Genomic DNA, 57,671 nt, shown 5'->3' with positions numbered 1-57,671 from the left:
TCGGCGTTTCACCAACATATCTTACACCTCCACCCACAGCAGGCAATGCTAATTTTCCATATTACTTCTATGCTGGGCGGCTTGAAGCATCAAAAGGAATCTTTGATTTATTAGCGGCCTTCCGACAACTGCTTACAACACATGGTAACCAAGAAAATGTAAGACTTTTAATTGCAGGCGGCTGTTCGGAAACAGTCGATATGAAAAACCTTCTACCAAAGGATCCAAAGCTACTGGCAGCATTAGAAGGAATAGAGGATCGTGTTTATTTCCTAGGCCCGAAAAAGGAAAAAGAATTGAAAGTATTGTATGCAAATGCGATTGCTACAATTATGCCTTCCCACTATGAATCATTTGGTATGGTAGCAGCTGAGGCGCAAGCTTGTGGATGCCCGGTTATTGCCAGCGAGGTTGGTGGTTTAAAAGACGTAGTGAAGCCCGGTGTAACAGGATTGCACTTCCCAAAATCTCATGCTAAAAAATTAAGTGAAGGAATGGCATACTTCCTATCAAAACGCGACCAGCTTGCCAATATGAGAAGACAGGCAAAGGAACATGCTAAAAATGAGTTCAACTGGGCAAAAATTGCTGCTAAAGTAAATAAGCTATATAAAGGAGCAGGCTCTTATGTATCAACCCCTTAAACCATATGTCCTGGCGACTGATCTGGACAATACGATTGTCAGTCCGGATGTCCCGCATCAGGACTTATGGGAATACTTTCAGGATAATTTACCCTCTTTAATCTATATTACGGGCCGTCATTTTTCTTCTGCTAAGCAGTTGATTGAAACAGAAGGGCTGCCAATTCCAGATGTGCTTGTTTGTGATGTCGGTGCGTCTATCTATGTCGGGCCTGAATTTGAGCTTGATGAAAAATGGGCAGACCAGCTGCGGCTAGCTGACTTCCCTGACGTACATGAGCTGGCAATAGAACTGGGCTTGATATCCCAGGACCTGCCCACAAAATGGCGGTTAGCTTATTTTGCCACACCCGCTCAGGCAGAAAAATTAGCAGCGGCTATTAAAACGAATCGGCTAAACGTGAATATGATTTACAGCGGTGGAAGGGATTTAGATATTCTTCCGATAGAGGTAGATAAAGGGAAAGCGTTACAGTATATACTGGATGCCTGTAAACACACTTCCACTGTTATTGTGTCAGGAGATTCAGAGAATGATTTAAGTTTATTCCATTTAGGCTATCCTGCAATCGGTGTAGGAAATGCATGTGAAAGCATACAGGCTATGCAGCACCTTTCTCATGTTTATCTTGCAGAAAACCACGCTGCCAGAGGAGTAAAGGAAGTTTGGGAAAAAATTATGAACGAAAAGGAACAGGATTCAAAAATTTCCCTCTAACAAGTAGTATAACAATTGGCTGGAGGGAAGTTTTTATCCGTATCATTTATTTAACAAAACAGCGGTCATTCACTAAAAACTAGAGTTGTTCAACCAATGTCCCAAAAGAGGGAAAACATCCTGCAGGACAATTCTATACAACAATCTATATTGTTGCACAATAAATGGTTCCCATCCAAGCCGATGCTAAAAATTTGTTTAGTATCGGTTTTTTGCCTTGTATAAAAAGAAAAGGGTTAACTCTGAGGTGCTTGATTATATAGCCTTTGCCTGTTTTATTTACCTTAGGAAAAAGCCATCCTTTAAATGAACAACATGAATGGCAATGGAAAATGAAGGCAAGAATAATAAATGAAGAGGTTTTGTATAATGAAGGAAAGTAAGCTTCTTGTCATTTATTATATAGTCCGGGCAGCTGACCGTAAGCTATCACCGGATAAGCCAGAAGCCAAACAATTTCCAGGATGGTAAAGGTGATGAAAGATAAAACTAATTGGCTTAAGCTGTATGATTGCACTGCTAAATATTTTGGATGGTGTGGCCACTTATTATGGGTTAACACATTCACTGATTAAAGAAGCAAACCCAATCATGGATTTGTTATGGAAGAGTAACTCATCTTTATTTCTACTAACAAAAATTGCTTTATCAGCATTTCTTCTCTATATTTCCTACCGGGTATTTACAAAAAGCGGAACAGCCTTCAGAAGGTTATATACTTATTTGCTTGCAGGCGTAGCCAGTCTATACGCGGGTATATTTATCCTGCATACTATATGGATTATGGCTATCTGAAGGACGGCCTGTCTATAATAAGAAGGGCGGCCGACATGGACCGCCATTCTCTTTTGCTAACGATCGGATTTATTTTGGTTATTATTCTGCTTGTAGGCCGAATTGTTATTATTTTGGTAATTCGGGTTGGAATTAAAATTTGTATCGGAAAACTCATCTTCCTCAGCGAACTCTGTTTGGTAGTTGGCCCCTCTATATGTCGAATTAGTGCTGGCATTAGAAGCTTCTGCCTCCGCTAACGGTTTAGCTAGCAGCGGGATACAGACAAGACCGGCAATCCCTACAATTCCATAAATAATGCGGGAAAGAGCGGAATCTGTTCCTCCAAATAACGTGGCAACTAAATCAAATTGGAAAAAACCGATAAGTCCCCAGTTCACTGCACCGATAATCGCAATAACTAAAGCTGTTCTATATAATGATCCCATATTGACACCTCCTTTGTTTTTCAGGCAAATAAGCCTTCCCTTTAAATTGCCCATTTTTCCGAAAATCATGGATGAATGAAGAGAATTTTTTTGTACATAAAACAAGGCGGTATGATTCACCATATCTTTTCAACAAAGATTTTGCATGGGCTGACTAAAAAAGGATGGAAGAAGGAGCATGTAGGAAATTACTATAAGGCAATTACCTGCAAAGGAAGGAAGGCAATTTTGAAGAAAATACCGTGGAAGTGGTGCTTCTTTAGGGGAAGTTTAATAAGAAACAGGACTGCCCGGAAGGTAATTACTTTCCAGGCCGCCACTGCTAAAAGCTAAGCTTTTTTGGCTATAGTAACATTCAGCCAGCCAAAAAGGATTGTCAGTATAGGACTCAATAGGCAGAAAAAGGCGAATGGTAAATAGTCCAGAACGGGTACCTTAAGCATGGAGGTGATAAATAGACCGCAGACACTCCACGGAACGAGCGGGTTAATGACAGTTCCCGCGTCCTCCATAACCCGGCTGAGGCTTTTTGGCTGCAGTCCCATTTCATCATATTTTGATTTGAATGCTTCTCCTGTAAGCAGAATGGATAAATACTGCTCACCGACGAGTAAATTAATACCAATAGCAGTGAAAGCTGTACCGGTAATTAAGGAACCGATTGATGATAACAGCTCTTCAACTTTAGCCAACAGTGCCTGAACAATTCCGAGGGCAAATAGCAGTCCTCCCATGCTTAAGCTTAATAGGACAAGCATAATTGTAAAGAACATACTGCTGATACCACCTCTTGTTAACAAAGAATCGATTACTTCTACTCCTGTTTTTGCAACATACCCGTCATAAAGGATAGAGAAGTATTCGGGAAGTGATAGCGACATATGAAGCGTTGATAGGGCGAGCGCCACAATAGAGCTAACAGTTAATGTCAAGAAGGCTGGAACCTTAAACAATGTACATACAATCAATACAATAAGTGGAATAATAGCGTACCAGTGAACCATCTGTAACTTTATCAGCATGTCTTTATAAGAAGTAATGACATCTGTATCCAATGTTTGGATGGAAGGTGACAGTACAGAATAAAGAATGGCGCTGATGAAAAAGGCAGGAATCGTTGTCCAGCTCATATTTTTTATATGATCAAATAAATCGATTCCTACAATACTTGCTGCTAAATTAGTAGTGTCCGAGAGAGGGGACATTTTATCCCCGAAGAAGGCACCTGATACAATAGCCCCTGCTGTCAGGGCAAGAGAAGCATCAATAGCTCCGGCAATACTAATAAAGGCAAGGCCTAATGTGGCAACAGTAGTCAGTGAACTGCCGATTGCCGTACCGATGATGGCAGTTGTGACAAATACAATCGTATAAAAGAAGCTTGCACCGACAATCGACAGTCCCATATATAACAAGGTTGGGATAGTACCACCTACAATCCAGCTGCTGATCAATATGCCAATCAGCAGGAAAATATAGATAGCGCCGATTCCTGCCTGCGCACCAGCGAGCATGCTCTCCTCAAGCTTTTTAAACGGAATACGCTTCAGCAAGCCGTAAAAAAGCAAAAGCATAATGGAGCAGACAATAGGGATATGCGGTGTAGCCCCGAATTTACCGATAGAAATTGAGATAGAGAATATGACGATTAATACAATAAAAAGAGCCTCTACAAAAGAGGGGCGTGTTTTTGCTTCAATAGAAAACATATGATGGCTCCTAGATGATAAAAATTTTGATTCAGCGCTTCAACTCGCGAAAGCATATTGTCATTGTAACATTCCTGGTGGATAAGTCAATAGTGTGAAAATTGAAGAAAACAACGGGGAATAAAATTTTTAATTAAAGGAACATTCTTGTAGAAGTATAGAGTGGTTCTCCTTTATTTCTTCGAATCTTTTTAAAGGGGCTGTTTCAGCGGAAAGGGAATAGCCAAAAATTGTGGGATTTCAGGCTATTTCCCTTTTGGTAACTAATTTCATCTGTAAAAGCGTATCAACAAGCTGTTCTTAAGAGAAAAGGGATGTCACAATGTACCCTGTCAGCCGAATCTCTTTATCCGACTAATATATTCTCCTTCATTTTCTCCTCTATTTCATGTAGTAATTCCTCAGCTGTTTCGGCTGTTACAACTTCACTGTTTACAATAGCGAAAAGACAGGAATCACATGTTTCACAGTTAGATGTACAGCCTGCTTCCTCAATGATGATATCTTCCCTGCCTATTAATTCGTCATAGGCATCGGCGCTTCCGAAGGAAAGGTTGGAAATACAGAATTCCACGTGGTGTTTAAGTGGTCTATCTTTACGTTTAAATAGTGATTTGAACATTACATGGGCTCCTTAATTTTTCTTATATTGTACTCATTTTTTTAGGACTAGTGCAATTGCCCCTTTGACTGATTGAGAAATAGTAAAGAAAAAAAGCGAGTGCTGAAATGATGGAAAACTCGGTGATGAGCGAGAAATGACTGCATAAGGTAATAGTAAGAGTACAAAAAGATGTAAATAGGAGGGGGCGTGGATTTTCTTTGGTGATAGAAAAAAGGACACGGCCCCCTAAAAAGGAGTGCCGCGCCCTGATTTTACATACGTCGCCGCATAACATCTATATCATCAAGATGGTTACGGGCCTCTTGATCTGCCTGTTGTTTTAATTCATATTCTGATTGCTGCCCCACTATGGTATCTAAAGGGGCTAAGTGCTCCGATGTATCCTTTCGCGCGTAGATGATGGAAGCACCTTGGGAAAGTTCGTGACTCAAGTAAGAAATCTCTTCCTCCGTCAAATCAATTTGGCGTAATGTTTCGGTTACTGCATCTTCCCCTGTAAAGAATGACTTGAACTTATCTATCCAGTTGCCAGCTTCATGTGTATGGATGTCGGAATCTGCTTTGAGGTTTTCAAACGTACTGACATCCTTGGAGAAAATGTGAATATCTCGTTCGGAAAAACCTTCTGCTTTAAGGGTTTCTAATTTATAGAAGAAATCTTCATGGCCATTCGCTACTTCAATGCGGTAATTTTTGTCCACTGTATTCACTCCTTCTAATACGTATTAATAATTTCTTTCCCGTTCTTCTTGTACTGGAAACGCAGTAAGGGATATGTAATGTAACTGTAAAGAGAAGTAGAAGATCGGGATAAGTAATGCAGCAGCAGAAATGAGGTGAAAGAATGCACGCATTTTTACTTGAAATGAAGCAGATTGATATAGCGATTCACCATTTTTTAACAGACTACGGTTATCTTGTTTATATCCTTTTATTCGTGTTAATTTATTGTAAGACAGCATTTATCGTGCTGACATTCCTGCCTGGAGATGCCACTGTCTTTGTAAGCGGCGCACTTGTAGCCTTAGGCGAATTAAATGGATGGTTCTTGCTGGTGGTGCTTTTTACAGCGACCATTTTGGGAGATACACAAAACTATTGGATTGGTCGTATCGGTCGCAGAATGACAAGCAAGTGGTGGCTTTTCTCTAAAAATACTATGCAATCGGCAAATGACTTTTTTAATCGGCATGGTGAAAAGGCTATCTTGTTTTCCCGCTTTATTCCATTAATGAGAACGATGATCCCCTGCGTTACAGGCTATACCCGCTATTCTTTCGAGGTCTTTTTAACCTATAATAGCCTAGGTGGTTTTTTATGGGTGACGCTATGGCTGGGGGCAGGCATACTTCTTGGACAAATCCCGGTAATTGAGCGGAATATGGCGATTTCCATTCCTGTTATCTCATGCATTCCATTTTTCCCGCCTATTGTTTGGTATATAATGAAATCTTATCAAAGGAAAAGGAGGGTTGATAAATTGTAGAATGATCAACCCTTCGAATGGTGGAACGATTATACTTGAATAAGAGATTCATTAATCATTATGCCAATCCCTAGAGCGATAAAAATCACCAGACAAGCAGCGATAATGTAAGTTGGCTTTACCATAAAATCGGCTCCTTTCCTATTACCAGCATTATAAATTGGAAAGGAAATTTTAGATGTGAAAAAAATCACAGGTCCGATGAAAACCACGCAATTATTTGCTAGTATGTGGGTACAATTTAAATGAAACTCTACAATTTAATAAATTATAAAGCATTTATGTGTTATATTTATTGAAAATTTCGTCTTTAAAAGGAGCTTATATAAGATGTTAACTTTCTCTGTTCCACCGCTTCACCATGAAAAAATGGATGAGGCGAAAGAGTATATTGATTCACTGACAAAACCACAAGGAAGCTTAGGCAGGCTAGAAGAGTTAGCCATTCACCTTGCCGGAATGACAGGGGATATTCAGCCTGAAATCTTGCCGGCCTCCCTTGTTTTCTGTGCCGACCATGGGATAGTAGAAGAAAATGTCTCCGCTTCCCCTCAGGAAGTAACTTATGAAATGGCCTTGAATATGGTGGGAGGAGGAGCAGGAATCAGCGTTTTCAGTCGGATGATTGGTGCTCCGTTAAAAGTATACGATTTAGGAATCGTACGTCCTGTACCCCATGATGATGTTATCAATAAAAAAGTGCGGGAAAAAGGGACAGCCAATTTTTTAAAAGAGCGGGCGATGACAGAAGAAGAGGCATGGGAAGCTATAGAAGTTGGCTATGAAGCAGCAAGGCAAGCTATTAAAGAAGGGGCAGGCTGCTTGATTGTCGGAGAGCTTGGAATTGGCAATACAACAGCCAGCAGTGCCATTTTAGCTTCTATCCTTGATATTGATCCGGAGATAGTTGCAGGCCGCGGTTCGGGTATTAATGACCAGCAGTTAATCCGGAAAATTGAGGTATGCCGCCAAGCATTGGCCCTGCATAAGCCTAACAAACATGATGCCATTGATCTATTATCGAAAGTAGGCGGACTTGATATTGCCGGAATGGCGGGTGCGATGGTCGGAGCAGCAGAAATGCGCACTCCTATTTTATTAGATGGTTTCATTTGTACAGTTTCGGCATGTCTGGCAGAGCTGCTTGCCCCAGGCAGCGTAGATTATATGATTTTATCTCATAGCTCTGTGGAGCCGGGACATAAAATTGCAGCGGACTACTTACACAAAAAACCACTTGTCGAGCTGGACCTGCGGCTTGGGGAAGGGACAGGCGCTGCTGTTTCTTATCCAATTATTAAGGCGGCGAATGTAATGGTGAAAGACATGGCTACGTTCAATAGTGCACGTGTTTCCCAAAAATAAATAGGACTGTTAAATAAACATAAGTGGAGGTCAATCTCCTAAAGATGCAGTGGCACCGGAAAAGGTGGCCGCTGCTTTTTTTATTGCTACTGCTTTTTTGAACATATGGCTGACACATTGGGGGCGTAAAGTACGGATTATCAGTGAGATACCCACCGATGTGTGACTTACGAAAAGAAGGAGGAATAGAAATGCCGATTCATACATCATTTAATCCTAACGGCAGAAAGGAAATGAAGTTTGGGATTACATATATGGACTATATGCTATTGCGAAATAAACTGTGCCATATAATGACACTTGATCCGTACTCAGGACCTGATGGGCGCTATTTAATCCGTTCATGCTACTTTGACAATTTCGATAATAAAGTGATGAATGAGAAGAAGGAAGGATTTCTAAACCGAGATAAATACCGAGTCCGCCTTTATGGAAAAAGTTCGGCGGTGATTCATCTAGAGAGAAAGTCAAAACGTAATAACCTAACGTTCAAGACGAAGTGTAAGCTGATGGTACGTGAATTTGAACGGATGCAAAAAGGGGATATCGATTGGATGGAAGATGATGAAAGAGGGCTCGTGCACGATTTGTTCCATGAGATGAAATATAAGGGATTAAAGCCGATGACGGTTGTTGACTATGAGCGGGAGGCTTACATCTATTTATATGGAAATGTCCGCATTACATTTGATAGTAAGGTGAAATCAAGCTTAAGGAATACAGATTTATTCAATACGTCTTTACCGATGGTAGATGTACTGGAACCAAACGAGGTTATTTTGGAAGTGAAATATGACGAATACTTGCCGGACACAATCAAAATGATGCTGCAGGGGATTAATGTGAGGCAAGAAGCGTATTCAAAATATCAATTAAGCCGTATGTACGGATAAATTAGGAGGAAATAGTCATGTTATCTTTATTAACTGCCACAACTTTTGATGATATTTTCAAATCAAGTTTTCTTGAGAAAACATCATCCTTTTCTTTAACGGATTCCCTAATTGGCATGGTTGCCGCATTTTTTCTTGGATTATTTATTTATTTTGTATATAAAAAAACGTTTAACGGAGTCATTTATTCCCATTCGTTTAACATTTCTCTTATGGTGATGACATTAGCAACAGCTCTTGTCATTATGGGAATCAGCCAGAATGTTCTATTGTCGCTTGGCATGGTTGGGGCACTCTCGATCGTTCGCTTCCGGACACCCATCAAAGACCCGATGGATTTGATTTTTTTATTCTGGTCAGTTGCAGCCGGAATCCTTTGCGGAGCAGGTTTCATTCCACTTGTTTTCACAGGGTCGCTCGTCATTGGGCTTGTCATTGTTCTCTTCCAGAACAAAATCGTTGTGGAGAACCCTTATTTGCTTATTGTGAAGTTTGATAACGGTGTGGCTAATACAGAAATCGAAAGAATACTCGCAGCTGGCAGCAAAAAGTATATGCTGAAATCTAAAACAATCTTTCAGGAGAAGGAAACAGAGGTTACTTACGAGGTTCGGATAAAAGGAAATGACGCCGAGCTTGTAACAGAAATTTCAGCCATTCCAGGGGTTTCCTCTTCAGTGATGCTGAGCTACGACGGTAACTTTACAGCATAAATAAAAAAGGGGGTCTGTTGGCAGATCCCCTTTCTTAATAGGAGGATATTTATGAAAAAAGTAAAATATGCAGCACCATTTATTATGAGTGCCATCGTATTAGCTGCTTGCCAAAACGCTACCATGGAAGAGAGTACCAAGATTGATGAACTAACAACACAATATGTCACTTACGGTGATGAGGATTTCTACACTGCTTGGCAGAACAGCAATTTTACAAAAGTAGAACTAAATGGAGAGTCTGCAGTTGCCGATGGACCGGGTGGTGTCGTGATAGAAAAAGGGAATATTGTAATAAGAACAAGCGGCACTTATGTGCTGGAAGGCTCGCTAAATAATGGACAAATCATCATCGATACTGAGGATAAGGGAACAGTTCGGCTCGTATTAAACGGAGTTTCCATCACTTCCAATTCTGGTCCTGTGATTCACGTGAAACAATCTGAGCAAACTGTTATTTCTTTAGAGCAAGGAACAGAAAATAAATTAGAGGATGCAAAAGAATATTTAATGGAAGAGGAACAAGATGAACCATCTGCAGCTATTTTCAGCAAAGATGATTTATCTATTAACGGAACAGGCAGACTTATTATTCACGCTAATTATAAGGATGGGATAGCCGGGCGTGATGACGTTATCATAACAGGTGGGGAAATAGAGATCCAAGCAGCTGATGATGGAATCATGGGCAGGGATTTATTGGCCATTCGTGATGCAAAGATAAAAATTGATGCTTTGGGTGATGGAATAAAATCAACGAATGATGAAGACGAGCAGAAAGGCCATATTGTACTGCAAAGTGGTTCATTTGATATTACGGCGGGCTCAGATGGTATACAGTCGGAGCGTGATGTGCTCGTTATAGATGGAAAATATACGATCACTGCAGGAGGAGGAAGCCCTGAAACGGTAAAATCAGATCAAGGGGCCGGAGCAATGATGCCTGATGAAGGGACTCCGAGAATAGGCAGAGGGTCGATGAGTGGCCTAAACCCCTCCCAAATTCAGCAATATATAGCAGGGACCATTACAAAAGAAGAGCTGCTTGAAAGTATAGATAAGAATGCATTATCTGATGGAACGACTATTGAGGAAGTAGAGGCAATGTTAGACAGACTGGCAGAAGGGGGAATGCCGCAGGGTGACAACGGCATGGAACCACCGACAGGAGAGTTTGATCCTGTACAAGCCCCCTCAGTAGATGAAGAACAGCAAACCCCACCTGCTGAGGAGCGGGGTACGAAGGAGGGAAATATGTCTGCCGATTCTTCTGTAGAGGAAGGAGCCGACGATTCAATAAGTACAAAGGGAATCAAAGCGGCGAATCTTGTGCAGATTGAAGGAGGGACTTTTACAATCGATGCGAATGATGATGCAGTGCACAGTAATGGCGATGTCGTTATTCGGGGCGGTGCTGTCACGATCAATACAGGAGATGACGGAATTCATGCAGATCATGATGTATTAATTAGTGATGGAGTGATAAAAATTGACAAAAGTTATGAAGGGATTGAAGGAACTAATATTACCGTAAAAGGTGGTGATATTGCTGTCATTGCTGCAGATGACGGGGTCAATATTAGCGGCGGCTCTTCAGATCTTGGCATGTATAACGACGGAAGACAGGATGCCAAAACAGAGGAGAAAGCTGCAACTGCATCAGAAGAAGGTGGTCTGCTTTTAATTGAGGATGGTTCTTTATATGTAAATGCAGAGGGAGATGGGCTGGACTCCAATACAAATATCCACATGACTGGAGGCACTGTCGTTGTTTACGGACCGACTAACGGAGGAAACGGAGCTCTTGATTATGATGGGACCTTCACTCTCGAAGGAGGTACGCTCATTGCAGCAGGGAGCAGTGGTATGGCAATGGGGGTTTCAGATACTTCCTCACAGGCTGCCGTAATGATGACATTTACAGATACACAGGCAGCAGGCACAATAGTAAATCTGGTATCAGAGGAAGAGGCAGTACTCGCTTCAGTGGCACCGGAAAAGGAATTCCAAACGCTTCTAATCAGTACAGCAGAATTGAAGCAGGAAACGGATTATACAATAGGCTTTGGAGGCACTGTAAAAGGGGAAAGGAAAGATGGACTTGCATTATATGCCAGTTCCATGATTGATGAAAAAGGTTCCGTTTCTTTTACGCTGCCCGCACAAATCATGACTTATGTAAATGAAAGCGGCGTTACGGAAAATAGCGGCAATACAGGAATAATGCCGGGTGGGCGGCCCGGTGGAGAAGATTTCCGCGGGGGAAGAAGGGGAACTGAAAATCAAGATAATCAAGAGCAGGACGGAAATTAAGATAAAAATAGCTCTATAGGCCAGGCGCTTATAGAGCATTTTTAATAGAGGCCACTTATAATTGGGATAGGAGTGATAATATGATTAGAAATATTTTACCACCTGTCGTAGATGAACATACCCGGGTGCTCATCGTCGGGTCAATGCCAGGCGTGCAGTCACTTGAAAAGCAGCAATACTATGGTCATCCGCGCAATCACTTTTGGCGGATAATCGGTAGTATTACGAATCATGCAGTACCCGAAAGCTATGAAGAGCGGCTGCAGCTTGTAAGACAGCATGGAATTGGCCTGTGGGATGTAATTCAATCATGTGAGCGTATCGGCAGTTTGGACAGTAAAATCAAAAATGAAATTCCGAATGATTTTATAGAGCTGTTTACTCGCTTTCCGCAAATTGAAGCCGTCTTTTTTAACGGCACGAAAGCATATGACGTTTTTCAAAAGAAGATTGGTTTTGAATTGCTCACAGGCAGAGAATATTATAAAATGCCATCAACAAGCCCTGTACCCGGCAGGAATATTAAAACATTTGAACAAAAGGTAGAAATCTGGCGGATGCTTGAAAAATATATATAAAGGAGTGTATAAAATGTATCGTAAAGCAGAGGATTTTTTAGCAGATTGGGACATGAATGCAAAAGGAACATTACATGTTATGCAGGCAATTACAGAAGAAAAGAAAAATGTATCGATTGTAGAAGGGCATAATTCTTTAGAATGGCTTGCCTGGCATTTAGTAAGTGTGGCGGGGGCTTTCGGGCACTTCGCAGGCTTGCAAATTCCTGCGCCAGGCCCGGACATGCCGATTCCACAGTCAATCAAAGAGATTGTAGAAATGTATGAAGCAGTAACACAAGCCTATAAGAAGGAAGCAGAAAAGCTTACAGACGAACAGATGATAGAAGAGGTAGAAAGCTTTGGCGGACAGATAGAGCGCGGAAACCTGCTCCGTAAGCTCATTGATCATCAGACACACCACCGTGGGCAAATGACAGTTCTGCTGCGCCAGGCAGGATTAAAAGTACCGCCTGTAATGGGACCAACAGTAGAAATGCAAAATTAATGAACATCCGGGAGGCTGAGTAGACGGCATCCCGGATGTTTTAGGAAAGAGGAACGGAATGATTTATTGGACGTTGTTTACACATCGGGATTGGGCGTTTGTTTTGGCTGCTACAGAAAAAGGACTATGTTTTACCGGCTCTGAAAATCAAGACGAAAAGGAATTAATTCAGTGGGTGGAAAAGCGCAGGAAAGGGATGAAAGTAGAACAAAATGATGATTATCTTTCTTCTTATGTACAGGCATTTAGAGGGTACTTGGATGGGAAGCGCGAGATAGTAATCCCTATCGATGTAGAAGGTACAGAATTCCAACAGCAGGTTTGGCAGGCCCTGCAAGAGATTCCTTACGGGGAGATTAGATGTTACGGAGATATTGCACAGGCCATTCAAAAGCCAAAAGCTGTCAGGGCTGTAGGGGCTGCAATCGGAGCTAACCCTGTCATGATTATTATCCCATGTCACCGCGTCATCGGTAAAAATGGTTCACTTACAGGTTTCCGTGGAGGATTATCGATGAAAGAGCGCCTTCTTCAGCTGGAAGAGCAGTCGAGATGACCTCCTTTTTGTGTGAAAAGATTTATAAAAGAAAATACTAATAGGTACTTTATCCCTTCTCCTGAAAAGAAATATGAAACTTCACGCCTTCAGGTGCATAGCCAGTGCTTACTGAATTTGCTAAAATAGGATAAATAACAGATAGACACTTGGTTGGGAGTGGACAAAATGATGCTTTGGATTGTGCTTATTTTAGCAGCACTGATGATAGCAGTATGTGTTCTTGTATATAGACATGATAATACGGCCTTTAGCCGGTTAACTGGGTATTCGTTTTTCGAGGTTCTAATGAATACGAGAAAGAAGTATTTACATAGAATAATGAAGCAATTGGATCAGGTAGCTGGTGAGCATCGTATCTTGATTGATCTTCAAGTACCTGTAAATAATAAAGCGTATAGCGTGGATGCGGTTCTTGTTCATGAGTCGGGCATCTACATCATTAATGGCATCCAGAAAAAAGGGTGGATTACAGGAAGCGAAATACACCCGGAATGGGTAGAGACAAAGCACAATAAGGAACATGAAGCATTTCCAAACCCTGTCATGGTAAATAAGCGTTTGATTTATGCTTTGCGGGATTTATTGCCGGATATAGGGAAGGATGTGTATGGGTCTGTCACCCTGTTTTCCGATGCTTGTTCATTTCAAAAAATTGAGATCCAATCTCTGGATGTAGAAGTTTTAAAGGTAAATGAATTGAAAAGTTGGACAACACAAATCGGCGGTGAAGTACTCGTGAAGGAAGAAATAGATAAGGTTTATCAAGCCTTGGCTGGTTATATGAACTTTACTTCATAAGCAATCAGGCAGGGTCCAGCTTCTTTTCGCCATGTTATCTATGAATACGTGAACACAAAATCGTAAAACGACTTTGTGTTCACTCTGGAGAGAGGAAAGTTATCCTCTCTTTTTTTATTGGCTGGAAAATAGCCTTCATTATTTTGTTTTCAAATTATTCAGTGAATAATAGCGGGGTTTCTTGTAAAATAGCTTTACTAGGGGGAGGTTTATGAAAAGAGTTCATTATAGCTGGATTATATTAGTCGTAACATTTTTTGCGATTATTGTAGCGGGGATTGTCAGGTCGTCTTCAGGGGTATTTATCGACCCCTTTGAAAAGGAATTCGGATGGGGACGTCCGTCTATTTCCTTTGCATTTGCCATCAGTTTATTTTTATATGGATTTTCGGGCCCGTTTATAGCCGCATTTGTAGAAAAGTTTGGGTTGAAACGGATGATGCTTGGCTCCATGGCATTGCTTACGATAGGCCTTTCACTTACATTTATCATGAAAAGTGAATGGCAGCTTATTCTTATATGGGGTATTTTAATTGGACTTGGTTCGGGCCTTTTTTTAACTGTGCTGAGCACACAAGTAGCGAATCGCTGGTTTGTTAAAAGAAGGGGCTTGGCGGTCGGGATTTTGACAGCCGCCACTGCTACAGGACAGCTGGTGTTACTGCCAGTCTTAGCCGCTTTAATTAATAAATATTCCTGGAAAGCAGCTGTACTGCTAATTCTGGTCCTCAGTGTTTTGATGTTTTTTATGATTGCTATCCTGATGCGAAGCTTTCCAAGAGATATCGGCCTGCCGCCTTATGGAGAGGAAGCGCTCGTTCCGAAAGCAGAGTTGTCTACGGATAATCCGTTCAAGGCAGCTATTTCAGCTCTGTGGGAAGGACTGCAGGCAAGAGAATTTTGGTTACTTGCCGGCAGCTTTTTTATTTGCGGCCTGTCAACAAGCGGGCTCATTGGCACCCATTTTATTTCTTATTGTATTAGCTTTGGAGTCCCTGTTTTAACCGCCGCCTCTATGCTTTCTTTTATGGGGATTTTTGATTTAATTGGCACTACATTGTCCGGTTGGCTGTCAGACCGCTTTGATAACCGCTGGCTGTTATTTTGGTACTACAGTTTGCGGGGCTTGTCCCTTGTTTGTCTTCCGCTTGCCTTGACATCAGGGTCCTACGTATGGCTGATGGTGTTTGCTATATTTTATGGACTTGACTGGATTGCTACAGTGCCACCAACAATTGGCCTTACACGCCAGCGCTTCGGTATTCAAAAGAGTGCGATGATGTATGGGTGGATTATGGCCGCTCACCAGGTAGGAGCCGGTTTGGCCGCTTATACAGGCGGCGTCATTTATACGGCATTAGGTTCTTATACATGGGCGTTTATGCTAGCCGGCGGCTTCTGTGTATTGGCCAGTCTCTTTGTTATCCTCATCAAGAAAAATCCGGAGGTTTCTGTTAACTGAAGGAGGGAGAGCTTAGCGATAAGTCGAATAGTTACATTGGATGGGTAATACACTTTCAAGGGGGTTTTTGTATGAAACTTCACGATAAAGTAGCAGTCATTACAGGTGCTGCTTCGGGAATGGGGAAGGCGATAGCGGTTCTTTACGCTAAAGAAGGCGCTAAAGTAGTCGTGTCCGATGTAACATTGGAAGGTGCCGGTGCCACTGTAGCAGATATTACGGCGATTGGTGGTACAGCAACAGCCGTAGAAGCGGATATTACAAAGGAAGGCGATGTATACAGACTGATTAAAGCAGCCTTGAATACGTATGGAACATTAGATATCTTAGTGAATAATGCTGGGATAATGGATAACTTTTCTCCAGTAGGGGACGTAACAGACGAACTATGGGATAGAGTGTTTGCTGTGAATGTAACAGGAACCATGAGAACGATTCGGCAGGCAATGCCGATCTTCCTTGGAAAGAGAACAGGGATTATTATCAATATTGCTTCTGTTGGAGGACTGTATGGTTCACGCGCGGGAGCTGCCTATACAGCTTCTAAGCATGCAGTAATTGGACTGACTAAAAATACGGGCTTTCAATATGCAGACAAGGGAATACGCTGCAATGCCATTGCTCCTGGGGGTGTAAATACGAATATCGGCTCCTCCTTTAAAGAGCCGAATCAGGGCGGAATGGATAAGGCAATGGCAGGAGCAGCATTTAATCCACGGAATGGTGAGCCTGAAGATATTGCTCGTGTTGCTCTTTTCCTTGCCTCGGATGATTCGGCATTTGTGAATGGAACAGTAATCACGGCAGATGCAGGCTGGACTGCCTATTAATTTGTAGCAGTTGAAGTATATAAAAAAGCGATGGTTATTCAATTGGGAAAGCTCCAACGGATAGAACGGGACAGAAAGCAAGCTTATGCCCATTGAAGCGTCTAATTGTGCCTGTTCGACATTATTCCCCAGGAAATTTCCAGCGACAATTAGGAGAGTATGGAGGTGGTTATATGCTATATGATGCAAATCCAAGTATTGTGTTAGAGGGCGTACACAATTTTCGTGATATGGGAGGCTATAAAACACATAGCGGAAAAATAGTGAAACGGCATTTATTTTTCCGCTCGGCGAATTTGGCAAAGATGACTCCGCAGGATCAGGAAAAATTGAAGCGGCTAGGTATTAAAACAATTTTTGACTATCGCGATGATAATGAGGCAGAAGCTAATCCAACGCCTGTGATAGAAGGTGTTCAAAATATACGTGTTCCCGCAAAAGGTGCTGCTCCTTTTAAAATGCCCGGGACAATGAAGATGGAATCACACAATTTCAACTTTTATAACCAAATAGATGCTGATTTGTTTACAAAGTTTTATGCACAGATGCCTTTTAATAACCCTTCGTTTCAGCGGCTTATGCAATTACTAAAGGACGAAGCGAATTTAGGGCTACTTCATCATTGTGCAGTGGGAAAAGACCGGACAGGGGTGGGAGGGGCACTGATTTTACTTACGTTAGGAGTGCCACGTGAAACAATTATGCAAGACTATTTATTAACAAATGGTCTCTTAGCCCCTGTGGTCGCCCAAATGGAAAAAAGACTGACAGCCGTTTATCCAGACATGGATTTGACTGTGTTTCATGAAATAATGTCCGCCGATGAAAAGTATTTGCATGCTGTTTTTGAGGAAATTGACAGACGTTATGAAACAGAAACAGACTTTCTCCAGGATCAGTTTGGTATTTCAGCAGAAATCCGAAATGCTCTTCAGGCAAAATACCTCGAATAAAAAGGGGGCTCTGTACGTGAAAACATACGGAGCACCCCTTTCATGCTATGATACATATGAGTATTGGAGGAAATATTATGTTATCAAAAAGAGCAGTATGTATTCAAAATATGCAATATAATCAATCGATTTTCATCTGTCCTATTTGTGCCCGGCAAGTACAGGTGGAGGATAGCGGTGCAATCGTTTGCACAAATAACCATTCCTTTGATATTGCCAAGCAGGGATATATCAATTTTATGACGAGGCCGGTACAGTCGATGTATGCAAAGGAATTATTCGAAGCGCGGCATGAAATTATTTCTAGTGGATTATATGATGCACTGCAGACACGGTTGGCAGAACTGGCGGTAGGTGTTCATCTTTTAGATACCGGATGCGGGGAAGGATCTCATCTGGCAAGAATTACAGCAAAAAGACCTGGAGCAATCAGTGTGGGAATTGATATTGCGAAGGAAGGAATTTTAGCTGCTGCTAAATTTTACCCGGGGCTTATGTGGTGTGTAGGGGATTTGGCAAAAAGCCCTTACAAGAAAGAAAGCTTTGATACAATTTTTAATATTTTGTCCCCGGCCAATTATGAGGAATTTAAACGAGTGCTAAAGCCAGGAGGCAAGGTTATCAAAGTCGTGCCGCATGAGGGATATTTAAAAGAACTGCGCCAGCAGGCTTTTGCCCATTCGGAAAAGGAAAGCTATTCAAATGAAGAGACGGTAGTACGTTTCAAGGAAAGCTTTAAACAAGTAAAGGCAGAGCGTCTTACATATACACTACCGCTAACACAGGCGCTTGTTCCAAAGCTATTGGAAATGACACCAATGGGATGGCATATTGAAAGAAAAAACGAAATCATGCTGAATGAAATTACAGTCGATGTCCTACTGTTGAGCGGCATGATGGAATAGAGGACACAATTGCGGGATGAGTAAAATATTGGCTGCAAACAATTAAACAAGTAAGGGGAGTTAAAATGAAAAGAATTTTAGTACTTGGCGGAACGCGTTTTTTTGGACGTAAATTAGTAGAACAGCTTTTAGAAGAAGGTCATCAAGTGACAATTGTTACACGTGGGAAGATGGCAAATCCATTTGGGGAGCACGTACAGCATATTACAGTGGACAGGGGAGACAAGGTAGCATTTGCTAAAGCAATGGAAGGGCAAACATATGATATCGTCTATGATAATATTTGCTATTCACCGAATGATGCAAAGGCATTTTGCGATATTTTCAATGGAAAAATCGGTAAGCTAGTCTTCACCTCCACACTCTCTACTTATGAGGCTAATGGTAAAGCAAAAACAGAAAAGGATTTTGACCCGTACACATATGAAATAGTAATGGGCGAAACGAATGATTTTACCTATGGAGAAGGGAAGCGGCAGGCGGAGGCTGTATTTTTCAAATATGCTGAATTCCCCGTTGTAGCAGTACGTTTTCCAATCGTTCTAGGGATAGATGATTATACAGAACGATTACATTTTCACGTGGAACGAGTAGCAGCGGAAAAGCCGATTGGATTTGTTAATATGGATGCAGAAATGTCCTTTATAACAGCGGAAGAGGCAGGTCGCTTCCTGAAGTGGGCAGGACTTAGCGATGCACAAGGGCCTTATAATGCAACGGCAGCCGGAAAGATTTCCTTGAAAGAGCTCATGGATCTTATCGAGAAGGCGACGGGAAAGCGTGCGAAAATTGCACTTGTTGGAAACGATGAAATTCGTTCTCCTTATGCCATCCCGGCTTCCTGGTATATGACAACGGAAAAAGCAGAAGGTGAAGGGTTTGTTTTCAGCAGGCTTAATGATTGGCTCCCAAAATTGATTGAACAATTAGCGAAGCAATACAGCTGAGAAAAGCCCCAACTTGAAATCAACAGTAGAATATAGGAGAGCCTTTTAGTAAAATAAATGCATCACATATATAAGGTAGGAAATAAGCAGTGTATAAATTAGCAGCAAATGTTGTCAAAATGTTTTTGTCGGTAAATGGATCGAAGGCAAAGGTATATGGACTTGAAAATGTCCCGGCTGAGGGTGGCTTTGTCATTGCCTGCACACATAATGGCTATGTGGACATTCTAAATTTAGGGGTTTCTATTTACCCACGGGAAATTCACTTCATGGCAAAAAAGCAATTATTTGACATGAAGGGGCTAAGCTGGCTGATTCCACGGCTAAATGCGTTTCCCGTGGATCGGGATAACCCAGGACCGAGCGTCATTAAAATTCCCCGCCAGTTGATCAAGGAAGGTAAAATTGTCGGTGTTTTTCCAAGTGGTACACGCAGTGCAGAAAGCAACGATCTAAAGCAAGGAGCAGTAACGATTGCACAGCTTTCAAAGGCGCCGATTGTTCCGGCAGCCTATATCGGTCCTAAGGACATCGGTGGAGTATTAAAGCGCCAAAAGGGATATTTAATTTATGGAAAGCCATTTACGGTAGAAAACGGTAAGGAAGCGCGTGATGAAGCGACACAGTTTTTGGAGCATGAATTTACACGATTGCTTGCTGAACTGGAAAATAATAAGTAGCAAATAAGGAAGCGTTTGAAAAGTCAAAGAAGCCTCTTTACGATATCGCCGTATGTTATGGAACCGGTATAAAGTAAATATGGTAGCTGGTGTTTACGCAGGAAGTGAGAGAAGAATAGTAAACAACTGCTTCTTCACAAAAAACGGGGAGGGAAAGCAATGATTCGCGTTTTATTTGTCTGCTTAGGAAATATTTGCCGATCTCCTATGGCTGAAGCAGTAATGAGGGATATTGTGGAAAAGCAGGGGTTAACGGCGCAGATTAAAGTTGATTCGGCAGGAACAGGCTCTTGGCATATCGGTGAGATGCCACATAGCGGAACGCTAAAGAAGTTAAAGGAAATGAAGGTTTCTACTAGTGGTATGAAGGCAAGACAGCTAAAAAGCAGTGACCTGGATGATTTTGACTATATCGTTTGTATGGACGAAAGCAATGTTCGGAATACGCGTCAGATGCTACAGGCACCTGGTGAGGCAAAAATCTTCCGGTTTCTTGACTTGACGCCTCATAAAAAGGATGTACCGGATCCTTGGTATACTGGTGATTTTGAGGAGACGTACAGCTTATGCGTACAAGGCTGTGAAGTGTTATTAAATAAAATCCAGAAAGATCATGGACTAGTATAAACCTAAATAGAGGCCGTCTGAGAGTGAACTCAGACGGCCTGTTTTGATTCCTCTTCTTTTTTAGATAAACCCCGCCGCTTCAATTGTCCCCAATCCTCACGTTTGCGCAGGTAGTAAATAATTCCTTCGAGCCGGAAGAAAATAGTTAGCGGGCGGAACCAAAATGTTTCGCTCAGCGAGAATCCGATGAGCTTGAACACATCCCGGATGCGCGGATAAGTATTGATACTCCATGCTTCCAGCAAAATAGCAAACATAGATAAAAACGTACTGTACACTAAAAACAGTGTTGTTAGGATGATGGCGGAATCTATATATAATTCACCCGCCATAAAGGAGATGATGATATATAAATAGCCGAGCAGTTCAATAATCGGCCCGAAAAACTCCACTAACCAAAAATAAGGAAAGGAAATGAGGCCGATTTGCTTGTATTTAGGATTGAAGGTCATCTTTTTATGAATCATTAGACTGCCGAGTAACCCCTGATGCCAGCGTCGCCGCTGAGTGCGTAAGTCCTGCAGGTTATCGGGAGCCTCCGTCCAGCAAACCGGGTCAGGCACGAATTCAATTCTTTTTTTTAGTTTATGATCCAGCATGTAGCGGTGAAGTTTCACGACAAGCTCCATATCCTCACCGATTGTATTCACTGAATAGCCTCCTGCTTTGATTACCCACTTTTTCGAGAAGACACTGAATGCTCCAGAAATAATCAGAACGAGATTAAATTTGCTCAAGGCAATACGCCCCATATAAAAAGCACGTAAATACTCGATAATTTGCATAATGACAAACGGATTATTCGGTATGACTGAATCAACGACTGTTCCCATCTGGACATCCGCGCCATTTGCAATGCGTACACTGCCTCCTGCTGCAATCACGTCATCATTTGAAGAAATGATAGGTTGCATTACGCGAAGCAAAGAGGTGGTAGAGAGGATGGAATCCCCGTCAATTGAACAGAAATAAGGATAGAGTGAAATATTGATTCCCACATTTAAGGCATCGGCCTTTCCTCCATTTACTTTATCGACTAGAACAATGTTTGGATGGAGGTCCGACTCATAGATACCTCGTACTTCTTTTGTTGATAGATCACGCTTGATTGTTCGATGTACCTGTCTCATCTTAAAATGATCAATGACCGTTTGTAATGTCCCATCCTTTGAACCGTCGTTAACGACGATAATTTCAAACTGCGGATACTCAAGTGTCAGCAGTGAATGGATTGTATCGATAACACCTAGCTCCTCGTTGTAGGCAGGCACGATAATAGAAACAGGCTTTGAATAAATCATTTTCAGACTTTTATCATTATCGGCTATTTTATCAAGCCGGAGTCCTTTTTTCATATAGAAATAGGCAAAGATAAGCATTGAAGAATAAATCCCAATAATAAGGATCATATAAAAAATAATGAAATAACCGAAAAATGTATGCATCCAAATGAAAATGGTTGATAGTTCCATAAAATTACCCCACTTGTAAGATCTCTTTTGCCATTTCAGCTGCATAGCGATCTTCTTTTTGCTCTGCAATCCGTTGAAGCACTTCAATTCCGTAGCGTAAACTGCTCAATGTAATAGCAGCCTGTTTACGCACCCACCACGATTCATCCTGTACTAATTTTTCAAGCAGTGGCTTTGCGTCCTTTTCGTCTACATGGAAGAGCAGTTTAGCCAGCATAAGGCGTTCTTCCCAATAAGGGGAGTCGACAAACCGACGATAATAATGGATGGACGTAATCGTACCGAAATGGCCAATCGCTTTTAAGGCACGAATTCGTATTTCACTTTCCATATTTGTCAGAAGATTTTCATAGAATTTCAAATAAGAAAGATCCATCCTTGAATCAAAACTCAAATAATCGAGTAAAGAAATTTTCAAATAGGGTGGTAATGAGTCAAATGAATGGATGAACTCCTCTATATAGCTTTCATCTAAATAAGGGAGCAGTGACTTATACTGAAACTCCTTAAAAGGATAGCTAGGTTGATAGAAATGTGCTAAAAACAAGCTGCGGTTATACATAGATAAAATGCGCAGGATCACAAGATATTCTTCCTCAGATGTATATTTCTTTTTCTTTAACAGCTGCTCTATATCAGGGAGTAGAAATGAAAGCTTGAAGTCGAGCGTCCGGTAAAGTCCATTCATCCGCACCCCCCAGTTTCGATGATGGAGCATGGAACGATAATATTTTTGGAAGTTCAAGGAACAGAAGTGTCCAATTCGTTCTATTACGTCCGGGTTGCTAACGGAAGAGACATAGGCCGTTAAAAGGCGATCTACTGCTTCTTTTATATAAGGCGCCATTATTCGTGAAGAATGGAGTCTCTCAATATTTTCCCCCAAGACGAGATAGCGGTACCAAACATCCTGGTACTCTTTAAGATAGTCTTTAATCCGTTGTTCTCGCCGAAGCTGCCGCACCCTCATTACTATTAAGTAGAAAAATAGGACGCTGATGATCAGCAGCAAGAAGGCACTGGCTGCCAATGCATAAGAAAGTGTTTGATTTTCAATCATTGTCGCAGCCTTCTTACTATATTTTTAATTTGTGTTTCAATTAACCTCAGGTTGAAGGGCTTGCTGAAATAAGCATCGGCGCCATTATCAAAAGCATATACGATCGCATCCTCTGAAGCTCTTTTAGACAACAGCATAATAATATACTTTTCATCATTCGGCAGGCTGCGTAAGTAGTTCATCACTTCAATCCCATTTTTACGAGGTAAGATGTCGTTTACCAGCACGATATGGGTATGTCCTGACTGATACCAATTCGATTGTAGAAATTCATAGCCATCAGCAAATGTCCGGATCTGCAGCTCGAAGTTTAAAAGATTCATATTGTGCAATAGATTCTCTAAAATCGACACGGTAATGCCGTTTTCTTCAATAATGCTTACTTTGAGAAGTTCAGTATCGAATTTCGCAAATTCTTCGATGGCCAGAACGGCATTTGGAGGCTGTGTTTCCAGTTTATCCAAATATGCCGTACTCGTTTCAAGCACACTCTCCAATGTGCAATGAGCGTTTGCGATTTCACTTGTCGTTGCTAAGAAGGCTGCGGAAGCATCTCCTTTCACATCTTTTAACAGGTGATTGGCTGCATTAAAAAGGCGGTGCAGGAAATGTCGTGCCTCATTATTGCCACTAAAGCCAAGCATGATGATAACGTACTGACAGCGTTCATCATAAAATACTTTATCGGAATTTCTTATTTGTTTGGAAACAAAATCATATAAGAGCCTATAATGCTCCGTTGAAGACATGCCAGGAAACAGGCATGAAGGGTGCCAGCGAAGCAAGACAATGGAAAATGTAATCTTTGTCCGTTCTACATAAGATAGCTGCAGCTGGAATAGCATAGATAGCTTTTCATATTCTCTTTTGTCAGTACATTCATTTTCTTTCCAATGGAAGTTGTTCAAAGCTATCACCTTCTTTCTGTCATACGTCACTTCGTGTTATCGCTTTTAACTTCATCTAAAATACCTCGCATTAGTGGTACATAGGACTTCCAGAAAAATTTGGAGGAATCGTTAGAAAAGATCGTCATGAAGAAGTCACTCCGTTCCCATTTCATCAGATTATCCTTCGTAAAGTCCGCGTAATCTCCGGCAAAATAATAAGTCTTGTTCTCCGGCTGGTGAATGACAGCAGGGAAGGAAGCAGGGATGCCGGCTTGTTTTAGTACCTCTTTCCCTTCCTTTGATAAGTGAATGTCATAAGCTGCATAGACGAGTGCACTATCTTTTGGCGTTAAAATATCAAACCAGTAAGGATATTCCGATGATGAGGCCTTTGGGAATTTCTTTTGTCCCTTATCTGTCCAGGAAAATGAGACCTTCCCCTCTATATCTTCTTCCCCTATAATGACTACTTGGTCCGAATAATGGACAAGCGCAAGACCGCCCCCTGTAAAGGCCCATTTTTGATGGTATTGGTCTTCGTAGCTGGCAATAAGCCAGGCAGGGATTTCCTTACTCGTCAAATCATCGAAGTAACGGCCTGACCAGCCGCTCCATTCAACACCTAATATTTCCTCCATTAATGAGCGTGGTTCTTCTGCGGTAGGGGCAGCAAATGAGTTATATTCCGCAATCAGTGTCGTGTTTGCTCCTTTGCTGCGCAAAATAGCCTGCCATTCATTTTCCTCCATACCGCCGTAAATTTTGGCGGAGCGGGTACCCTTCTTATTTCCATCAATATCATCCGTATAGACGCCATATGTATCTGCTATATAGATGAGATCGACTTTTCTATTAATGTTATAGGAGTTCATTGGTTCTCCCAACTTTGGGTCATAACCAAAATAGTCTTCTTCAATGGCGTAATTCCCACCGCTTGGTTTTGTCGCCTTGTAATTTGTCAGCACCCAAAATAACCCAAGATGTTCCCGGTAATCAGCTGAAGGCACTGTTTTATCAATTACTGTTATGTCAATTGAAGTTTCAGGTTTTAAGTGCCAATAAATTGTAGGGGAAAAGAATAAGAGCAGCAGAATACTGGCAATTATATATTTTTTCATGAAAAACCAGCCACTTTCTAGATTAATAAGTATATCTTACCTATTATTGATTTTAGACTAAAACCGTTTAAAATTATCGCTTTTTCATCAATTTTATCTATTTTCTTTTCTTTTTAAATGAAAGATAGAGAAATAGATAAGGCTGATCTTATATAATTTGGTATTCTTGCTTGTATAACCGAATAAGTAAAAGAAAAACTGGAACATCCTTCTAGTAAACATCTTCCCTATATAGGAGGTTTCAATCGCAGCATAAGAGAAATCCTACTAAGATAGAAAGACGGAAAGTCTCCTTTTTGGCAAAAAGACTCATGCTTAAAAAGGGCTGTGATATATTAAACGAAAATAGCCCATTCTATCCTAAAGTAAATGATAAGGTTAAAAAACGGGTAATGGTGTATATAGGTGCAAGACGGATAGGAGGAGAAACGATGGATGTCAAAGGGAGAAGGAAAAGCAGCAATGTAGAGGACCGCAGGGGAATGAGCGCCGGAAAGATTGGAGGAGGCCTCGGGGGTATCGGTATTATTATAGCGCTTATTTTTACATTACTAAATGGCGGGGATGCGGGAGATGTATTGGATGATGTATCAAAAAGTATCACCGAAAACGGCTCTCAAACAGAAGAATATACCCCGACCGCCCAGGAAGAGGAGCTGGCGGAATTCGTATCAGTCGTATTGGCCGATACGGAGGATGTTTGGCAGCAGCTATTTGAAGAGGAAGGGCTTGATTATCAAAACCCCACTTTAGTGTTATTCACGGAAAGTGTGAGCTCTGGCTGCGGTTCTCAAAGTGCAGCAGTAGGTCCTTTTTATTGCCCGGCTGATCATAAGCTCTATGTTGACTTAAGCTTTTATGAGGAGCTGAGGGACCGCTTTCAAGCCCCAGGGGACTTTGCGATGGCTTATGTAATAGCACATGAAGTAGGGCATCATGTCCAAACACTGCTCGGGTACTCACAAAAAGTGCATGGGTTAAACGGGAAAGTGTCGCAAGCACAATATAATGAACAGACAAAACGTCTCGAGCTCCAGGCGGACTATCTTGCTGGCGTTTGGGCCCATCATGTGAAGAACGAAGGCTATTTAGAGGCCGGGGATTTTGAGGAGGCGCTGACGGCGGCAAATGCGATTGGAGATGATACACTTCAAATGGAAGCACGAGGGTATGTAGTCCCTGAAAGCTTTACACACGGGACAAGTGAACAGCGGATGAGATGGTTTAAAAAAGGCTATGAGAATGGTACGCTACAGGGCGGGGACACATTTAACGCGAGGAATTTATAAAAAACAACTGTTCTTCCTGTAGCCCGAAAAGAAATAACATGGCCATGCTTATGTTCAGCATGGCCGCTTACCAAGGAGGCAGTGATGAAAAAAATATTAGGGGTAATAATAGTTGTCGCGATACTGTTAGTGCCATGGCTGTGGCAGTTACTTCAACCAGCTGATGTAGTTAATGTAGCTATCATCGATACAGGGTCAAGTGATGGCCAAATGAAGGAACGAGCGGGAATTACAGAAATTCTGAACATTGCTCATGTGCAAAATAAAGAGGGTGAAAATTATGACCCATCTATTCAGTACTATGGCATATCAGTATCCGATCATAAGGAGGACATAGTCTATAAAGAGCTGCCGATGCGTTATGATACATACGATATGATTTATCTTTCCAATACGTACGGATTGAATGAATCAGAGCTGGCATGGGGGGACAAGCAATCGACAAGAACATTGTATGGAGGGCTTTCAAATAGCGCCTGGCGCAATATCGAAACTCGTCTTGACCAGACCTCCCCTGTCACATTAATAGTGGAGAATGATAACTTATCTGTTCATACAAGTGAAGAGGTGCGAAAGGAGTTGGCAGCAACCCTTGGTATTTCCTACAGCGGCTGGAAGGCGAAGTATTTCAAAGACTTGGCCAAATGGAAGCCTGCGCTAAAAGGAAGCGGAACCGTCTTCTATAATGAGGCAAGCAAACAGTCAGTCATCCTGGAAGATACTTCTGATGTGAGAATGAAGACTACATCTGCCGGGGAAGCACTATTCGGGTTTACTGAATCAAAACCTTACACAGGCTGGTTCGATATTTCCGAAGCAGAAAAATCTGAAGAGCTTGCCTATTTTGAAATGAATTTAAGCAAAGAGGATAAGGCAAAGCTTGCTGAACACCATATTCCATCTACCTTTGCTGCGGTCACATATAAGAAGGAAGGATCAAGCAAGCTGTATTATTTTGCCGGTAATTTCTCTAAAAAAGAGAAATCAGCTTCCATCCCTTATTTTAAAGGCTATGTGACGCTGCAAAGATGGGTATCGGACGAGAAATTTTATTGGCATACTTATTATGCTATGATGAAGGGCATTTTAGAGGAAACAAGCCATACGGAAGCAATTACTGAAACACCGGTCTCCGTAGCGCCTGTAAAGGTGGAAGGTTTGTCTTATAATGCACGTCTAAACAAAGATCGCTATGAAGTATTGGTAGATGGGAAATGGCAGTCTATTACGATTAAAGGTGTAAATATTGGTATGGCTCGTCCCGGTGTTTTCCCTGGTGAAGCAGGCATCTCGGAGGAAGAGTACGCCCGGTGGTTTGAGTATATTGGAGAGATGGGGGCCAATACAATCCGTGTATATACACTGCATCCGCCCGGTTTTTATAAAGCGTTAAAGAAATATAATGAAACACATGAGAACCCGCTCTATGTATTTCATGGTGTATGGATTGATGAGGAACCTCTAGAGGACGCCCTGGATGTCTATGGGGAGCCGACAGAACAATTCCAAATTGAAATTGCCCGTATTATCGATGTCATTCATGGGAATGCCACTATAGAACAAAAGCCGGGACATGCCTATGGAAATTATACCGCTGATATCTCTCCTTATGTTATTGGCTGGATGCTTGGTATTGAGTGGTATCCATATATGGTGGAAGGGACAAATGAAAAGCATGCTGGTAAGGCACAGCATGATGGTCAGTACTTTTCAACAAAAGACGCGGCACCATTTGAAATATGGCTGGCGGAGCAGCTGGAATATACAGCACACTATGAGGCGGATAATTACGGATGGATCCGTCCGTTCAGCTTTACGAACTGGGTGACAACGGATTTGCTTGACCACCCTTATGAACCAAGTGAACAGGAGGATTATGCATCAGTTAATCCAAATGTCATCTATGTTGAAAATGAGGCAGAATCGGTAGGACAGTTTGCTTCATATCATGTCTATCCGTATTATCCTGATTTTTTAAATTACACGCCGAAATATGTTAACTATAAAGATTTCCGGGGAGAGAAGAACAACTATGCCGGTTATTTAAATGATTTGCATGCGGCGCATCGTTTGCCTGTCCTCATTTCGGAATTCGGTATTCCGGCTTCCAGGGGTTTAACACATGTCAATCCGTTCGGATGGAATCAAGGTTTTATGGCAGAGGATGAACAGGGGAAAATCCTTGTACGGCTATATGAAGATATTCTGAATGAAGGTATGCTGGGGGGGCTGGTCTTTACTTGGCAGGATGAATGGTTTAAGCGTACTTGGAATACGATGGATCTAGATAATCCGGATCAGCGTCCTTATTGGTCAAATGCCCAAACAAACGAGCAGCAGTTCGGTATCTTAAGCTTCGACAGGCTGAAGAAGAAGGTAGATGGTGATACATCCGACTGGTTCGGGCAGGAGCCTTTATATAAGTCGGATAGTGAAATAGAAAAAATGTATGTCGATTCGGATGAGCGTTATTTATATCTCCGGTTGGATATGAATCAAACGCAATTTAATAAAGACTACTATCCAGTCATCTATTTGGATACTGTAGCTGGTCAAGGAAATACAACATATAACGGGCAAAAACTACCTGCAGAAGCAGACTTTATCATTGAGCTCAAAGGGGATGAAGAAAGCCGGGTACGTGTGGATGCCTATTATGATATGTATCAGTATATATATGGCCATCAATTGAACATGATCGACTTCAAGGGACAGCGTCAAAAGAACACAGGTCAATTCAATAACATTTATTTTGCCTTAAATAAGGAAATGACAATTCCTATCTTGAATAAACATTATGACTTTGTCTCATACGAAACAGGGAAAATGCGGCGGGGAAATGCAAATCCGGCAAGCGATCAGTATGATTCTTTGGCTGATTATCAAATCAATGAAACAGATGGTGTGATTGAAGTACGGATTCCTTGGCTGATGTTAAACATAACAGATCCATCAAGACGTGAGGCGTGGAGTGATCTATATGCCAATGAAGAGCTGTCATATGAAATAATAAAGGGAATAGGAATCGGGGCGATAATAATGAAAGATGGCAAGGAGGGGGCCCGTCTTCCTGCAAACGAAGTATCTCGATATAAATGGGATACGTGGACATTCCCTGAAAGCAAGGAACGTCTAAAAGAATCCTATTATATTCTGAAAGAAAAATTTCAGTCCGTTAAATAATAAAAAGCGAAGTATTTCTATGATTTACTTGTAAATAAACCGTTAAAAGGGTAACTATTGTGAGTTAGAGATGACAAACTAGTTTTATAATGAGTTAGTTGGGCTGGCGGCTCGTACAAATGATTATGAAGGGTTGTAATTCAATATACGGGCAGATATTTTGGTGAACAATCTTTTATAAACCGCCTCTTTTTAGGTATAATAGTTAAGTTACAAATAAGTTTGTATTTTATTTAAATTGAAAGAGAGTGAAAATATGGGTCGTAAATGGAATAATATTAAGGAAAAAAAGGCTTCTAAAGATGCAAGTACTAGTCGTGTTTATGCGAAATTCGGCCGTGAAATTTATGTAGCGGCTAAATCCGGCGAGCCAAATCCAGAATCGAACCGTGCTTTGAAAACTGTATTAGAGCGTGCGAAAACATATTCAGTACCAAAACATATTATTGAAAAAGCAATCGACAAAGCAAAAGGCGGCGGCGATGAGCAATTTGATGAACTGCGTTATGAAGGGTTCGGTGTCGGCGGCACAATGGTCATCGTGGATGCACTAACGAACAATGTAAACCGTACAGCCTCTGAAGTCCGTGCAGCTTTTGGGAAAAACGGAGGGAATATGGGTGTAAGTGGTTCGGCTGCTCATATGTTTACTTCTACTGCTGTATTCGGAATAGAAGGAAAAACAGAGGATGAAATTTTAGAAATCCTGATGGAAGCAGATTTAGATGCGCGCGATATTATGGATGAAGAAGGAACGATTATTGTCTACACGGAGCCTGATCAATTCCATGCAACGCAGGAAGCTTTCAAGGAGGCAGGTATTGAAGAGTTTTCTGTAGCGGAGCTTACAATGCTTCCAATGACAGAAGTAGCACTAACAGGTGATGATTTAGCTAAATTCGAAAAAATGATAGATGCACTGGAAGATTTAGAAGATGTTCAACGTGTTTATCATAATGCGGATTTAGGGGAATAGTAACAGAAAAAGAGGCTTTCTTACTAATTATATGTGAGAAAAGCCTTTTTTTCATTCATTAAAAGAAATAGTATTTTAGTTAGGGCTAAAAAATTGCATAATAAGATTTGCTATAACAATATATTAGCAGGAAATAATAAGTAAAGAGGGGTAAGAATGAAGAAAAAAAAGCTGGCAAATCGAATAATTGTAAGTGCTATTATAATTTTCATTATAATGCTTGGGATAAATAGCTTTTTAATGTTCTACAATTCCAAAGAGACGGTACAGGCAGCGGTCGGTGAACAGACAATGTCCGCTGCGAAAAACATGCTGAACTACATGGATATAGAAAAATATGAGGAATTAGTAAATAATCCTGAGGAAAATGATATATATTGGGAGCTTCGCGAAGAATTAAATGAGCTGCGCGGAAAAGCGGGAGTTCTCTATGCTTATACATATTTTGTACCGGAAGAAGGACAGAAGGTAAAGTTCCTTGTAGATGGTATGCCTGTTGATGATAAAGAAAATGCTGCTTCATTAGGTGAAGAATCTGGAGCGACAACATATGAACATTTAAAGCGGGCCATGGATAAAGGCGGCTATTATTCAGACGTATTATCGAGTGAATACGGTGAGTTTGTGTCTGGGTTTGTTCCAATACAGAATAAAGAGGGGAAAATCATTGGCTTTTTAGGAGTAGATATTGATGCCTCTTATGTGAAGGACATTACAAGTGATATCGCCAAGGACGTGCTGCCAAGTATGGTGGGTATTTTCTTAGTGATTATTTTAATCGCTCTTGTTTTAATGTTCTACTATATTAACTCATCACTTAAACCGCTTGATTATTTGACGAAATCATCGGAACAGCTGGCGGAAGGAGATTTGAAAGGTGCCAAGGCGGTTATTTCAGAAGTTCAATTGAAGTCAGATAATGAAATCACGGCATTTACAAAAGCATTCTCCAATACAATTGACAGCCTATCTGCTACTTTTGAAGTTGTTCATGAAAAGACGGATAATCTAGGACAAGTAGTAATGGACATGAATGATGCTTCCGGCCAAGTTGGTCATTCAAGTACAGCAATTGCGGAAAGCATGAATGGGATTGCAGCCAGCAGTAAGCAGCAAAAAGGCAGCAATGATGAGGTGATGCTTGCAATGAATGAAATGGCAGTCGGCATCCAGCGTCTCGCTGATACGACAAACGCCATGGCTGAATCGTCAAATGAAATGACTGCACTTGTTGAATCAGGAGTGAAAAATTCCGAGGAAGTAATTGACCAGATTCAAAATGTGGAAAGCTCTGTAGTCCGTACATCAGAACACGTACGGGAAATGGGGGAGAAATTCACGGCGATCAGTGAAATGGTTGGTGTTATTACAAGTATTGCCGACCAAACGAACCTTCTCGCGCTAAATGCAGCAATTGAAGCAGCCCGTGCGGGAGAGGCCGGGAAAGGATTTGCGGTAGTGGCAGATGAAGTGCGCAAGCTTGCTGAATTATCCAGAGGATCTGCGGATGAAATTCATAAACAGCTGCAGCTGTTTATGCATATTGCTGATCGTGCACTTAAAGAAATGGATATGAGTACAGCGGAAGTGAAAGCAGGCAGCTTGGCTGTTGCTACAATTGGCGAGAAGCTTTCTGGTATTCTTCTTTCGGTAGAGCAGGTAAATGAACAGGTACAGGATGATTCAGCAGTAATTGAACAAATGTCTGCAAGTGCACAACAAATTCTCGCTTCGACAGAGCAGATGAACCATTTAGTAACAAATACAATGGAAAGAACACAACATGTTGCCTCTTCGACAACAGTTCAAGTAGAGATAGTGGAACGTTTGAATGCGGTAGTCAAGCATCTAGAGGAAACTTCGCGGGAAGTAGAAAAGGAAATTGAAAAGTTTACACTCTAAAATGTGACCGGATATCTATCTTCAGAAAGTTCTAGCATGATTAATAGAAAGAAAAGGCCTGCCTATATACAGAAGATGTATATAGGCAGGCTTTTGTGGTGTAAGTCCAAATTTCTCTCTTTAAGTAGTAAATTTGTCGAAAAATCTGTTGTGTATTTTATCCTTTATGTAATAATAGGAGAAAAGAAGCATTGGAAAAATAAAGGAACAGGGGTGATAAAATGGGTAAGCTGAAAACTATTCGGGGGAAATTATTGGTGTTTTCATTTTTGCTGTTTTTACTACCTAGTTTGATCATAGGTTTCGTCAGTTACATGCAGGCAAAAAAAGGGCTGGATGAACTAGGTGAAACTATTATAAAAAACAGCGTGGAGACTTCGCTGCAGCTTATTGAAGAGACAAATAAGGAAGTTGAAAACGGCAGTATTACACTAGAGGAAGCACAGGAGCGTGTAAAAACAACATTGATTGGTGAAAAGGGTGGAGAGGGGAAACGACCTCTATCTTATCCGGGTAATCTGGGCGAAAATGGATACATCTATATACTGGACCAGGAAGGAACACTAATCGGCCATCCAACGAGGGAAGGCGATAACTTATGGAACGATAAGGACAGCTCGGGCCAATACTTTATTCGTAAGGTAAAGGAACAGGCTTTAGCGGGCGGTGGTTTTACACATTACGATTTCGAGCTGCCAGGCCAAACGGAAGTAGCACCGAAGTTGATTTACTCGAAGGTAGATAAAAACTGGAATTGGATTATTGCCTCGGGAACATATATGCAGGATTTTAATGCTCCGGCAGCAGTTTTAGTAAAAGCAATTATCGTGACACTGCTTATTTCATTGGTATTAGGGGGAATAGCAACTATCATGTTCTCCAGACACCTGACAGCGCCTTTGAGAAGCTTATCGAGCCGTGTTGGACAAGTGGCAAATGGGAATTTGACCGTAGAATTAGATGATAGTAAGCGGCAGGACGAGGTAGGTATACTTAATAGAGGGTTCAATGAAATGGTCGGCCAGCTGAAGGTACTCATTTCAGGCGTAGAGCATACTATTGCGCAAATTCAAAATACCTCTACGAACTTAACGGCGGTAGCCGAGGAAACAACAGCTTTTGGTGAGGATATTGTAAAGTCGGCGACAGAAGTGGCAAATGGGGCATCCCAACAAGCAGCAGACGCTGAGGAAACAAGTAAGATTACACATCATATTGCACAGGAGATTGACCAGCTGCAAGATAAAAATAAGTCGATGCTCCATTCCTCTGAGGAAATGCGTACATCCAATAAAGAAGGATTGAATCATCTAGTTATATTAAAGGAGCGTTCGACAGAGTCTTATGAGCTTATTTCTTCCATGCAAGAAGTGCTTGAAAGCTTGATTGGAAAGGTACGGGAGATTGAAGGAATTGTAGGTACTATCAATGAAATTTCGGATCAAACGAATCTGCTCGCTTTAAATGCTTCTATAGAGGCTGCTAGAGCAGGGGAACATGGTAAAGGATTTGCAGTTGTAGCTGAAGAAGTGCGAAAGCTGGCAGATCAGACAAGTCAGGCAACCGATTTAGTACGAAATACATTGCAAGGAATTGAGACAGAGACAAAGCTTGTTACGAATGAGATGGCAAAAACTTTTACGATTGTACAAGGGCAGCATGAAGCAGTGGAAACGACAGAAAAATCCTTCAATGAAATTGAAAATGCTGTTGGAAATATTATGGAGTCGATTGAAGATGTCTCAAGAAGTATCCTGCAGTTGAACGCTTCCAAAGATACAATGCTTTCATCCATTGAGCGAATTGCCCTCATCAGTGAAACAAATGCCGGCATGACAGAAGAGGTAACAGCTTCTGTCGACGAGCAGCAAAAGGCTATTCAGCTTGTGACAGATTCCTCGAATAACCTATCAGAAGAAATTCAAGGTCTTCAGGAATCCATTAAGAAATTTACAATTCGTTAAACAGCAAATGGGCAAGGGGAGAGACGTCCCTTTGCCCGTCTGCTCTTAGAAAACAAAAAGACATGGCGGAAATTCTGTACAGAAAGGGAAAGAGAAGAATAATACGGGTATGAAATGTTCTTTTTCTTGCAATCATTCAGAAAATGCTAAATAATGAAATTGCTATGTTCAAAGAGAAAAGCTGGGGGGAAAACTATGAAATTTACAGAATATGAATATAAACGTCCGGATCTTCCGGCTCTTAAGAAAGCGATACGTTCGTTGATCGAAGAATTTAAACAGGCACCGACTGTCGAGGAACAAAGTGAAGTAATTGAGAAAATCAATGCTTACCGCCGTGATTTCTCAACTCAATCCAACCTAGTGTATATTCGTGCTTCTATCGATACTACGGATGAATTTTATCAGAATGCCCGTGATGACATTGATGAAATGGCACCAGAACTAGATGAAGTCATCTCTGAGTATTATCAGGCACTTGTGGATTCTCCTTTCCGTGCAGCACTAGAAGAAAAGTGGGGTGCGCAGCTTTTTGCCCTAGCTGAAAATCAGATCAAGGGTTTTTCTCCTGCAGTCATTGATAAGATGCAAAAGGAAAATAAACTTGTTTCGGAATACAATAAGCTGGTAGCTTCTGCACAAATTGAATTTGACGGGAAGACACTAACACTTGCACAGCTTGCTCCGTATACTGAATCAACAGACCGGGCAGTACGAAAGGCGGCACGTGAAGCATCTGCAGATTTCTTTGCAGAGCATGTAGAGCAATTTGATGAGTTATTTGATCAGCTTATAAAAATCCGCCATGAAATTGCTACAACACTTGGCTACAAAAACTATGTAGAACTTGGCTACATTCATATGAACCGTATAGATTATAATGCAGAAATGGTAACAACATTCAGGGAACAAGTACGTCAATATATTGTTCCGCTTGTCTCCAAGCTTTATGAAAGACAAGCGAAGCGGATTGGTGTAGAAGACTTAAAGTTTTATGACGAAGGATTGGAGTTCCTTTCCGGCAATGCAAAACCAAAAGGGGATGCGGACTGGATTGTGGAAAATGGCAAGAAAATGTATGAGGAACTGTCTCCGGAGACGGCTGAGTTCTTTAACTATATGCTTGACCACGATCTGATGGATCTTGTTGCGAAAAAAGGGAAGGAATCGGGTGGCTACTGCACATTCATCGAAAACTATGATTCGCCATTCATCTTCTCGAATTTCAATGGAACATCAGGTGATATCGATGTCTTAACACATGAAGCAGGTCATGCTTACCAAGTATATGCATCTCGGAATATCGGCATCCCGGAATATTTATGGCCGACATATGAATCGGCTGAGATTCACTCGATGAGCATGGAATTCTTCACATGGCCATGGATGGAGCTGTTCTTTAAGGAGGATACAGAGAAGTATAAATTTGGCCATTTGAGCGGAGGGCTGATCTTCCTGTCTTATGGAGTAGCGGTTGATGAATTCCAGCACATTGTATATGAAAATCCGGAAATGACACCGGCAGAGCGAAAACAGGCTTGGAAGGAAATAGAAGCGAAATATTTACCACATCGTGACTATGATGGCCATCCATATTTGGAGTCAGGCGGTCTATGGCAGCGTCAAGGTCATATTTATGCAAGTCCATTCTATTATATTGATTATACATTGGCTCAAATTTGTGCATTCCAGTTCTGGAAACGTTCGCGTGAAGACTTTGAAGGCGCTTGGAAGGATTATATTCATTTATGCAGTCTTGGCGGTTCCCTGCCATTCACAGGCCTTGTTAAAGAAGCAGGTCTTATTTCTCCATTTGAGGAAGGCTGTGTAGAATCGGTAATCGGTGTAATAGAGGATTATTTAAACAGCATTGATGATACAAAACTATAAATAAAAAGAGTGCCGTCCTATTAGATCATCTTATAGGGCGGCTCTTTTGTGAGGAAGAAGTGATACTAATTTTCTTTTCTGCTGTGACACCTTTTTGTGTAAATAAGCGTATATAGATTTATAATAAAAGAGAGGTAAGAAAGGAAGTGAAGGAAATTGACAAAAAAGCTATGGTTTCAAACCGGTGTGGGAATTTTAATAGGACTTTTAATTGTAAAATATTTTATAGAAATTAAAGGGATTTTTAATCCACTGGTCATCATTTTAAAAACTATTTTTATCCCTTTATTATTAGGGGGAGTTCTCTATTATGTAACGGAGCCTATTCAGCGCGTACTGGAGAAACGGGGATTACCGAGATGGGGAAGCATTACAACCATTCTGATCCTGCTGACAGGAATAGTGACAAGTCTTTTACTGATGATTGGTAATCCAATTGCTACACAGGTAAATAATTTGGTGGAAAATGCCCCATCCATTGCGAAAAATATTCAGGATACAGCAGATTATGTGATGGACAATAAAGACAATTTACCTCCGCAGCTGGAAGACTTTGTGGAGTCTATTTCTAATTCCATCCAGTCAATCGCTGTAAAGGGAAGCACCTGGATAGTATCCTTCATCAGCGGAGCCGTATCAGCTACATTTACATTAATATTGGTACCATTCTTTTTTATCTTCATGCTAAAAGATCACGAAAAGTTTGCTCCTAATATTTATAAAATCTTTACAGGGAATCGCCGCACATGGGTTAAAGATACGCTGGAGGATATCGACGGTGTTCTTCGCAGCTATGTTCAAGGACAAGTAATTATCAGCTCACTGCTCGCATTGATGATGTTTATTGGCTATTTAATTATTAAGCTTGATTATGCGCTGTTGCTAGCGATTTTCTCTTTCTTTATGAATATGATTCCATTTATCGGTCCATGGGTATCGCTCGTGCCGGCTGTTGTAGTGGCACTTGTTCAGAAACCGGTGCTGGTTATTTGGGTAGGAGTCGTGACGCTGGTAGCCCAACAGATAGAAAGCAATCTTATTACACCGAATATTATGGGGAAAACGCTGGATATTCATCCGCTTACGGTCATATCGCTCGTATTAGCAGCAGGTAATATTGCAGGCTTTATCGGTATTTTGATCGCTATTCCTACATATGCCGTATTGAAGGCTATTGTCATCAATATTTATGAGGAACGAAAGAAAATTAAAGAAGCTGCCACAAAGACCGTATAATAGAAGGAAGCATGTAACAAGGCATGCTTCTTTTTTATTACATAGGGAAGGATTCATCCTTTGATTTATCACTTCCGATAATGTGCATCTTAATCATTTACTGTAGCGCTAAAGTTTTTTTCCTATGTTATACTATTTGCGAAAAGAATTATAAAGGAGCGTTTTATGCTAACATTTGAACAAAAACAGGCAATCATTGAGGAATTTCCACAGCTGACGAAGAAAGAAATCTCATTGAAACGTTTAAACTATCACTTTGAAGAAAGCTTGTACGAAAAAACGATTGTCGTGGAAAAATTGCACCCAAATGGCAATGGGTTCGTATTTATCGGCGATTTATTAAAATATGAAAAAGAAGCAACGGATAAGGGACTTGTAAATATTCGCGATTACTCTGCGGAGGCGCTGCGGGAAATTATCGGTGATTCTATTGATTATTTATCAGAAGAATTCGATGATGAGCCGGTTATTGAAGTATGGAGCGATCGGATGCAGACAAAGCTTGAACTCGTTTATGATAACCGTGTTTGGAATATATATCATAAGGAAAATTTAGAAGAGTCATTTGGTACACGTGAAGCGGCGGTTGACTACTTACGCGAAGAAGGTTTCCGACCTGCCAAATAAAGGGGGATTAGGGATGAAGAAGGGTATGAGTGGTAAGAAAATGGCGGGGATTATTATCGGTTCTATTATTGCAGCATCACTGGTAGCAGTAATCTTCATTACCGTTTTCTATAACACGTATGATCCGTCTAAGTACGGGCGAAATAATGGGGGTATAGATGAAAATAATAAGGGGGTGCCTAAGACAGAAGAAATCGATGAACAATCCGTTCCTTTGACGAATATACAAGATCGGTCTATAATTATCTCAAATTCGAGATAATAAGGAGCGTGGTTACGTGCAACATATATTTGAAAAAGGCAAAAAGGAAATAACATTGTTATTATTGCATGGAACAGGTGGAACAGAACACGATCTAATAGGCCTCGCTAAAGAGATTGACGCGGAAGCAAATATTTTAAGTATTCGGGGGCAAGTAATGGAGCAGGGAATGCCGCGTTTCTTCCGCCGTCTCGCTGAGGGAGTCTTCGATATGGAAGATCTTCGCTTTCGTACAGATGAACTGCTGGCATTTATTAAAGAAGCTGCAGTACAATACGGTTTTGATCTAGATAAAGTCGTAGCAATCGGCTATTCAAACGGTGCCAATATTGCGGGCAATTTATTGTTCCGTCATCAAGGAAGCTTGGCAGGTGCCATTCTCCATCACCCAATGGTGCCGGACCGGGAAGCGACTATCCCTGATTTGACGGGTACACAAGTATGGATTGGCGCAGGAACGAATGATTTCATGTGTTCACCACAGGAATCAGAGGAACTAGAGCAGCTTCTTACAAAGGCAGGGGCGAATGTTCAGGTTGGGTGGTTTGAATACGGTCATCAATTGACAATGGATGAAGTTCAAGCAGCTAAAGTTTGGTATGAAGCAACATTCCGTTAAAAAAGAGGGCTATCCAGCTGGATAGCCCCCTTATTGCTTAGTAAATAGCTGCTGAAAATCTTTGTTTCTACTGTAGGAACAGCCTAATAGGCATTAGGGGCGCTTCCGTTTTACAAATGGCAGCCACCAGTTCCAGTCTCCGAACAACTTCATAAGGCTTGGCACGAGCATTAAACGAATGATGGTAGCATCAATGGCAATGGCGATCGCGATACCGACACCAAGCTGTTTTACCGTTGTAACATCAGTGAACGCAAATGCTCCAGTAATGACAATCATAATGAGCGCAGCTGATGTGATGATTTTCGAGGTAGAAACAAGGCCGTCAATCGTTGCTTTCGTATTTTCTGCACCCTTATCATATTCCTCTTGAATCCGGGAAATTAGGAATACTTCGTAATCCATGCTTAGTCCAAACACAAGACAGAAAACAAGGACAGGAATGATGAGGGCAAGTGTCGACTCGGGCATCCCTAAATGTCCATACTGGAACATATATACAAGAATGCCGAATGTGGAACCGAGACCTAGAATATTCATCAGGATAGCCTTTAGTGGAATCAAAATGGACTTAAAGGCAATCATTAAAATAATAAATGTTGTGAAGATAATAATAGCTACAGCTATTCCGATTTTATCTGCAATTTCATCAAAGATTTCCTGGTTGAAAGCTGCCTGTCCCCCAACTAAAAAATCAACGCCTAAATCTTTATCTTTCCATTTCCGTATAAAATCCTGCGCTTCACTCGTATCACTTTTTGTATCAAGTTCAGCTATGATATACATTTTGTCATCCTGTATAAAATTTTCTGCTACAGCATCCAGTAAACCGGCAGTCTGCGGATTAGCCTTTGCTGCTTCCCACATCTCAACAGAGTCAATATCGGCTGCTGTAAATACGGAAGTTATAGAAGCAACAAGTGGTTCATCAGCTAGCTGTTCCTGAATATTCATGATTTTCTCCAGCCCAGCCGGCTCTCCCCACCCGTCTTTACGTTCTGCTAATAAAAAGACGGCCGTTTGTTTACCGAGATCAAATTCATCGACGAGTACATCGTATGTTTCACGGGAATCGTAAGAAGATGGAAGCACATCGACAGAAGGGATAGTCAGTTCGATATCCTTAATCGGAATCATGGCTGCCGCTAAAAGCAATACAGCAATAAAAATAATTTTGATAGGGTTTTTTATAACAAACGAAGCAAAACTTTGCCAACGGCCAGCAGCTGGTTTTACACGAATCAGCCTCCATTTGTTCAACCGGTCGCCAAGGACGACGAGTAATGCAGGCAGGAGTGTAAGTCCTGTTATGACAGCAAATAATACAGCAATGAAGCCGCCAAGTGCAATATTTTGGAATATCTCTACATTAATAATTATCATCGAGCCGAGCCCAATCATAACACAGAGAGCAGAGAAAATAATCGATTTCCCCGCTGTACGGATGGCAGTCTGTACAGCTTCAGCGATGGAAGTTTGCTCTCTTTCTTCACGGTATCTGTTAATAAATAAAAGAGAAAAATCAATGCTTAATGCTAAACCTAGCATTGGTACAATATTCATGACGAAAATCGATAAATCAATGCTTCCGCCAAATAATGCAAGTAGCCCAAAGGCGATGACAACGGTCACTGCACCGATAATGACCGGTAAAAGGGCAGAGACGACCGTACCGAATGCAAGCAAAAGAACGATGAGAGCGATTGGAAGTCCAATAGCTTCTGCCTTCATTAAATCCTTTTGACTCGCTGTGTTTGTATCTTTTGAAATAACAGGAGCCCCGGTAATGGATACGCCTTTTTCTCCTGCAAGAACCTCTCGCAGCTCATCGACAATGACAAAGTAATCTTGATCTGTCTGCTCAAGCTCTAACGTGGCGTATGCCAAGTCATCTTTATTGAAATTTTCCTCATCAACAGGGGAAATGACATGACGGATTCCCTCTACCTGTCCGAGCTTTTTGAGTGTCTGCTCAATATCGGATGCCGATTTCTGTTCAAATAAAACGAAAATAGTAGCTGCAGGAAGTCCAAATGTTTCAGATAGTTCCTCGTTCACCCGATTATAATCGCCATCAACGGAAAAACCATCTCCTTGTAGCTTAGATGGAAGTTGAAGAGCAAAAAAGGCCATTATAATAAGGGCTATTACCCAAAATGCAACAATGGATTTTGAAAATGTAGTTACAAATTTTGCTAGGGCTTGCACAATAGCACCGCCTTTCCCATATTTATGTTTCGATTCTATTATTAGAATAGCATAATAGAAAAAAACCGGACTACCTTAAAGTAATCCGGTTTAGATATTAGAAAATAAAGTGCAGTATTGTATAGAAGATAGCTCCCATCACTGCAGAAATAGGAATCGTGATGACCCATGTAACGACCATTTTACGAGCTGTGCCCCAGCGGACACCTTTGACACGCTGCGCTGATCCAACACCCATAATAGCTGAAGAAATAACATGTGTTGTCGATACAGGAAGATGAATAAGCGTTGCGCCGAAAATGACTGTAGCAGATGATAAATCTGCTGCTACCCCATTTATAGGGCGAATTTTCATAATCTTACCGCCGACTGTTTTGATGATTTTATAGCCGCCGATTGAAGTCCCTAATCCCATCGCTGTCGCACAGGCTATACGAACCCAGCCTTGCACGTCGTCCCCTGATTGAAGTCCGGCTGCAATGAGAGCCATAGTAATAATACCCATTGCCTTTTGGGCATCATTTGTACCATGTGTGAAAGATTGAATAGCGGCCGTGATAATTTGGAAAATACGGAAGCGCTTATTCGCTTTATAAAGATTACGGTTTTTAAAAATGATTTTAAAAATTGACATTACACAAAAGCCGACTGTCAGGGCGATGATAGGAGATAAAATAAGAGCCTCTAAGATTTTTAAAAAGCCCGCGTAGTTCAAAATTCCAAATCCGGACGCCCCGATGGCAGCACCAGCAAGCGAACCGATCAGCGTATGAGAGGAACTTGACGGGATACCGTAGTACCAAGTTAGAAGGTTCCAGGTAATCGCTGAACAAAGGGCACCTAAAATGACAATTGACCCCGTTACATCACCGTCAAAAGTATTTAACGAAAATGGGTCAACAATGTCGCTGGCGATGGCTTTTGCTACTCCAACAAATGTCAGCGCTCCGATAAAATTCATCGTTGCGGCCATCAGTACGGCAACACGAGGCTTTAAGGCACGTGTTGACACAGAGGTTGCAATGGCATTTGCTGTATCATGAAAGCCATTGATGAAATCAAATGCTAAAGCAAAAATAACGACTAAAATCGTAATTAAAAATATAGTGTCCATTTATGAAGTCTCCCGCTATTACGCGTTACGCATAATGATAGTTTCAATCGTATTTGCGACATTCTGGCAGTAGTCGGCAATTTCTTCTAACTGTTCGTAAATGTCCTTGAATTTGATCAAGCGGATTGGATCCTTCTCATTTAAAAATAACTGCTTGATGGATGAACGAAGCACCTCATCACATTGTCGCTCGTAATCCTTTACCAAAATGGCGTGCTGACGCATACCTACTAAATCTTTCTTATTAAGCAAGTCCATTGCCTTTACGATTTCATCTGTAGATTTTGTAATGTAACCTAGGAAATCGCGCATGGATTGATCAATTTCAGTAAGAGAAAACATCTCGAAGTGCGCAATACATCCTTCCGTGCCGTCTAAAATGTCATCCATACGGATCGCGAGGGATAGGATGTCCTCACGCTCGATAGGAGTCATAAATGATTTGTTTAGCATGACAATTAAATCATGGATTAATTTATCACCGGCAGTTTCGTATTCCTTCATTTTAATACTGATTTCTTTTAAATCTGCAACTGTTTCAATGCGGAAGTCATTGGCATAGTGTACCGCTTCTTGCATATTTTCAGCAATTTTATGAAGGGACGAGAAGAAAGGATCTTGTTTTCTAGAATTGAACATGGAATTGCCTCCGTCTATATAAATGTGATTGTAGTAAAAATTAAACCTCAATTATCATAACAAAAACTTTAAAAAATCTATAGAATTATTCACTTGTTATTTTCAAACTTTACAATTCTGTAACATTTCCTGATAACTTTCTGCTAGCTATAGTAAGTTGAAATGAAGAATAAATACATTTTCAAACAGAAAAAACGGCTGTTTTAGCGAAAAAAACGTTAATTTGCTTATAATTTTCTATATTACAGCGTCTTCCCTAAAGCCTAACCAAGGAAACTCAATCGTATGCTGCTCCGCAAAATGGCAAGATACGGGGCTCTCTGCTGGTTGAGCTCGGTTCCTTCTCTAACGGTCAAAAAGTTAATATAGCGCTATAGTGCTTATCGAAAAAAGACGCTGAAGCGAGCGTCTTTACTTTCTCAGAGATAATCGTGTAATTCCGTTTGCAGAAATGGCTTTGCCTGCAATAACGTAGTAAAAGCCTCATAGCGGGCACGCTGCTCTTTCGTTCCTTTTTTTCCAGTATAATAGGCACGAATGAGTACGTTTTTAGGTGTATGCTCCATATCAATAAATTCTAGAAGCTGTGTATCGTATCCTACAAGTGATAACAGCTCTGCCCGGATCGAATCAGTTGCCAAAGAGGCAAAGCGTTCCCGAATTAAGCCGTGCTGCAGCATGATATCAAGTGTTGGGGCTTGTAGCTGGCGATTTAACTCATGCTGACAGCACGGGACACTTAAAATGACCTTAGCTCCCCATTTTACCGCTCGTGCCAGCGCCATATCTGTTGCTACATCGCATGCATGTAATGTTACCACCATATCAACGGACGTTTCTTCATTATAATCGCTAATATCTCCTACTAAAAACTCCAGGTCCTCGTAGCCAAGGTCAGCGGCAATTTGATTGCATTCTTCAATGACTTCCTTTTTCAGGTCTAGTCCTGTAACACGAATATTTAATCCCTTTTCCATTTTTAAATAGTGGTAAAGGGCAAAGGTTAAATAAGATTTCCCGGAGCCGAAATCCAGGATGCGAATAGTACGGTCCTTTGGCAAATAATCCAGAGAATCATCTATAAATTCGACAAACCGGTTGATTTGTCTGAACTTATCATATTTTTGTTTTTTAACCTTACCATCCTCTGTTTGCACTCCAAGACGGATAAGGAAAGGATAAGGGGTCATATCATCCAATAAATAATGCTTTTTTCTATTATGGGTTAAATTCACTTCTTTTATTGTTGTTTGCTTGTCTCCTTTCCAAAGAACTTTATTTTTTTTTGAAAGCTGTATATGAACAGTATGTTCAGTAAACTGTGCATGTATTTGCCGGAACTGTTCAAGTAACCGGTCAAAATGGCTGGCGAACTGCTCCAAAGGGATATTTTCATGCTTCAAAATTCGTTCATATTGATACTCTATCTGGATCGTATAGACGCCTTTCAACTCAATCGGCTTCAATTTTACCCGCTTCAGCTCGTTAGATTTCAGGCGTGGCTGGCTTATTGTAGCGTGTACAAGTGTTCTTTCCTCAAGCAGTGAGAGGAACTGCTTTTTCATTTGTTCAAAATCCATCATTTTCAACCTCTTTATTTAAAGTAATTTCAGTTTATCATACTGAAAGGATCACGTGTCATTTGGCGATTGGGAATAAAGAAGGGTAATTTTCCAGTCTTTCTGTCAGTTTCTCAAGGCAGCAAATATGCATTATGTAGCTGGGGGCGTTTAATGGGACAGCCTATATATATGGTTAGAAGCAAGTGCGGTTTTTAGACTGCGCATTGTATGAAATTGTCTCTGAATTTATTGACTGCCTTACAGTAGTGATAGCCGCAAATGTAGCTATTTATAAGCAAACCGGGGAAATAGAAATCGAATTTCCAAAAGTGTATCCGATACTTGAAATAAGAAGAATAAACAGGGATGCCCCAAATCCTTTTGAGGCTCCCCTTTTCTGTGTTACGATGTGGATAATTAGCACGTAGGAGGGATTTTGTGAACAATTTAAAGGATATTGAAATACTGCAGGAAAAGGGCGTTCTAGTTGGTGTCAATTTGCAAAGTGACAAACATTTCGATTATTCCATGGAAGAGCTGGCAAACCTGGCTGTAGCTTTAGATGTGGAAATAGCAGGATATGTGACACAAAACTTGGAGCGCGTTAATCCTTCCCATTACGTAGGTACCGGTAAAATTGAAGAAATCAAGGCATTTGTTGAGGAGAAGAACGCTAACATTGTTATTTTTAACGATGAATTATCACCGTCTCAAATTCGTAATTTGGAGCGGGATTTAGAATGTAAAGTAATCGACCGGACGATGCTTATTTTAGATATTTTCAGTCGCCGTGCGAAGACGCGGGAAGCTCAAATGCAAGTAGAGCTTGCCCAGCTGCAATATATGCTGCCTCGCCTGGTAGGGCTGCATGCTTCTTTATCCCGACAAGGGGGCGGTACGGGCGGAGGGTTTAAAAACCGTGGTGCCGGTGAAACAAAGCTTGAGCTGGACCGCAGGAAAATTGAAGATCAGATAGCCAAGCTGCGGCGGGAACTTGAGCAGGTAAAGGAACAGCGTGAAACACAGCGCAAGCAGCGACGTAAAAATGCTATGCCGGTTGTGTCGTTAGTAGGCTATACAAATGCCGGTAAATCCACTATTATGAATCAGCTTCTCGCAAAAATAGGGCAGGAGGATTCAAAGCGTGTATTTGAAAAGGACATGTTATTTGCCACGTTGGAAACATCAGTGCGAAATATTGAACTTTCCGACAACAAAACATTTCTCCTGACGGATACAGTTGGGTTTGTCAGCAAATTGCCTCACCATCTTGTAAAAGCCTTCCGTTCAACACTGGAGGAGGCACGCGATGCTGATCTTTTGCTTCATGTCGTAGATGTATCGAATGAAGAACATAGTTTTATGATTAACGTGACAAATGAGACATTAAAGGCTGTCGGGGTCGAAGATATTCCTACTATCTATGTATATAACAAATCAGACCTTGCAGGCGTTAAGTATCCACTTGTCAGCGGTGATAATGTATGGACTGCGGCAAAAGAAGGAGAAGGGCTAGACGAACTAGTGCAGATGATCAAGCAGCATATTTTTTCCAACTATGTTACGTGCAAAATGCTCATCCCTTATGATAAAGGAGGAGTTGTCTCTTATTTAAATGAGGCGGCCACCATTTTCAGCACTTCTTATGAGGAGGAAGGAACTCTTGTAGAACTTGAATTGAAAGAGGCGGATTTCCAGAAGTATGAACAATACGTTGTAAGTTAAGGAACAGCCTAAAAGTCTGCAGTTTAATAACGTCTCTCCTGCGGCAGTTCTTCAAGATAAGATTATCCAGTGAGAGAAGGCGCCTTTAAATAACTTTTTAGGCGCTTTCTTTTTTATCTCAGGAAATAAACTTGCGCCGGCTAGCTGTATGCGTAGCGGGGGTATTTACATCATATGTATGTATTTGTGAATCTCTGCTTTCCGTTTTATTAGGTAATCATCGCTAGTCATCCGTACAGCCAGCTTTAGGGAAAGGTAAAATCTATTCCTGTACTGGTAATTCATTCTATTTGAATAAACAGCCTAGGCATGTAATTAATCGTTATTCTGAGATAATTAAAATAGTCTGTAAATAGAGGAACAATGGGCGTTTTTTGGGTGGATTCTATTAATGAAAAAATGGGTAAAGAGGTTTGACCTGTAGCAAAAAGTCGTAAAAGTGACAGAAAATACTGAAAAAATTGACATTTCTAACATTATTAAAATACTTGCAAAATTCTTCTGAATCTTTTAATGTAATGAAGTATTATATTTCTGACACGGACAACTGTCTGTAATTTGAATTGTCAGATAAATGAAATATTATTTTAATATACGGAAGAAGGTATTTTCATGCTTAGCAAAGAAGAGATCGTCAAATCCGTACCACAAAAAGGCTTCATTGGGCATCCAAAAGGATTGTTCTCCTTATTCTTTACTGAATTTTGGGAACGTTTCTCATACTACGGAATGCGAGCCATTCTGATCTTCTACATGTACTATGCAGTAAAAGATGGTGGTTTAGGATTAGATCGTGAACAGGCGAACATTATCATGTCGATTTATGGTTCGTTAATTTATATGTCAGGGATTATTGGTGGTTGGATTGCCGACCGTATTTTAGGTACACAGAGAGCAGTGTTCTACGGCGGTATTATGATCATGCTTGGTCATATTGCGCTGTCGCTTCCTGGAGGGGTAACCGCGTTATACGCCTCAATGGTATTAATCATCATCGGTACTGGATTATTGAAACCGAATGTATCATCTGTAGTGGGTGATTTATATTCAGCAAATGACCCCCGCCGTGACTCTGGATTCTCTATTTTCTACATGGGAATTAATATGGGGGCATTCTTATCACCGCTTTTAGTAGGCTGGACACAAAAAGAATGGGGCTTCCATGCAGGGTTCGCTGTAGCGGCTGTTGGTATGTTCGTTGGCTTAGTTGTTTTCTGGGTGACAAAGAGAAACCTTGGGCTGGCTGGATCTCAGCCTACAAATCCTCTGCTTCCCGGTGAACGTAAAAAGACGTTTACAACTTTCGGTGTAGCAGCTATCGTAATTGCGATTATTGGAATCGTTACGTACATGACAGGCCATTTTACTATTGGTAACTTCTCATTATTAATTACGACTTTAGGGGTATTAATTCCTACAATCTTCATAGCTTATATGTACCGTAGTCCAAAGACGAATGCAGACGAGAAATCCCGTCTATTAGCTTATATTCCGTTGTTCATCTGTGCGGTTATGTTCTGGGCAATTCAGGAGCAATCGTCAACGATTTTAGCAACTTTTGTCGATACACGTACAAATTTGATGCTTGGCGATTTTAAAATAGAGCCGGCTTGGTTCCAATCATTGAACCCGCTCTTTATCATTACATTGGCTCCTGTATTTGCTTTCATCTGGGCAAAGCTTGGGGAACGTGGACCATCAACACCGAAGAAATTTGCACTTTCTCTATTCTTCGCGGGGGCTTCATTCCTTATCATGGTAGCAGCGATTCTTCTGACAGGAACGGGTGCTTTAATCAATCCGTTATGGGTTGTGCTTTCATTCTTCCTAGTCGTACTTGGTGAGCTTTTACTTTCACCGGTAGGATTATCTGCTACAACAAAGTTAGCACCTCAGGCATTTGCGGGTCAAACGATGGCTCTGTGGTTCTTAGCCTCAGCGGCTGCACAGGCTATTAATGCACAATTAGTGCGTATTTATGAATTGGTATCTGAAACTTCTTATTTCGGTGTACTTGGAGGAATATCAGTCTTCCTGGGTATTGTGCTTCTATTTATGAGCCCGATGATTTCACGTGCAATGCGTGGTATTAAATAAAAATAACTTATGGCTTAAGGCCATGCTCTTCCAGAGAAACGGTTTCGTTTCTCTGGTTTTTTTATAGAAAAAATGCTGCATAAGAAATATAAGTATCTGACTATTCTTTTAAATGGGCATATAATTTGGATGGAAGAAAATGAAATATAAATGCTTGAGTGATATTATTAAAATAACGGGGAATGGAAAAGAAAACGTCAAGGTGCCTAGCCTTACTTGAGAGTGGTAAAACAAATGGAAAGCAATTAATTTGTTAAGACAGCTTTATAAAAAAGCGTGGGGAGGCGTTAAATGATGTTGGAATCGGTACTAGTGAAGCAGGTCACGACAAAAGAAGAACTAGAAAAGGTGTTTGATTTAGAACGGGAAATTTGGCAGGATACGTATGAGCCGATGCATCAAATGCTGAAGGAGGACCTAAACAGCACATTATTGGTAGGAGCTTATTTAGAGGGGGAGCTAATTGGCTTTAGCTATGGGGATGGGGATCGGTCAAGCGAAGGAGTTTTATATTCGCACCTCCTAGGTATTAAACGCCAATACCGCGAGATAGGGGTAGGGGAACTTTTAAAGCTGAAGCAAAAAGAACTTGCCGATGAACTGGGCTATACAAAGTGCCAATGGCTATTTGAACCGTTGGAGGCAAGGACGGCTTATCTGTATTTCACAAAGCTCCGGGCATATGGGACAGCTTATATTGAAAACCGGGAGCCGGAAATGGGCGAAGCATCGGCCATTCCAACAGACCGACTAATTGTAGAATGGAATATACAAGATGAAGACCATATACGTTGGGATGCAAAAATTGATGAGCTGAAAGATTCGGCTGCAGAAATTGTTCCTTCTTCTTTAACAATTGTTGGATTGCCGGTTTTAGATAGTGAACATCAGTTTGATAGTGATATTTCTTATTTAAAGGATGCTTATACACTTGCCATTCCATCCAGCTTTATGAAAATTAAGGTAGAAAGTCCTTCACTTGCGGAGGATTGGCGTTATAAAACACGTACAATATTCCAAACATTATTCCGTCAGGGATATATGATTGTTTGCTTAACACCTACAAATGAGCATGTCAGTCATTATTTATTTGTCAAACGTACGCTTTTTGCCATGTGAGGAGTTAAAGATGAAGTTAATAGAAGTAACGATTTATATAGTAAAAATGAGAATGAAAAACCCCTTTGTTACAAGTTTTGGTGCGGTTCAAGATAAACCGGTCCTTGTCATTCAGGCAAAGGATGAATCGGGTGTCATAGGATGGGGAGAGGGCGTAGCGTTTGAAGCTCCTTCATACACGGAGGAAACAGCTAAAACAAGTTTGCATATGCTGGAGGATTTTCTTATTCCTATGTTATTGCAGAGAGAATTGACCCATCCTGACGAGGTAAGTGAGTTATTTAAGCCAATTCGGCGTAATAACATGGCGAAGGCCGCTATTGAAGGGGCTGTATGGGATATATATGCCAAATTGATTAATAGACCGCTTTCTGAGGCAATCGGGGGGACACGAAAAAAGGTTGAAATCGGGATTAGTGTCGGGCTGCAGCCAACAGATGAAGAGTTGTTCCAGATTATCGAAGATTATATAGCGCAGGGCTATAAGCGGGTAAAGGTAAAAATTAAGCCGGGCCGGGATATCGAGCTGATTCAAACAATTCGTTCGCGTTTTGGTAATCTGCCTCTTATGGCAGATGCCAATTCTGCTTATACGTTGGCAGACTTACCGCTCCTAAAAGCATTGGATGAATTTAATTTACTAATGATTGAGCAGCCGCTCGCTCATGACGATTTAGTAGAGCATGCGCTGCTGCAAAAGGAGCTTTCAACGCCGATTTGCCTTGATGAAAGTATTACCTCGATAGAAGATATGAAGCGCGCTGTAATGTTAGGAAGCTGTCAGGTTGTGAATTTAAAGGTTGCCCGTGTCGGGGGAATTACAGAGACAAAGCGTATCCACGATTATGGTGTTAAGCATGGCATTTCTATCTGGTGTGGCGGGATGCTGGAGGCTGGAATCGGCAGAGCGCAGGCAGTTGCAGTCGCAAGCCTTAGCGGATTTACTTTGCCTGGGGATACAGCAGCCTCAAGCCGCTACTGGGATGAAGATATTATAGACCCAGAGGTAAAGGTGGAAAATGGGCTGATTTCCATTTCCGATAAACCAGGCTTAGGCTATACGGTAAAACAATCGTTTATTGAACAAATTGCTGAGCGGAAAATTGTATTGGCCTAAAGGTTGCCCGGCAGGGACAGTTTATATTTGGCAGGAGAAAATGATAAAGAAATTTATGCTAGGAGAGGTGTATCTGTTAGAGCATCCTCTCCTTTTCTATTCCCGATTAATAAAAAGAACAATTTAAATAGGAAGAGAGACATTCCTTTTAGGATGAATCAGATAAAAGGACTTACTAAGTATAGTAATTTTCAAATTTACATAAATGTTACTTGAGAATGAATTTTCATTATTTGGAATGACTATTAAATAGAATAGAAGCAATATAAAAACCCTAAAATTAGAGTGAATTTTTTACTGCTAAAAACTTGGAAAAAGCTTAAAATTACGAATTTCTTCATTTTTCATTTTATAGTTGATAATGATTATCGAGTAGATATTGATTTTACTATTTACGTTGTTTATAATGAAAGACGACTCAATAGTGATAATCGTTATCAATATATTTATTGAGAAAATATCTTTTATGGGGATTACAAATGAGATTATGGATGTTAGTAGTAGCAACTGTTATCCTATCCTTTATCTCGCTCTTTATAGGTGCCATTGATATTAAGCCGAGCGATCTGCTCGATTGGGAATCAGATAAGACACAAATCTTTTTAATGAGTCGATTGCCCCGTTTAATGGCAATTATTTTGGCAGGGGCAGGAATGGGGATTGCAGGCTTAATTATGCAAAGTTTAAGCCGAAACAAGTTTGTATCGCCGACAACGGCCGGTACACTTGATGCAGCAAAACTAGGTGTCATTGTTTCAATGATCTTTTTTACGGGCTTGTCTTATATGGGGCAAATCCTGTTTAGCTTTGTGTTCGCGTTAGTTGGAACATTTATTTTTATGCAGCTGCTTGAACGTATTAAGTTCAAGGATGTCATTTTTGTTCCATTAATCGGGATTATGTACGGTAATATCATCGGCGCTATCTCGACATTCCTCGGATATGAAGCAAATGTATTACAAAATGTTGATACATTTTTCTTAGGAAGTTTTACATTAGTCGTATCAGGCCGTTATGAGCTATTATACGTAGCGGTGCCGGCGATTATTATTGCTTATATTTATGCAAATAAATTTACAGTAGCAGGTATGGGGGAGGACTTTGCGAAGAACTTAGGTTTAAGTTATCGTACAGTGTTAAATATCGGCCTTGTCATTGTAGCAATTATTTCAACAACGGTTGTGTTAACAGTCGGTATTATTCCGTTCTTGGGCTTGATTGTACCAAACCTTGTTTCACTATATTTGGGGGATAATTTACGTAAAACGATTCCTCATACGATTTTCATGGGTGCAGCGTTTCTGCTGGTATGTGATATTATAAGCCGGTTAATTGTTCATCCATATGAAATTCCGGTAAATACAACAGTCGCAGTAATTGGCAGTGCGATCTTCTTAATTATGTTGTTTAGGGGGAAAGCATATGCGAAAAAATAGTACAAAGCTGATTATTTTGGCTGTTATTGCATTAATCTTTATGGCTCTGTTTGCTTTTTATAATATTCAAGGCGGTTTTAGCTACGCCTTTCCAAAGCGTCTTGAGCGCTTAGCTGCGATGGTGATTACTGGGACAGCCATTGCGTATGCCACAGTAATATTCCAGACAGTAACACATAACCGTCTATTAACGCCTTCTGTAATGGGCATTGACTCTATGTACGAAGTAGTACAAACAATCATCTACTTTACAGCAGGTTCGGCTTCTATTTTCGTTGTAAGCCGTTATTTAAATTTTGGTTTATCGATTATCGCAATGGTGATTTTCGCTATAATCTTATATCGATTTTTATTCCGGGCGGATAAATACCCCATTTTTCTTCTATTATTAGCTGGGATGATTATCGGGACATTGCTGGGAAGCCTTGTCACATTTATGCAGGTCCTGATTGATCCTGTAGAGTATGAAAGTCTGCAGGCACGTTTGTTTGCGAGCTTTATGAATGTAAAGACGGAGCTGCTGCTTATTGCTATCGTTATCCTTGGTCTGGCATTTATTTATGGATATCGGTTATTGCGTGATTTGGACGTTGTCTCTTTAGGCCGAGACAATGCGATTAACCTCGGGGTGAACTATGATAGGATCGTATTACAGGTGCTCATATTATCTTCTATTTTAATCGCAACTTCGACAGCGCTGGTTGGTCCCGTCACATTCTTAGGCTTAATTGTAGCAAATTTAGCATATCAATATTTAGCAACCTATAAACATTCGGTCTTAATTGCCGGGGCAAGCCTGATCAGTATTATTGCGCTTGTCGGCGGGCAATTTATCGTGCAGCATATATTCCATTTAAATACAACAATTAGTGTGGTCATTAACTTTGTCGGTGGGATTTACTTTATTTACTTATTACTGAAGGAAAGTAGGAAAGCAGGATGATTGAAATTAAAGGGCTTTCTAAAAGCTTTGGGAAAAAACCCGTCGTTGAAAATGTAACATTGAAAATCCAGCCTCGAGCAATCACTTCCTTTATCGGGCCGAATGGTGCGGGAAAATCGACGCTATTATCGATGGTGAGCCGTCTTCTAGACGCTGATACAGGGGAAGTGTTTTTAGATCAAACAGATGTAAAAAGAATGAAGTCAGACGCCTTCGCGAAACGCGTGGCCATCTTGAAACAGGCCAATCACTTGAATATCCGTTTAACAGTCCGTGAGCTTGTTTCTTTTGGGCGCTATCCATATTCAAAGGGGCGTTTAAATGCGGAAGATGAAAAGTTTGTAGACCAAGCATTGGAATATATGAACTTAATAGATATGCAGCATAAGTATTTAGATGAGCTATCAGGCGGTCAAAAGCAGCGGGCCTTTATTTCCATGGTTATTGCACAGGATACAGAGTATATCTTGTTGGACGAACCGTTAAATAATTTGGATATGAAGCATTCCGTACAAATCATGAAAATCCTGCGCAAACTGGTGGATGAGCTGGGAAAAACAGTTGTTATTGTATTACATGACATTAACTTTGCTTCTGTCTATTCCGACCGTATTGTGGCGTTAAAGGATGGCCGTCTTGTAAAAGATGGGCCAACAAATGAGATCATTAACTCTGAAGCCTTACGTGAAGTATACGATATGCATATTCCTGTACAAGAGCAGGATGGCTGCCGTATTTGCGTATACTTTAATTCACACTAACCTTTTTCGGTATTCTTGAATGCGTTTAGACAGAGCAAAAAAAATATAATAGATTTCTATTCGGCGTGCATGAGGATTCTCCTTATGCACGTATTTAAAGCCGATTAAACGAGAATGAGAATTCTTTTCAAAAATAAGTTGACAAATTTTGAGTTTTTCGTTTAGAATGAGAACTGTTGAATGGAAATGATAATCATTTTCAATTAAAGGGAGTATATTTTAGGAGGAGAACGAACGATGATGAAGAAGTGGAAATATTTATCTGCAGTCGCAGCTTTAACATTAATGTTAGCAGCGTGTAACTCAGACGAAGGAACAAAATCAGGAGAGTCTACTGATGATACAAAACAAACGGAACAAAGTGAAGCGGCTGAAAACTCTGCATTCCCAATGACGGTATCTTCTTTGACTAAAACAAGTCAAGATGAAGAAAAAGGTACGACAATTACATTTGAAGATGTAACATTAGAAAAAATGCCTGAACGCATCGTTACGCTTGACTATGGTTTCTTAGATACACTTGATGCATTAGGAGTAGAAGGTATCGTTGGAGTTGCTGCTGGCGCCGGTAAAGGAAATATGCCAGAGCATTTAAAAGAAAAGTATGTAAATAGCGATGTTGCTGATGTGGGTACATTAAAGCAAATCGACTTTGAGGCAGTAGCGGCTGCTAACCCGGATGTTATTTTCATTTCTGGTCGTCAATCACCATTCTATGAAGAGTTAAAAGAAATTACGCCGAATGTAATCTTTATTGGCTCTGATAACGAAAATTATATCGATGCTGTATATGAATCAGTGGATTTAGCAGCTAAAATATTTGATAAAGAAGAAAAAGCAGAAGAGTTAAAAGCGTCATTACAAGAAAAAGTAGATGCAGTAAAAGAAAAAGCAGCTGATTATGAAAATGCGCTTGTAGCAATGTATGACGACAAAAAACTTTCTGGCTTTGACAATGGTAAAGATTCTCGCTTTGCATATGTTTACAATGACTTTGGTTTTGTCCCATCGACAACTGAAATTGACTCATCAGCACACGGTTCTGACTTCTCTTATGAGTCAATCCTTTCAGTAGATCCGGAAGTATTATTCATTATTGACCGTACAGCTTCTGATGTAGAAACAATCAAAGCTGACATTGAAAATGATATCATCAAAAAAACTCGCGCTTATAAAGAAGGAAAAATCGTATACCTGGATGGTGTTAACTGGTACTTCTCTTCTAACGGTGTAACAACTGAAGCAGATAAACTAGATGAAATCTTAAACGAATTAAAATAATCTTTTATAATAAGGGGGCATGTCTCAATGATGGGACATGCCTTTTTAAAAAGAACAGCAAGTGATAGACGTGTTCGGTTTATATCCCGGCACGCCAAGGCACTTTCTTATAAAAAGGAGCGATTAATTATGTTTGTTCAAATTCGTAAATGGACAGTAACAGAAGGTAATTCAGATAAAATACTGGAGCGTTTTAAAAAGAAGCCGGATCAAGGTCCATCTCTTATCGAGCAGCGTGAAGGATTTATCAGCCGTGAACTGTTAGTGAAAAAGGTGACACGCGGAGAAGAGGAAGTTGTCATGATTATCCGCTGGGAGTCAGAAGAAGCTTGGAAGGCTTGGGAAAAGAGCCCCGAGCATATTGCCGGTCATAAGGCGAAGATTAAGGAGCACGGTGGCAAGCCGCCGAAGCCGGAATATGTAATCAATATGGAACATGGAAACTATCTAGTAGTTGAATAGCAGAAAAACGTCCTTATATAAAAAGGACGTTTTTTAATTCTTAAAATGATACATTATAATAGCAGAGAATGAAACAATAAGGTTAGGTGATACAGTGTTGAAGAAATGGGCTTATTTGGGGGCAATTCCGGCATTATTCGTGTTTCTAATTTTATGCTTTACATATGAGAAATTTCATGTTCTAGATAAAAAGATGGCGGGAATGCTATATGGCAACAGATTCATTGAAGGTTTTCATTTTTTTGGGGAAACGAAAGTAATGATTGTCGTCACGATCGTATTGTTAGCCTGGTATGTAGTACGCCGTAATTATCGAGGCATGCTATTCGTGATATTTTCAATCGGCGGTGGCACTGCAATTAATCAAATCGCCAAACGGATTGTAGAGCGTCCGAGACCGGATTTGCCGGGTCAGCTTACGACGTTTAGCTTTCCATCTGCTCATACAACCATTGCATTACTGCTATTATTTACAGCTGTTTATATCGCAACGGAATATAGGAGAAACCGGGGTTTGACAATAGCCTTATGGAGCCTCGCTATTGTTTTAACTGTTTTAGCAGGACTTTCAAGAATAGCAGAGGGACGACATTTTGCAACCGATGTATTAGCTGCATGGAGTCTTACATATGCATGGTTTGCCTTGTGTGCATATTTATACAGGAAATATAAAGGGAATCCGGAAAGTCGCTGAGGAGATGGCGGCTGTTCGGATTTTTTTGTAAATAATTCAGAAAAATGAAACTTTTAACCAGTTTAACCGTATAAAAGGTAAATACATAATCGGGAGGTGATTCAAGTGATGTTTGGTGTAGCGATTTCCACTATCTATTTAACGATTGTTATTGCGATTGGCCTCTGCACCGTTTTATATTTGTTCTTTGCAGATATAGCTGATGGAGCCGCTGAAGGAATCCCCTTTTTTGACCCGGCCGTTATATTGGCCTTTATTACAATAACAGCTGCAGCAGGATATATGTTAGAAATCTTTTCGAACTTATCTCATTTAGTTGTTTTTTTAATCAGTATCATCCTTTCAATTATCTGTACAGCTCTCATTTATTATTTTCTTCTTGTGCCGTTACGGTCAGCTGAAACTTCATTAGCTTATACAGAGGAATCTCTGGCAGGCCAGACAGGCAAAGTAATTACACCTATACCGGTAGATGGATTTGGAGAAGTCCTTATTGAAACAGGCAATGGTATTATCCATAAGCGGGCAGCCGGCTATAACCAGCAGGGTATCCCATATGGCCAAGAAATCCTAGTAATCGAAGTGGTTAACGGCACCTTATATGTACAGGAATATGAAAGTTTATTTTCTTAAAAATAAGGAGGAATTTATATGATCGGAGTCTTTATTGCCATTGGGGTTGTTGTTTTCTTATTATTAGCTATCGTAGCAGTATATATAGCGAAGTATAAGACAGCCGGTCCTGATGAGGCATTGATTGTTACAGGAAGCTATTTAGGAAATAAAAATGTTCATACCGATGACTCGGGCAATAAAATAAAAATTATTCGGGGAGGCGGCGCCTTTATATTCCCGGTCTTTCAACAGTCTGAACCATTATCTTTACTATCAAGCAAATTAGAGGTAACAACGCCGGAAGTTTATACAGAGCAAGGGGTGCCTGTCATGGCGGACGGTACGGCCATTATTAAAATCGGCAGCTCGATCGGCGAGATTGCAACAGCAGCCGAACAGTTTTTGGGAAAAGAAAAGAGTGAGCGTGAAGCGGAGGCACGGGAAGTTCTTGAAGGCCATCTGCGTTCTATTTTAGGCTCCATGACCGTAGAGGAAATTTATAAGAATCGAGATAAATTCTCACAAGAAGTACAGCGGGTAGCATCTCAGGATTTAGCGAAGATGGGATTAGTAATTGTCTCGTTTACAATCAAAGATGTCCGGGATAAAAATGGCTATTTGGAGTCGCTAGGTAAGCCTCGTATTGCCCAAGTAAAAAGAGATGCAGATATTGCGACGGCAGAGGCAGAAAAAGAAACACGTATTCGCAGGGCGCAGGCAGATCAAGAAGCCCAAAAAGCTGAACTGGAACGCGCAACAGAAATTGCCGAGTCTGAAAAAGAGAATCAGTTAAAAGTGGCAGAGTTCCGCCGAGAGCAGGATATTGCAAAAGCACGTGCAGACCAAGCCTATGATTTAGAGCAAGCGCGTGCGAAACAAGAAGTTAAAGAGCAGG

53 protein-coding genes (2 of these 53 cut by a window edge) are annotated in these 57,671 nt (G+C 40.9%); 41 read left to right on the top strand and 12 right to left on the bottom strand.

The annotated features are described in order from the left end of the window. The 3 genes from BOD01S_RS16425 to BOD01S_RS16415 form a co-directional block, all read left to right on the top strand. Positions 1-644, top strand: the 3' portion of a protein-coding gene (locus tag BOD01S_RS16425) for a glycosyltransferase (protein ID WP_036152823.1). 568 nt of this gene lie to the left of the window's left edge; only the last 644 of its 1,212 coding nucleotides appear in the window; its start codon lies beyond the left edge, outside the window; it ends in the stop codon at positions 642-644. Next, positions 628-1,362 carry an HAD-IIB family hydrolase gene (locus BOD01S_RS16420; protein WP_233153156.1) on the top strand — a complete coding sequence of 245 codons (735 nt, stop codon included), beginning with the start codon at positions 628-630 and terminating at the stop codon, positions 1,360-1,362. The genes BOD01S_RS16425 and BOD01S_RS16420 overlap by 17 nt, the downstream gene beginning before the upstream one ends. 507 nt (positions 1,363-1,869) lie before the next feature. Continuing rightward, the gene (locus BOD01S_RS16415; RefSeq protein ID WP_036152821.1) at positions 1,870-2,157 is read left to right on the top strand and encodes a DUF5658 family protein; all 288 of its coding nucleotides are present in this window, start codon (positions 1,870-1,872) and stop codon (positions 2,155-2,157) included. A 56-nt stretch (positions 2,158-2,213) separates the two neighbouring features. Here BOD01S_RS16415 and BOD01S_RS16410 read toward each other — a convergent pair whose 3' ends face one another. The 4 genes from BOD01S_RS16410 to BOD01S_RS16390 all read right to left on the bottom strand — a co-directional run bounded on the left by BOD01S_RS16410 (position 2,214) and on the right by BOD01S_RS16390 (position 5,629). Then, complete coding sequence (locus BOD01S_RS16410; RefSeq protein ID WP_036152819.1) at positions 2,214-2,585, bottom strand: DUF378 domain-containing protein; 372 nt, start codon at positions 2,583-2,585, stop codon at positions 2,214-2,216. Positions 2,586-2,914: 329 nt separating this feature from the next. Next, the gene (gene nhaC / locus BOD01S_RS16400; protein WP_036152813.1) at positions 2,915-4,294 is read right to left on the bottom strand and encodes a Na+/H+ antiporter NhaC; all 1,380 of its coding nucleotides are present in this window, start codon (positions 4,292-4,294) and stop codon (positions 2,915-2,917) included. A gap of 346 nt (positions 4,295-4,640) precedes the next feature. Then, on the bottom strand, positions 4,641-4,916 hold the full coding sequence (locus tag BOD01S_RS16395) for a DUF1450 domain-containing protein (protein ID WP_081977901.1): 276 nt from the start codon (positions 4,914-4,916) through the stop codon (positions 4,641-4,643). A gap of 254 nt (positions 4,917-5,170) precedes the next feature. Next, a complete protein-coding gene (locus tag BOD01S_RS16390; RefSeq protein WP_081977900.1) occupies positions 5,171-5,629 on the bottom strand; it encodes a general stress protein in 459 nt (152 codons plus the stop codon). 134 nt (positions 5,630-5,763) lie between these two features. On the opposite strand from BOD01S_RS16390, the gene BOD01S_RS16385 reads away from it, so the two are divergent. The 16 genes from BOD01S_RS16385 to BOD01S_RS16310 all read left to right on the top strand — a co-directional run bounded on the left by BOD01S_RS16385 (position 5,764) and on the right by BOD01S_RS16310 (position 20,515). After that, entirely contained in the window at positions 5,764-6,405 is a 642-nt protein-coding gene (locus BOD01S_RS16385) for a DedA family protein (protein ID WP_052124766.1), read from the top strand. A gap of 330 nt (positions 6,406-6,735) precedes the next feature. Continuing rightward, a complete protein-coding gene (gene cobT / locus BOD01S_RS16380) occupies positions 6,736-7,770 on the top strand; it encodes a nicotinate-nucleotide--dimethylbenzimidazole phosphoribosyltransferase (protein WP_036152808.1) in 1,035 nt (344 codons plus the stop codon). 191 nt (positions 7,771-7,961) lie between these two features. Beyond that, positions 7,962-8,663 carry a polyphosphate polymerase domain-containing protein gene (locus tag BOD01S_RS16375; RefSeq protein WP_036152806.1) on the top strand — a complete coding sequence of 234 codons (702 nt, stop codon included), beginning with the start codon at positions 7,962-7,964 and terminating at the stop codon, positions 8,661-8,663. 17 nt (positions 8,664-8,680) lie between these two features. Further along, complete coding sequence (locus BOD01S_RS16370; RefSeq protein WP_036152803.1) at positions 8,681-9,376, top strand: DUF4956 domain-containing protein; 696 nt, start codon at positions 8,681-8,683, stop codon at positions 9,374-9,376. Positions 9,377-9,427: 51 nt separating this feature from the next. Further along, the gene (locus tag BOD01S_RS16365) at positions 9,428-11,689 is read left to right on the top strand and encodes a carbohydrate-binding domain-containing protein (protein WP_052124764.1); all 2,262 of its coding nucleotides are present in this window, start codon (positions 9,428-9,430) and stop codon (positions 11,687-11,689) included. 80 nt (positions 11,690-11,769) lie between these two features. Then, on the top strand, positions 11,770-12,267 hold the full coding sequence (locus BOD01S_RS16360; RefSeq protein WP_036152801.1) for a DNA-deoxyinosine glycosylase: 498 nt from the start codon (positions 11,770-11,772) through the stop codon (positions 12,265-12,267). A 13-nt stretch (positions 12,268-12,280) separates the two neighbouring features. Beyond that, complete coding sequence (locus tag BOD01S_RS16355; RefSeq protein WP_036152799.1) at positions 12,281-12,754, top strand: DinB family protein; 474 nt, start codon at positions 12,281-12,283, stop codon at positions 12,752-12,754. A gap of 58 nt (positions 12,755-12,812) precedes the next feature. Next, on the top strand, positions 12,813-13,310 hold the full coding sequence (locus tag BOD01S_RS16350; protein ID WP_036152797.1) for a methylated-DNA--[protein]-cysteine S-methyltransferase: 498 nt from the start codon (positions 12,813-12,815) through the stop codon (positions 13,308-13,310). A 168-nt stretch (positions 13,311-13,478) separates the two neighbouring features. Beyond that, complete coding sequence (locus BOD01S_RS16345) at positions 13,479-14,111, top strand: nuclease-related domain-containing protein (RefSeq protein ID WP_052124762.1); 633 nt, start codon at positions 13,479-13,481, stop codon at positions 14,109-14,111. A gap of 211 nt (positions 14,112-14,322) precedes the next feature. Then, positions 14,323-15,573 (top strand): MFS transporter, encoded by a 1,251-nt coding sequence (locus BOD01S_RS16340; RefSeq protein ID WP_036152795.1) that lies wholly within the window; start codon positions 14,323-14,325, stop codon positions 15,571-15,573. Positions 15,574-15,644: 71 nt separating this feature from the next. Continuing rightward, positions 15,645-16,403 (top strand): SDR family oxidoreductase, encoded by a 759-nt coding sequence (locus tag BOD01S_RS16335; protein ID WP_036152792.1) that lies wholly within the window; start codon positions 15,645-15,647, stop codon positions 16,401-16,403. Between the two features lie 173 nt (positions 16,404-16,576). After that, positions 16,577-17,356 carry a tyrosine-protein phosphatase gene (locus BOD01S_RS16330; protein ID WP_036152790.1) on the top strand — a complete coding sequence of 260 codons (780 nt, stop codon included), beginning with the start codon at positions 16,577-16,579 and terminating at the stop codon, positions 17,354-17,356. Between the two features lie 77 nt (positions 17,357-17,433). Next, positions 17,434-18,261 (top strand): putative RNA methyltransferase, encoded by an 828-nt coding sequence (locus BOD01S_RS16325; RefSeq protein ID WP_036152787.1) that lies wholly within the window; start codon positions 17,434-17,436, stop codon positions 18,259-18,261. Positions 18,262-18,326: 65 nt separating this feature from the next. Beyond that, the gene (locus BOD01S_RS16320) at positions 18,327-19,208 is read left to right on the top strand and encodes an NAD-dependent epimerase/dehydratase family protein (protein ID WP_036152785.1); all 882 of its coding nucleotides are present in this window, start codon (positions 18,327-18,329) and stop codon (positions 19,206-19,208) included. Between the two features lie 89 nt (positions 19,209-19,297). Beyond that, on the top strand, positions 19,298-19,888 hold the full coding sequence (locus BOD01S_RS16315) for a lysophospholipid acyltransferase family protein (RefSeq protein WP_036152783.1): 591 nt from the start codon (positions 19,298-19,300) through the stop codon (positions 19,886-19,888). A 159-nt stretch (positions 19,889-20,047) separates the two neighbouring features. Continuing rightward, positions 20,048-20,515 carry a low molecular weight protein-tyrosine-phosphatase gene (locus BOD01S_RS16310; protein WP_036152780.1) on the top strand — a complete coding sequence of 156 codons (468 nt, stop codon included), beginning with the start codon at positions 20,048-20,050 and terminating at the stop codon, positions 20,513-20,515. Between the two features lie 29 nt (positions 20,516-20,544). Here the strand turns inward: BOD01S_RS16310 and BOD01S_RS16305 are convergent, their stop codons facing one another. From BOD01S_RS16305 to BOD01S_RS16290, 4 genes are read right to left on the bottom strand one after another with little or no spacing between them, the layout of a single operon-like run. Then, entirely contained in the window at positions 20,545-21,987 is a 1,443-nt protein-coding gene (locus BOD01S_RS16305) for a glycosyltransferase family 2 protein (protein ID WP_052124760.1), read from the bottom strand. Between the two features lie 4 nt (positions 21,988-21,991). Next, positions 21,992-23,047, bottom strand: a complete 1,056-nt coding sequence (locus tag BOD01S_RS16300) for a HEAT repeat domain-containing protein (protein WP_036152778.1) — start codon at positions 23,045-23,047, stop codon at positions 21,992-21,994. After that, entirely contained in the window at positions 23,044-23,955 is a 912-nt protein-coding gene (locus tag BOD01S_RS16295) for a response regulator transcription factor (RefSeq protein WP_036152776.1), read from the bottom strand. The genes BOD01S_RS16300 and BOD01S_RS16295 overlap by 4 nt, the downstream gene beginning before the upstream one ends. Positions 23,956-23,981: 26 nt before the next feature. Then, complete coding sequence (locus BOD01S_RS16290; protein WP_036152773.1) at positions 23,982-25,055, bottom strand: hypothetical protein; 1,074 nt, start codon at positions 25,053-25,055, stop codon at positions 23,982-23,984. Between the two features lie 431 nt (positions 25,056-25,486). On the opposite strand from BOD01S_RS16290, the gene ypfJ reads away from it, so the two are divergent. The 10 genes from ypfJ (at position 25,487) to BOD01S_RS16235 (ending at position 39,003) form a co-directional block, all read left to right on the top strand. Further along, positions 25,487-26,344, top strand: coding sequence for a KPN_02809 family neutral zinc metallopeptidase (gene ypfJ / locus BOD01S_RS16285; protein WP_036152770.1), 858 nt, complete (start codon positions 25,487-25,489; stop codon positions 26,342-26,344). A gap of 84 nt (positions 26,345-26,428) precedes the next feature. Further along, on the top strand, positions 26,429-29,527 hold the full coding sequence (locus BOD01S_RS16280) for a hypothetical protein (RefSeq protein ID WP_036152768.1): 3,099 nt from the start codon (positions 26,429-26,431) through the stop codon (positions 29,525-29,527). 256 nt (positions 29,528-29,783) lie between these two features. Beyond that, a complete protein-coding gene (locus BOD01S_RS16275) occupies positions 29,784-30,503 on the top strand; it encodes a YebC/PmpR family DNA-binding transcriptional regulator (protein ID WP_036152764.1) in 720 nt (239 codons plus the stop codon). A 156-nt stretch (positions 30,504-30,659) separates the two neighbouring features. Then, entirely contained in the window at positions 30,660-32,405 is a 1,746-nt protein-coding gene (locus BOD01S_RS16270; protein ID WP_036152761.1) for a methyl-accepting chemotaxis protein, read from the top strand. Between the two features lie 221 nt (positions 32,406-32,626). Next, positions 32,627-34,369, top strand: a complete 1,743-nt coding sequence (locus tag BOD01S_RS16260; RefSeq protein WP_036152757.1) for a methyl-accepting chemotaxis protein — start codon at positions 32,627-32,629, stop codon at positions 34,367-34,369. A 195-nt stretch (positions 34,370-34,564) separates the two neighbouring features. Beyond that, entirely contained in the window at positions 34,565-36,259 is a 1,695-nt protein-coding gene (locus BOD01S_RS16255; RefSeq protein ID WP_036152755.1) for a M3 family oligoendopeptidase, read from the top strand. A gap of 156 nt (positions 36,260-36,415) precedes the next feature. Continuing rightward, positions 36,416-37,495 carry an AI-2E family transporter gene (locus tag BOD01S_RS16250; RefSeq protein WP_036152754.1) on the top strand — a complete coding sequence of 360 codons (1,080 nt, stop codon included), beginning with the start codon at positions 36,416-36,418 and terminating at the stop codon, positions 37,493-37,495. 165 nt (positions 37,496-37,660) lie between these two features. Next, entirely contained in the window at positions 37,661-38,122 is a 462-nt protein-coding gene (locus BOD01S_RS16245; protein WP_036152753.1) for a hypothetical protein, read from the top strand. A gap of 13 nt (positions 38,123-38,135) precedes the next feature. Further along, a complete protein-coding gene (locus BOD01S_RS16240; RefSeq protein ID WP_036152752.1) occupies positions 38,136-38,384 on the top strand; it encodes a hypothetical protein in 249 nt (82 codons plus the stop codon). 16 nt (positions 38,385-38,400) lie between these two features. Further along, a complete protein-coding gene (locus tag BOD01S_RS16235; protein ID WP_036152751.1) occupies positions 38,401-39,003 on the top strand; it encodes an alpha/beta hydrolase in 603 nt (200 codons plus the stop codon). A 93-nt stretch (positions 39,004-39,096) separates the two neighbouring features. Here the strand turns inward: BOD01S_RS16235 and BOD01S_RS16230 are convergent, their stop codons facing one another. The 4 genes from BOD01S_RS16230 to BOD01S_RS16215 all read right to left on the bottom strand — a co-directional run bounded on the left by BOD01S_RS16230 (position 39,097) and on the right by BOD01S_RS16215 (position 44,544). Next, positions 39,097-41,211 (bottom strand): MMPL family transporter, encoded by a 2,115-nt coding sequence (locus BOD01S_RS16230; RefSeq protein WP_036152742.1) that lies wholly within the window; start codon positions 41,209-41,211, stop codon positions 39,097-39,099. Positions 41,212-41,308: 97 nt separating this feature from the next. Then, positions 41,309-42,325, bottom strand: a complete 1,017-nt coding sequence (locus BOD01S_RS16225) for an inorganic phosphate transporter (protein ID WP_036152740.1) — start codon at positions 42,323-42,325, stop codon at positions 41,309-41,311. A gap of 18 nt (positions 42,326-42,343) precedes the next feature. Beyond that, complete coding sequence (locus BOD01S_RS16220) at positions 42,344-42,964, bottom strand: DUF47 domain-containing protein (protein ID WP_036152738.1); 621 nt, start codon at positions 42,962-42,964, stop codon at positions 42,344-42,346. 419 nt (positions 42,965-43,383) lie between these two features. Next, the gene (locus BOD01S_RS16215; RefSeq protein WP_036153014.1) at positions 43,384-44,544 is read right to left on the bottom strand and encodes a class I SAM-dependent methyltransferase; all 1,161 of its coding nucleotides are present in this window, start codon (positions 44,542-44,544) and stop codon (positions 43,384-43,386) included. Positions 44,545-44,982: 438 nt separating this feature from the next. On the opposite strand from BOD01S_RS16215, the gene hflX reads away from it, so the two are divergent. From hflX to BOD01S_RS16155, 12 genes are all read left to right on the top strand, one after another. After that, entirely contained in the window at positions 44,983-46,251 is a 1,269-nt protein-coding gene (gene hflX, locus BOD01S_RS16210; protein WP_036153011.1) for a GTPase HflX, read from the top strand. Positions 46,252-46,863: 612 nt separating this feature from the next. Continuing rightward, entirely contained in the window at positions 46,864-48,348 is a 1,485-nt protein-coding gene (locus tag BOD01S_RS16205; protein ID WP_036152736.1) for a peptide MFS transporter, read from the top strand. 291 nt (positions 48,349-48,639) lie between these two features. Next, positions 48,640-49,467, top strand: coding sequence for a GNAT family N-acetyltransferase (locus tag BOD01S_RS16200; protein WP_233153155.1), 828 nt, complete (start codon positions 48,640-48,642; stop codon positions 49,465-49,467). A 10-nt stretch (positions 49,468-49,477) separates the two neighbouring features. Then, complete coding sequence (gene menC / locus BOD01S_RS16195; RefSeq protein WP_036152731.1) at positions 49,478-50,584, top strand: o-succinylbenzoate synthase; 1,107 nt, start codon at positions 49,478-49,480, stop codon at positions 50,582-50,584. 479 nt (positions 50,585-51,063) lie between these two features. After that, positions 51,064-52,020 (top strand): ABC transporter permease, encoded by a 957-nt coding sequence (locus BOD01S_RS16190; RefSeq protein ID WP_036152730.1) that lies wholly within the window; start codon positions 51,064-51,066, stop codon positions 52,018-52,020. Next, a complete protein-coding gene (locus BOD01S_RS16185; protein ID WP_036152729.1) occupies positions 52,007-52,963 on the top strand; it encodes an iron chelate uptake ABC transporter family permease subunit in 957 nt (318 codons plus the stop codon). The genes BOD01S_RS16190 and BOD01S_RS16185 overlap by 14 nt, the downstream gene beginning before the upstream one ends. Further along, entirely contained in the window at positions 52,960-53,724 is a 765-nt protein-coding gene (locus tag BOD01S_RS16180) for an iron ABC transporter ATP-binding protein (protein ID WP_036152728.1), read from the top strand. The genes BOD01S_RS16185 and BOD01S_RS16180 overlap by 4 nt, the downstream gene beginning before the upstream one ends. Before the next feature lie 240 nt (positions 53,725-53,964). Next, the gene (locus BOD01S_RS16175; protein WP_036153005.1) at positions 53,965-55,005 is read left to right on the top strand and encodes a siderophore ABC transporter substrate-binding protein; all 1,041 of its coding nucleotides are present in this window, start codon (positions 53,965-53,967) and stop codon (positions 55,003-55,005) included. Between the two features lie 129 nt (positions 55,006-55,134). Then, positions 55,135-55,467, top strand: a complete 333-nt coding sequence (locus BOD01S_RS16170) for an antibiotic biosynthesis monooxygenase family protein (protein WP_036153002.1) — start codon at positions 55,135-55,137, stop codon at positions 55,465-55,467. A 97-nt stretch (positions 55,468-55,564) separates the two neighbouring features. Beyond that, entirely contained in the window at positions 55,565-56,161 is a 597-nt protein-coding gene (locus tag BOD01S_RS16165; RefSeq protein ID WP_036152727.1) for a phosphatase PAP2 family protein, read from the top strand. 108 nt (positions 56,162-56,269) lie between these two features. Next, on the top strand, positions 56,270-56,794 hold the full coding sequence (locus BOD01S_RS16160) for an NfeD family protein (RefSeq protein ID WP_036152726.1): 525 nt from the start codon (positions 56,270-56,272) through the stop codon (positions 56,792-56,794). 18 nt (positions 56,795-56,812) lie between these two features. Then, positions 56,813-57,671, top strand: the 5' portion of a protein-coding gene (locus BOD01S_RS16155) for a flotillin family protein (protein ID WP_036152999.1). Its footprint extends 596 nt past the window's final position; 859 of the gene's 1,455 nt are visible here — the first part of the coding sequence; its start codon is at positions 56,813-56,815; its stop codon lies off the right edge, out of view.

The sequence above is a fragment of the Lysinibacillus odysseyi 34hs-1 = NBRC 100172 genome (genome assembly GCF_001591965.1).
Classification (GTDB): domain Bacteria; phylum Bacillota; class Bacilli; order Bacillales_A; family Planococcaceae; genus Lysinibacillus_B; species Lysinibacillus_B odysseyi.
The sequence above is the reverse complement of the archived record's forward strand: the minus strand, read 5'-3'. Positions and strand labels throughout refer to the sequence as shown.

Coding starts and splice junctions, on each gene's coding strand:
- BOD01S_RS16420 (WP_233153156.1), top strand. CDS start 628: ATGTATCAACCCCTTAAACCATATGTCCTGGCGACTGATCTGGACAAT.
- BOD01S_RS16415 (WP_036152821.1), top strand. CDS start 1,870: ATGATTGCACTGCTAAATATTTTGGATGGTGTGGCCACTTATTATGGG.
- BOD01S_RS16410 (WP_036152819.1), bottom strand. CDS start 2,585: ATGGGATCATTATATAGAACAGCTTTAGTTATTGCGATTATCGGTGCA.
- nhaC (WP_036152813.1), bottom strand. CDS start 4,294: ATGTTTTCTATTGAAGCAAAAACACGCCCCTCTTTTGTAGAGGCTCTT.
- BOD01S_RS16395 (WP_081977901.1), bottom strand. CDS start 4,916: ATGTTCAAATCACTATTTAAACGTAAAGATAGACCACTTAAACACCAC.
- BOD01S_RS16385 (WP_052124766.1), top strand. CDS start 5,764: ATGCACGCATTTTTACTTGAAATGAAGCAGATTGATATAGCGATTCAC.
- cobT (WP_036152808.1), top strand. CDS start 6,736: ATGTTAACTTTCTCTGTTCCACCGCTTCACCATGAAAAAATGGATGAG.
- BOD01S_RS16375 (WP_036152806.1), top strand. CDS start 7,962: ATGCCGATTCATACATCATTTAATCCTAACGGCAGAAAGGAAATGAAG.
- BOD01S_RS16370 (WP_036152803.1), top strand. CDS start 8,681: ATGTTATCTTTATTAACTGCCACAACTTTTGATGATATTTTCAAATCA.
- BOD01S_RS16365 (WP_052124764.1), top strand. CDS start 9,428: ATGAAAAAAGTAAAATATGCAGCACCATTTATTATGAGTGCCATCGTA.
- BOD01S_RS16360 (WP_036152801.1), top strand. CDS start 11,770: ATGATTAGAAATATTTTACCACCTGTCGTAGATGAACATACCCGGGTG.
- BOD01S_RS16355 (WP_036152799.1), top strand. CDS start 12,281: ATGTATCGTAAAGCAGAGGATTTTTTAGCAGATTGGGACATGAATGCA.
- BOD01S_RS16350 (WP_036152797.1), top strand. CDS start 12,813: ATGATTTATTGGACGTTGTTTACACATCGGGATTGGGCGTTTGTTTTG.
- BOD01S_RS16345 (WP_052124762.1), top strand. CDS start 13,479: ATGATGCTTTGGATTGTGCTTATTTTAGCAGCACTGATGATAGCAGTA.
- BOD01S_RS16340 (WP_036152795.1), top strand. CDS start 14,323: ATGAAAAGAGTTCATTATAGCTGGATTATATTAGTCGTAACATTTTTT.
- BOD01S_RS16335 (WP_036152792.1), top strand. CDS start 15,645: ATGAAACTTCACGATAAAGTAGCAGTCATTACAGGTGCTGCTTCGGGA.
- BOD01S_RS16330 (WP_036152790.1), top strand. CDS start 16,577: ATGCTATATGATGCAAATCCAAGTATTGTGTTAGAGGGCGTACACAAT.
- BOD01S_RS16325 (WP_036152787.1), top strand. CDS start 17,434: ATGTTATCAAAAAGAGCAGTATGTATTCAAAATATGCAATATAATCAA.
- BOD01S_RS16320 (WP_036152785.1), top strand. CDS start 18,327: ATGAAAAGAATTTTAGTACTTGGCGGAACGCGTTTTTTTGGACGTAAA.
- BOD01S_RS16310 (WP_036152780.1), top strand. CDS start 20,048: ATGATTCGCGTTTTATTTGTCTGCTTAGGAAATATTTGCCGATCTCCT.
- BOD01S_RS16305 (WP_052124760.1), bottom strand. CDS start 21,987: ATGGAACTATCAACCATTTTCATTTGGATGCATACATTTTTCGGTTAT.
- BOD01S_RS16300 (WP_036152778.1), bottom strand. CDS start 23,047: ATGATTGAAAATCAAACACTTTCTTATGCATTGGCAGCCAGTGCCTTC.
- BOD01S_RS16290 (WP_036152773.1), bottom strand. CDS start 25,055: ATGAAAAAATATATAATTGCCAGTATTCTGCTGCTCTTATTCTTTTCC.
- ypfJ (WP_036152770.1), top strand. CDS start 25,487: ATGGATGTCAAAGGGAGAAGGAAAAGCAGCAATGTAGAGGACCGCAGG.
- BOD01S_RS16280 (WP_036152768.1), top strand. CDS start 26,429: ATGAAAAAAATATTAGGGGTAATAATAGTTGTCGCGATACTGTTAGTG.
- BOD01S_RS16275 (WP_036152764.1), top strand. CDS start 29,784: ATGGGTCGTAAATGGAATAATATTAAGGAAAAAAAGGCTTCTAAAGAT.
- BOD01S_RS16270 (WP_036152761.1), top strand. CDS start 30,660: ATGAAGAAAAAAAAGCTGGCAAATCGAATAATTGTAAGTGCTATTATA.
- BOD01S_RS16260 (WP_036152757.1), top strand. CDS start 32,627: ATGGGTAAGCTGAAAACTATTCGGGGGAAATTATTGGTGTTTTCATTT.
- BOD01S_RS16255 (WP_036152755.1), top strand. CDS start 34,565: ATGAAATTTACAGAATATGAATATAAACGTCCGGATCTTCCGGCTCTT.
- BOD01S_RS16245 (WP_036152753.1), top strand. CDS start 37,661: ATGCTAACATTTGAACAAAAACAGGCAATCATTGAGGAATTTCCACAG.
- BOD01S_RS16240 (WP_036152752.1), top strand. CDS start 38,136: ATGAAGAAGGGTATGAGTGGTAAGAAAATGGCGGGGATTATTATCGGT.
- BOD01S_RS16225 (WP_036152740.1), bottom strand. CDS start 42,325: ATGGACACTATATTTTTAATTACGATTTTAGTCGTTATTTTTGCTTTA.
- BOD01S_RS16220 (WP_036152738.1), bottom strand. CDS start 42,964: ATGTTCAATTCTAGAAAACAAGATCCTTTCTTCTCGTCCCTTCATAAA.
- BOD01S_RS16215 (WP_036153014.1), bottom strand. CDS start 44,544: ATGGATTTTGAACAAATGAAAAAGCAGTTCCTCTCACTGCTTGAGGAA.
- BOD01S_RS16205 (WP_036152736.1), top strand. CDS start 46,864: ATGCTTAGCAAAGAAGAGATCGTCAAATCCGTACCACAAAAAGGCTTC.
- BOD01S_RS16200 (WP_233153155.1), top strand. CDS start 48,640: ATGATGTTGGAATCGGTACTAGTGAAGCAGGTCACGACAAAAGAAGAA.
- menC (WP_036152731.1), top strand. CDS start 49,478: ATGAAGTTAATAGAAGTAACGATTTATATAGTAAAAATGAGAATGAAA.
- BOD01S_RS16190 (WP_036152730.1), top strand. CDS start 51,064: ATGAGATTATGGATGTTAGTAGTAGCAACTGTTATCCTATCCTTTATC.
- BOD01S_RS16185 (WP_036152729.1), top strand. CDS start 52,007: ATGCGAAAAAATAGTACAAAGCTGATTATTTTGGCTGTTATTGCATTA.
- BOD01S_RS16180 (WP_036152728.1), top strand. CDS start 52,960: ATGATTGAAATTAAAGGGCTTTCTAAAAGCTTTGGGAAAAAACCCGTC.
- BOD01S_RS16175 (WP_036153005.1), top strand. CDS start 53,965: ATGAAGAAGTGGAAATATTTATCTGCAGTCGCAGCTTTAACATTAATG.
- BOD01S_RS16170 (WP_036153002.1), top strand. CDS start 55,135: ATGTTTGTTCAAATTCGTAAATGGACAGTAACAGAAGGTAATTCAGAT.
- BOD01S_RS16160 (WP_036152726.1), top strand. CDS start 56,270: ATGTTTGGTGTAGCGATTTCCACTATCTATTTAACGATTGTTATTGCG.